We start from the raw sequence: 57671 nt of genomic DNA, 5'->3' as shown, positions 1-57671 counted from the left end.
CTGAGTTGTATTCCTGAATGCCTGAAAGGTAAACAAATATACCCTCAAAAATGTATAGTGTTGGAACAGTTATTATTAAATAGGGAACCATTACATTTACAATCTTTCCCTCTACTTTGACAGAAATGGCGTAAAGGAAAACAACAAACAATAAACATAATGTAATGTATGAGATTATAATCATACTGAACCTTTAGAAAAAGATGATTAATATTAAAAATATTAATAATATTGCTACTACACAAACAATAAATGGCGTAGAAAATCTACTGGCGATGTACTCAGAATCAGGAAGTTTATTTTCATTGCTCATATCTTTACCAATTAATTAAAATAATCTATTGACATTTTAACACTCATTAACATCACAATCTACCGCATTATAACGGTAACTTCATCACAATCTGACAATGTAAATGCACTTGATCTACGGTGAGTAATGGGATTCCCACCGCCAGCAGCAGATTACGTTGAGCAGCGCATATCACTCGACCAGCGCATCATATCGAGGCCAGCGGCTACATAACACTACCGCGAGGCACCATTAGCGGTGCTCTGCCTGTCGTTGATGCCTCACTGACGGCATGTGATGGTTCGTTGCTGGTTTGCAGACAGTAAGGAGCGAAGAGATGCCGGTGCACGATCCAGGATGCGATATTTGGTGTGATCACCTACATCATCAACGATGCACGCTCTTGTGAGTTTGATGATAGCTAGGTGATGTGAGACAGAAATGAGACACACAAAGCTTTGCATCGGTTTGCAAGGCTTTGTGTGCCTTTGGAGTGCGACATGTTTTTATGACAAAAAATTAGCGCAAGAAGACAAAAAATCACCTTGCGCTAATGCTCTGTTACAGGTCACTAATGTAGTGTAAGTTATTGATTGTTAGTGACTGGAAATGCCGTATTTTACCGTGTTTTGTTGTATATTAATCAATCAAAATTTATCGTATATAATTGATTATATTGAATATTAACGTTCTGTATTCTGCTTTTTTATACTAAGTTGAACGAAACGGGAAGGCGAAAAGGTAAAAAGTTCCTTTTCAGGCTGGAAACACCTGTAGCATCAGATAGTTTTATCACAATTAAGCAACAACTTTCGCGCTTTGAGTTGACAACCCGGAGCAGAAAGAAAATAAATGTCTATACAACTCATGACAGGCAAGAGAGCGACAGGAATGCGGCAACTTTTACCGGGCGATACTGTCTGGCGAAACATCAGGCTGGCGACAATGGACCCGCAGCGGCAAGCCCCGTACGGGCTGGTGGATAACCAGGCGCTGATTGTACGCGGAGGGCATATTTGCGATATCGTGCCAGAGACGCAGCTTCCTGTCAGCGGGGACAATATCCATGATATGCAGGGACGACTGGTAACCCCGGGACTTATCGATTGCCACACGCATCTGGTGTTTGCCGGTAACCGCGCCGCAGAGTGGGAACAGCGGCTTAACGGCGCGTCATACCAGCATATTAGCGCTCAGGGTGGCGGCATTAACGCGACGGTATCAGCAACCCGCGCCTGTGCAGAAGAGACGCTCTACCTGCTGGCGCGCGAACGCATGATGCGCCTTGCCAGCGAAGGCGTTACGCTGCTGGAGATTAAATCCGGCTATGGTCTGGAGCTGGCGACAGAAGAAAAGCTGTTGCGCGTCGCTGCAAAACTTGCCGCCGAAAACGCTATCGACATTAGCCCCACGCTACTTGCCGCTCATGCTACGCCAGCGGAGTATCGTGACGACCCGGACGGCTACATCACTCTGGTCTGCGAGACGATGATTCCGCAGCTCTGGCAAAAAGGGTTATTTGATGCGGTAGACCTCTTTTGCGAGAGCGTCGGCTTTAATGTGGCGCAGAGTGAGCGCGTATTGCAGACGGCGAAGGCGTTAGGTATTCCCGTTAAAGGCCATGTTGAGCAGCTTTCGCTGTTGGGCGGCGCGCAGCTGGTGAGTCGTTATCAGGGTTTATCGGCGGATCATATCGAATATCTTGATGAAGCGGGCGTCGCGGCGATGCGTGACGGCGGTACTGTCGGCGTGTTGTTGCCCGGCGCGTTTTATTTTCTGCGCGAGACGCAGCGCCCGCCGGTCGAACTGCTGCGCCGCTATCAGGTGCCTGTCGCCGTCGCCAGCGATTTCAATCCCGGCACCAGCCCGTTTTGCAGTTTGCATCTGGCGATGAATATGGCCTGCGTACAGTTTGGTCTGACGCCGGAAGAGGCATGGGCGGGCGTTACTCGCCATGCCGCTCGCGCGCTGGGAAGACAGGCGACGCATGGGCAGATCAGGGCCGGCTACCGGGCGGATTTTGTGGTATGGGATGCTGAACAGCCGGTAGAGATAGTGTATGAGCCGGGGCGTAACCCTTTATATCAGCGGGTATACAGAGGAAAAATCTCATGACGCAATGGTATCCGGCTTCTCCGGCGCTTTGGCAGGGGCGCGATGACAGTATAGAAGCGCCGGATGCGCGGCGTCTGTTTCAGACCGTCACGCGCAGCGAGACCTTTTCCCCCGAAAACTGGCAGCAAAAGATCGCGTTAATGGGATTTGCCTGCGACGAGGGGGTAAAACGCAATGCAGGGCGTCCCGGCGCGGCAGGCGCCCCGGACGCGTTGCGTAAAGCGCTGGCGAATATGGCCAGCCACCAGGGACATGAACGGCTGGTGGATTTAGGCAATTGGGTTGCGCCGACGCCCGATCTGGAAGGCGCGCAGCAGGCCTTGCGCGATGCGGTAAGCCGCTGCCTGCGGGCCGGGATGCGCACGCTGGTGTTGGGCGGCGGGCATGAAACCGCGTTTGGACACGGCGCGGGGGTGCTGGACGTGTTTGCGCAGGAAAGCGTAGGGATCATTAATCTTGATGCGCATCTGGATCTCCGTCAGACCGACCGGGCAACATCCGGTACGCCGTTTCGTCAACTGGCGCAGCTATGCGACGCGCAGAGCCGCGCGTTTCATTATGCCTGTTTCGGCGTGAGCCGTGCGGCCAATACGCAGGCGTTGTGGCGGGAAACGCAGTGGCGGAATGTTACCGTGGTGGAGGATCTGGACTGCCATGACGCGCTGGCGCAGATGACGCAGTTTATCGACAAGGTGGATAAAATTTATCTGACTATCGATCTCGACGTATTGCCTGTCTGGGAAATGCCGGCCGTCTCCGCTCCCGCAGCGCTGGGCGTGCCACTGATACAGGTTCTGCGTTTAATTGAGCCGGTTTGCCGCAGCGGAAAATTACAGGCGGCGGATCTGGTTGAATTTAATCCACGCTTTGATGAAGATGGCGCAGCGGCGCGCGTGGCGGCGCGGCTTGGCTGGCAAATCGCGCACTGGTGGCGTTAATCTGTCATCCGGAAAACACTATCCGCATAAGGAAGGCTTCACGCATGTATTCATCCCGCTCCCGTTCTGCGCCTGCGCCTTTTTACGAAACGGTGAAACAGGACATCTGTAAAAAAATAGCCGACGGCGTCTGGCAGCCGCACGATCGCATTCCGTCGGAAGCTGAACTGGTCGCGCAGTATGGCTTTAGCCGAATGACCATCAACCGGGCGCTGCGTGAGCTGACGGATGAAGGGTGGCTGGTGCGTTTACAGGGCGTGGGGACGTTTGTCGCCGAACCAAAAGGCCAGTCCGCGCTGTTTGAAGTCCGCAGTATCGCCGAGGAGATTGCCGCCCGCCGTCATCAGCATCGTTGTGAGGTGCTCACGCTGGAGCGCGTGCGGGCAAACGCCATCCAGGCCAGCGCTCTCAACGTCAATGAGAGCGATGTCATTTTCCATTCCATCATGGTGCATTATGAAAACGATCTGCCGGTACAAATTGAAGATCGCTGCGTGAATGCGGATATTGCCGTGGATTATCTGACGCAGGATTACCGTCAGACCACGCCGCACGCTTATTTGTCGCGGATCGCGCCGCTAACGGAAGGGGAACATATTGTGGAGGCGGTGCGCGCCACGGCGCAAGAGTGCGCGTGGTTAACTATCAAAGAGCATGAGCCTTGTCTGCTCATTCGTCGTACAACCTGGTCCGCGTCGCGGATTGTTTCTCACGCCCGCTTACTTTTCCCCGGGTCGCGCTACCGGCTACAGGGACGATTTATCTCCTGAGCGGACTGCTGCCGGAAAACGTGATTGCTGACACAATATAACAAAATTGTATTATTTTTGTTAATTCTATTCTTGTGCTTACTTGTATAGACAAGTATATGTCTGATTCTTATCTGTGGGTCTGCGGCGGTGCCTGATAGTGGCGTTTTAGCGTTATTTGGCGATGGCAGATCGATAATAATGAGGAGTCATTGCTATGCCTGAAAGCAAGTATCGTCAGCAGACTATCCGCGCGCCCAGAGGCACGGTATTAACGGCGAAAAGCTGGCTGACAGAAGCCCCGCTGCGGATGTTAATGAATAATCTCGATCCTGACGTGGCGGAAAATCCGCATGAGCTGGTGGTCTACGGCGGGATTGGTCGCGCCGCGCGCAACTGGGAATGCTATGACGCTATTGTTGATGCGCTCACCCGGCTGGAGGCGGACGAAACGTTGCTTATTCAGTCTGGCAAACCGGTCGGCGTATTTAAAACGCACGACAACGCGCCGCGGGTATTAATCGCCAACTCCAACCTGGTTCCCCACTGGGCGACATGGGAACATTTTAACGAACTGGATGCGAAAGGGCTGGCGATGTACGGTCAGATGACGGCCGGAAGCTGGATCTATATCGGCAGCCAGGGAATCGTGCAGGGAACATACGAAACCTTTGTCGAGGCGGGGCGTCAGCACTATAACGGCACGCTGGCGGGACGCTGGGTGCTGACCGCCGGGCTGGGCGGCATGGGCGGCGCGCAACCGCTAGCCGCGACGCTGGCCGGAGCGTGTTCGCTGACGATTGAATGCCAGCAAAGCCGTATCGATTTTCGTCTGCGTACTCGCTACGTGGATGAGCAGGCCGCCACGCTGGATGACGCGTTGGCCCGCATTACGCGCTACACCCGCGAGGGGAAAGCCGTGTCCGTCGCCCTGTGCGCGAACGCGGCGGATATCCTGCCGGAACTGGTTAATCGCGGCGTGCGCCCGGACCTGGTGACCGATCAGACCAGCGCCCACGATCCGCTACATGGCTATTTACCCTCCGGCTGGCGCTGGGAGGAGTATCAGAAAAACGCGCAATCCGATCCCCACGGGACGATGCAGGCAGCGAAACGTTCCATGGCGGCGCATGTTCGGGCGATGCTGGCGTTCAGTCAAATGGGCGTGCCGACCTTTGACTATGGCAACAATATTCGCCAGATGGCGAAAGAGATGGGGGTGGAAAACGCCTTTGATTTTCCGGGATTTGTGCCAGCCTATATTCGTCCGCTGTTCTGTCGTGGCATCGGGCCGTTTCGCTGGGTGGCGCTGTCCGGCGATCCGCAGGATATCTATAAAACCGATGCCAAAGTCAAAGAGATAGTGGCTGAGGATAAACATCTGCATCACTGGCTGGATATGGCGCGCGAGCGCATTCATTTTCAGGGGCTACCGGCGCGTATCTGCTGGGTAGGTCTGGAGTGGCGGCAAAAACTGGGGCTGGCGTTCAACGAAATGGTGCGTTGCGGTGAGGTATCCGCGCCTATTGTGATTGGCCGCGATCACCTGGATTCCGGTTCTGTCGCCAGCCCTAACCGTGAAACCGAAGCGATGCGCGACGGTTCCGACGCGGTTTCCGACTGGCCGCTGTTAAATGCGTTGCTGAATACCGCCAGCGGGGCGACATGGGTATCGCTCCATCATGGCGGCGGGGTGGGGATGGGGTTTTCGCAACACGCCGGTATGGTGATTGTCTGTGATGGCACTGACGAGGCCGCCGCGCGTATTCGCCGCGTGTTACACAACGATCCGGCGACGGGCGTCATGCGCCATGCCGATGCCGGATATGATCTCGCGGTGGAATGCGCTGTTGAGCAAGGTCTGAATTTACCGATGGTTGCGGCGACGCAGGGGAAAGGCTGATATGAACACCATAACACTCACTCCGGGGCAGTTAAGCCTCTCTCAACTGTACGATGTCTGGCGTCATCCGGTACAGCTTCGGCTGGACGCCAGCGCCATTGACGGCATTAACGCCAGCGTCGCGTGCGTCAATGATATCGTTGCCGAAGGGCGTACCGCCTACGGCATCAACACCGGTTTCGGCCTGCTGGCGCAGACGCGCATCGCTGATGAAGACTTGCAAAATCTACAGCGATCGTTGGTGCTGTCTCACGCCGCGGGCGTAGGCGACCCACTGGATGACGCGATGGTGCGTCTGATCATGGTATTGAAAATCAATAGTCTGGCGCGCGGGTTTTCCGGGATTCGGTTGAGCGTGATAGAAGCGCTCATCGCTCTGGTGAATGCCGGCGTGTATCCGCTGATTCCGGCAAAAGGGTCGGTTGGCGCGTCGGGCGACTTAGCGCCGCTGGCGCATCTGTCGCTGACGCTGCTTGGCGAAGGAAAAGCGCGCTGGCAGGGCGAATGGCTTCCGGCGCAGACGGCGCTAAAAAAGGCCGGACTGGAGCCTGTCGCGCTGGCGGCCAAAGAGGGGCTGGCGCTGCTTAACGGCACCCAGGCGTCGACGGCCTTCGCGCTGCGTGGTTTGTTTGAGGCACAGGAGTTATTTGCCTCCGCCGTTGTCTGCGGCGCGCTGACTACCGAAGCCGTACTAGGATCGCGCCGTCCTTTTGATGCGCGCATTCATGCCGCGCGCGGACAACAGGGGCAAATTGACGTCGCGCGGTTGTTCCGGCATCTGCTGACCGATACCAGCGCCATTGCTGAATCACATCACCACTGTCATAAAGTTCAGGACCCGTATTCCCTTCGCTGCCAGCCGCAGGTAATGGGCGCTTGTCTGACCCAGTTACGTCAGACGAAAGAGGTACTGCTGGCTGAGGCCAACGCGGTGTCCGATAATCCGCTGGTCTTTGCCGATGCGGGGGAGGTGATCTCCGGCGGTAACTTCCATGCTGAACCGGTTGCCATGGCGGCGGATAATCTGGCGCTGGCGATAGCGGAAATCGGCGCGCTATCGGAGCGGCGCATTGCGCTGATGATGGATAAACATATGTCGCAGTTACCGCCGTTTCTGGTGAAAAATGGCGGCGTTAATTCCGGTTTTATGATTGCCCAGGTCACCGCCGCAGCGCTCGCCAGCGAGAATAAAGCGCTGGCGCACCCGCACAGCGTGGATAGCCTGCCGACCTCGGCGAATCAGGAAGATCATGTCTCAATGGCCCCGGCGGCAGGACGGCGACTCTGGGAAATGGCGGCGAATACCCGCGGCATCATTGCCGTGGAGTGGCTGGCTGCCTGTCAGGGGATAGATTTACGGGAAGGGTTAACCTCCAGCCCGTTACTGGAACAGGCGCGGCAGACACTACGCGAGCGGGTGGCGCACTATACGCAGGATCGTTTTTTCGCACCCGATATTGAGTGTGCGACGGCGCTGCTGGCGCAAGGCGCGTTACAGCGTCTGGTGCCGGACTTTATGTGAATGCTGCCGGATGGCGAGGCGCGTATTCGGCTTACCCAACCCGTTGGCAGGATAAGACGTTTACGCCGCCATCCGGCACAGCGTTTAACTGAACATCGCCGTGATCGAGGCGCTGGCGAGCGAATGGAAATGCACGTTAAAGCCGACCATCGCGCCGCTGGCGTCTTCATCAACCTCAAGACGCTCGACGTCCAGCGCGTGAACCGTAAAGATATAGCGGTGCGTTTCCCCTTTAGGCGGCGCCGCGCCGCCGTAGCCCGCTTTACCGAAATCGGTACGCGTCTGAATGACGCCGTCTGGTACGGCCACCAGGCCTGAGCCGAACCCCTGGGTCAGTACGCGCGTATCCGCCGGGAGGTTCACCACCACCCAGTGCCACCAGCCGGAGCCGGTCGGCGCGTCGGGATCGTAACAGGTCACGACAAAACTTTTGGTGCCCATCGGCACGTCGTCCCAGGCCAGATGCGGCGAAATATTATCGCCATCATAGCCCATACCGTTAAAAACGTGGCGATGAGGAAGTTTATCTCCATCGCGCAAATCGTTGCTGATAAGTTTCATGCGCTCTCCTTTTGACTCACCAGAAGTGTAGCCAGAAGCAGCATCGCTTACCGCTGATTAATGGCTAAAAAATGTTTCATTGTGTACCGCGTCATTGACCGCCTGGGTCAAACAGCGCAGTTGATCCGGACGAATAATGTAGGGCGGCATCAGGTAGATTAGCTTGCCGAACGGCCTGATCCAGACGCCTTGCCCGACGAAGAAGCGTTGAAGCGCCGCCATATTGACCGGATGCGTGGTTTCAACCACCCCAATCGCGCCCAACACCCGCACATCCGCCACCCAGGGAGAACTTTGCGCGGGGGCTAACTCAGCGTGTAACTGAGACTCGATAGACGCCACCTGCTGACGCCATTCGCCGCTTTCCAGCAGCGTCAGGCTGGCGCAAGCGACGGCGCAGGCCAGCGGATTCCCCATAAACGTCGGGCCATGCATAAAACACCCCGCCTCGCCGTTGCTAATAGTCTCTGCAACCTGGCGTGTCGTGAGCGTTGCCGAGAGGGTCATGGTGCCGCCGGTTAAGGCTTTGCCGAGACACAGAATATCCGGCGCGATCCCGGCGTGCTCGCAGGCGAACAGTTTGCCGGTACGGCCAAACCCGGTGGCTATTTCATCGGCAATCAGCAGAATGCCTTCGCGATCGCACATGTTACGAATACGCCTGAGCCATTGTGGATGATATATGCGCATCCCGCCCGCGCCCTGAACGATAGGTTCCAGAATCACGGCGGCGATTTCATGGCGATGCGCGGCCATCAGGCGGGCAAATGGCGCGATGTCGCTTTCATCCCATTCGCCATCCATCCGGCTTTGCGGCGCCGGCGCGAACAGATTTTCCGGCAGATAGCCTTTCCACAAGCTGTGCATGGAGTTATCCGGATCGCACACCGACATCGCGCCGAACGTGTCGCCATGATAACCGTGGCGAAACGTCAGAAAACGCTGACGCGATTCGCCCCGCGCCTGCCAGTACTGCAGCGCCATCTTCATGGCCACTTCTACCGACACCGAACCGGAGTCGGCCAGAAAGACACACTCCAGCTGCTCAGGCGTTATCGCGACCAGCTTACGGCACAGATTCACCGCAGGTTGATGGGTTATGCCGCCGAACATGACATGCGACATGGCGTCAATTTGCGCTTTCATCGCCGCGTTCAATTGCGGGTGGTTATAACCATGAATGGCCGCCCACCAGGAGGACATCCCCTCAATCAGGCGTTCGCCCGAGGCGAGAACCAACTCGCAGCCTTCGGCCCGCTCAACGGGATATACCGGCAGCGGCGAGGTCATGGAAGTGTAAGGATGCCAAATATGGCGTTTATCGAAGGCCAGATCGTCCGTTGTCATAATCGACTTGTAAACCAAATTAAAAAGATTTAGGTTTACGAGTCTACACCATATCAAAAACAAACAACATATTTTGGAGAAGCCCGATGGCTCGCCACCCACGCTGGACACTGTCGCAAGTAACCGAATTATTTGAAAAACCACTGCTGGAATTGCTGTTTGAAGCGCAGCAAATTCATCGCCAGCATTTCGATCCGCAGCAGGTACAGGTTAGTACGCTGCTGTCCATCAAAACCGGCGCCTGCCCGGAGGATTGTAAATACTGCCCGCAGAGCTCGCGCTATAAAACCGGGCTGGAAGCCGAGCGTTTAATGGAAGTGGAGCAGGTACTGGACTCCGCCCGTAAAGCGAAAAACGCCGGTTCGACCCGCTTCTGTATGGGGGCGGCCTGGAAGAATCCGCATGAACGCGATATGCCTTATCTGGAGCAGATTGTACAGGGCGTCAAAGCGATGGGGCTGGAAACCTGTATGACGCTCGGTATGTTGAACGAGAGCCAGGCGCAGCGTCTGGCTAACGCCGGGCTGGATTACTACAACCACAACCTCGATACCTCGCCGGAGTTTTACGGCAATATCATCACTACCCGTACCTATCAGGAGCGCCTCGACACGCTGGAAAAAGTCCGTGAAGCAGGGATTAAAGTGTGCTCCGGCGGCATTGTGGGTCTGGGCGAAACGGTTACCGATCGCGCCGGACTGTTGTTGCAGTTGGCGAACCTGCCGACGCCGCCGGAAAGCGTGCCAATCAACATGCTGGTGAAGGTGAAAGGCACACCGCTTGCGGATAACGATGACGTGGATGCGTTTGATTTTATTCGTACTATCGCCGTGGCGCGCATCATGATGCCGACCTCATACGTGCGTCTTTCCGCAGGACGTGAACAGATGAACGAGCAGACCCAGGCGATGTGCTTTATGGCCGGGGCGAACTCGATTTTCTATGGCTGCAAATTGTTAACTACGCCAAATCCGGCAGAGGACAAGGATCTGCAGTTATTCCGTAAGCTGGGGCTGAATCCGCAGCAGACCAGGGTGCTGGCGGGCGATAACGAGCAGCAGCAACGTCTGGAGCAGACGCTGATGACGCCTGACACCGATGATTATTACAACGCGGCAGCCTTATGAGTTGGCAACAACGCGTCGACGATGCGCTGACGGCGCGTCGGGCGACGGATACGTTGCGCCGCCGCTATGTGGTGTCGCAGGGCGCCGGACGCTGGCTGGTAGCTAACGGGCGACAGTATCTTAACTTCTCCAGCAATGATTACCTCGGCTTAAGTCAACACCCGCAGATTATTCGCGCCTGGCAACAGGCAGCGATGCGTTTTGGCGTCGGCAGCGGCGGGTCGGGTCATATCAGCGGTTATTCCGTGGCGCACCAGGCGTTAGAGGAGGAACTGGCGCAATGGTTAGGATATCCACGCGCGCTACTGTTTATCTCTGGCTTTGCGGCGAATCAGGCGGTCATTACCGCCTTAATGAAAAAAAATGACCGGATTGTGGCCGACAGGTTGAGTCATGCTTCCCTGCTGGAGGCCGCTAATCTGAGTCCGGCGCAGCTTCGCCGCTTTATCCATAACGATACGCAGCATCTGTCGCGTTTACTGCAATCGCCCTGCGTGGGTCAGCAACTGGTGGTGACAGAAGGTGTATACAGCATGGACGGCGACAGCGCGCCGCTGGCGGAAATCCAGCACATTGCCCGCAGGCATCATGCCTGGCTGTTGGTTGATGATGCGCACGGCATCGGCGTGACTGGCGATGAGGGGCGGGGCACCTGCTGGCAACGGGGGGTGAAGCCTGAGTTGCTGGTAGTGACTTTCGGTAAGGGGTTTGGCGTCAGCGGCGCAGCGGTGCTCTGCTCGGAAAGCGTCGCGGATTATCTGCTGCAATTTGCCCGCCATCTGGTTTACAGCACCAGTATGCCGCCCGCCCAGGCGCAGGCGTTAAGCGCCTCGCTGGCGGTGATCCGTAGCGATGAAGGTGGTGAACGGCGCGAAAAACTCGCCGCTCTGGTTCAGCGCTTTCGGGCCGGCGTTAACGCGTCCCGATTTACGCTACTGAATGCCCATAGCGCCATCCAGCCGTTAATCGTGGGCGATAACAGCCGTGCATTGCGCCTGGCGGAGGCGCTACGTCAACAAGGATGCTGGGCGACGGCGATTCGTCCGCCGACGGTGCCTGTCGGTACGGCGCGCCTGCGCTTAACGTTAACGCAGGCGCATGAAGCGTGCGATATAGACCGTCTGCTGGAGGTGCTGCATGGCGCAGGTGAATAAGCAGGCTATTGCGGCGGCGTTTGGCCGGGCCGCATCGCAATATGAACAACACGCCTCTTTGCAGCAACACAGCGCGGATGCGCTACTGACGCTGTTGGCAGGCCGCCAGTTTGCCAGTGTGTTGGACGCAGGCTGCGGCCCTGGACGTATGAGTCGTTACTGGCGAGAGCGGGGGAGCGAAGTGACCGCCCTGGATCTTTCGCTGGCGATGCTGCAACAGGCGCGCGATCGTCAGGCGGCGCATCACTATTTGCTGGCGGATATCGAAGCGATTCCCCATGACGCCGAAGTTTTTGACCTGGCCTGGAGCAACCTGGCGGTCCAGTGGTGCGGCGATTTACGTGATGCGTTGAGCGAGTTGTATCGGGTTGTACGGCCCGGCGGCGTGGTGGCGTTTACCACCTTGTGCCAGGGGTCGTTGCCGGAGCTGCGTCAGGCATGGCAGGCCGTCGATAATCGCGCTCACGCGAATAGCTTTTTGCCGGAAGAGGCCATTGACCACGCGCTGCGCGGCTGGCGGGCGTCTCGTCATACTCAGGCGATGACATTGTGGTTTGAGGATGCCCTGAGTGCGATGCGCTCGCTTAAAGGCATTGGCGCCACCCATCTTCATGAAGGGCGGGAGTCGGATGTATTAACCCGCGCCCGGCTTAGACAGATTCAACTGGCATGGCCGCAGCGGCAGGGGAAATATCCGCTGACGTACCATCTTTTTATGGGAGTGATTGAACGTGACTAAACGCTATTTTGTGACCGGTACTGATACTGAAGTCGGTAAAACGGTTGCCAGTTGCGCCTTATTGCAGGCCGCAACGCAGTTAGGTTATCAAACCGTAGGCTATAAGCCCGTCGCTTCCGGCAGCGAAATGACAACCGACGGGCTACGCAATAGCGATGCCCTGGCCTTGCAGCGTAACAGCAGCCTCCCGCAACCTTATTCCGCTATCAATCCTTATACTTTTGCCGAGCCTACCTCTCCCCACATCGTTAGCGCCGACGAAGGCCGGGCGATAGACGCGGCGGTATTATCACGCGGATTGCGAACGCTGGAGGCGCAGGCAGACTGGGTGTTGACAGAAGGGGCGGGCGGCTGGTTTACACCGCTCTCTGCCACGCTGACGTTTGCCGACTGGGTACAGACGGAGCAGCTGCCGGTGATTCTGGTTGTTGGCGTCAAGCTGGGCTGTATTAATCACGCCATGCTGACGGCACTGGCGGTAGAACAGGCCGGATTACCACTTGTCGGATGGATAGCCAACGACATACAGCCGCCGGGCGCGCGTCATGGTGAATATCTCGCGACGCTTCGCCGCGTCATACCGGCCCCGCTGTTAGGGGAAATCCCGTGGCTGGGCGTTTCTCCATCGCAGGCGGCGACAGGACAGTATCTGGACCTTAGCCCCCTGGAACGCGCCTGACCGCGCTTAAAAACCGCCTTCTTGCAGGATCTGACGATCCTGCTGTTCTTTCGCCAGAACCTCCTGACGTCTCCATGCTAAAAATGTGCAAAATGTGAGCGTCTACGCCTCAATTTTTCCCTTCTCGTTAGCCAATAATCTGCCAAAAATAGCGATAATTTTTTTTTATCGCCCGGCGAAAACGTCAAGGGCTGATTTTGCCAGGCGGCAGGGGATACGGGCTGGAAGCAGTTATCCACTATTCCTGTGGATAACCTTGTGTATTAGAGTTAGAAAACACAACGTAAGCGAGAGGCGACGCGGCCTGCGACTAAATTGGCGCGAAAGACGGCTTGAGAAAATATCCCTTTCTAGACAGCAAGTTATATAAAATCAATGGTTGTAAAGGAAGGGGGATACGTTGACATAAAACTTTCATCATCCGACTTGACAAATGTTAAAAAAGACTCTGGTCTGGGGATAACCAGCACACTGCTGGAATTTTACCCCGCGACTGTCTATGTTTTACCTCTAAATAGCGTGGGGTATCTGCCGATAGCCATTATACACTGGAGTGTTACTGTTTTTTCATCCAGTATTTTTTATTGGCAATATTCACCGTCGAGAGTAAAATTACACCCCTGCCCGCTCACTCCTTCAGGTAGCCGCTCATGAGTAAACCGTTCAAACTGAATTCCGCTTTTAAACCTTCTGGCGATCAGCCGGACGCTATACGTCGTCTGGAAGAAGGGCTGGAGGACGGGCTGGCGCATCAGACGTTATTGGGCGTGACCGGTTCCGGGAAGACATTCACCATTGCCAACGTCATTGCGGACTTGCAGCGGCCAACGATGGTGCTTGCGCCCAATAAAACCCTGGCGGCGCAGCTCTACGGCGAAATGAAAGAGTTTTTCCCGGAAAACGCGGTGGAGTATTTCGTCTCCTACTATGACTACTATCAGCCGGAAGCGTATGTGCCAAGTTCGGATACGTTTATCGAAAAAGACGCTTCGGTAAACGAACATATTGAGCAAATGCGGTTGTCGGCAACGAAAGCGTTGCTTGAGCGACGCGATGTCGTGGTGGTGGCTTCCGTGTCCGCGATTTACGGTCTGGGCGATCCGGATCTCTACCTGAAAATGATGCTGCATCTGACGGTGGGAATGCTGATTGACCAGCGCGCGATTTTGCGTCGGCTGGCGGAATTGCAATACACCCGTAACGATCAAGCTTTTCAGCGTGGTACCTTTCGCGTGCGCGGCGAAGTGATCGACATCTTCCCGGCTGAATCTGACGATATCGCGCTACGCGTTGAGCTGTTTGATGAAGAAGTGGAACGCCTGTCGCTGTTCGACCCGTTAACCGGGCAGGTAGAGTCAACGGTGCCACGTTATACTATCTATCCCAAAACGCACTACGTGACGCCGCGCGAGCGTATTCTGCAGGCGATGGAAGAGATAAAAGATGAGCTGGCGGACAGGCGTAAGGTCTTGCTGGCGAATAATAAGCTGCTTGAAGAGCAGCGATTAAGCCAGCGCACGCAGTTCGATTTAGAGATGATGAACGAGCTGGGCTACTGCTCAGGCATTGAAAACTATTCCCGCTTTCTGTCGGGCCGCGGGCCGGGCGAACCGCCGCCAACCTTGTTCGATTATCTGCCCGCCGACGGACTGCTGGTGGTGGATGAGTCTCATGTCACCATCCCGCAGATAGGCGGCATGTACCGCGGCGACCGGGCGCGCAAAGAGACGCTGGTCGAGTATGGCTTCCGTCTGCCTTCGGCGCTGGATAACCGTCCGCTGAAGTTTGAGGAGTTTGAAGCCTTAGCGCCGCAAACTATCTATGTTTCCGCCACGCCCGGCAACTATGAGCTGGAAAAATCTGGTGATGAGGTGGTGGATCAGGTCGTGCGACCGACCGGGCTGCTGGACCCGATTATTGAAGTGCGTCCGGTGGCGACCCAGGTGGACGATCTGCTGTCCGAAATTCGTCAGCGTGCGGCCATTAATGAGCGTGTCCTTGTCACTACGCTTACCAAACGGATGGCGGAAGATTTGACCGAATATCTGGAAGAACACGGCGAGCGCGTGCGTTACCTGCACTCAGATATTGATACCGTGGAGCGCATGGAAATCATCCGCGATTTGCGTCTGGGCGAGTTTGACGTTCTGGTGGGGATTAACCTGCTGCGCGAAGGGCTGGATATGCCGGAAGTCTCGCTGGTGGCGATTCTGGACGCCGATAAAGAGGGCTTCCTGCGCTCCGAGCGCTCCCTGATTCAGACCATAGGACGCGCGGCGCGTAACGTTAATGGTAAAGCGATTCTGTATGGCGATAAAATCACGCCGTCGATGGCGAAGGCGATTGGCGAAACCGAGCGACGTCGCGAGAAGCAGCAGAAGTACAACGAAGAGCACGGTATCACTCCGCAGGGGCTGAATAAAAAAGTGGTCGACATCCTGGCGCTGGGGCAGAACATTGCGAAAACCAAAGCGAAGGGGAAAGGCAAGGGCCGTTCTACGGCAAAAGCCGGAATTGTCGAACTGGATATGACGCCGAAAGCGTTGCAGCAGAAAATTCATGAACTGGAAGGGCAAATGATGCAGCACGCGCAAAATCTGGAGTTTGAAGAAGCCGCGCAAATTCGCGACCAGTTGCACCAGTTACGCGAGTTGTTTATCGCGGCGTCCTGACAATGTGTCGATCGGCAGCGAGTCATCGTTACCATGGCTCGCTTTTGAGAATTTCAGTGCAATAGTAAGGGCTAAGTCAGTCAGGAATGAAAAACAGTGACAGGCTTTGACTAACGGGATTGTCGAAAAACTCAAAACATCAATGGGGTAGCTAGTTTAATCACAACTGAAGAAAATTAGCGTTGAGGCTGAACCCAACGCTAATTTTCCCTCTCTCCTCGGCTATGAAAAAAAACGCCCCGTATTATCGGTATAGCTATCCTTATGATCGTCATTTTAATCTTATGTGAGTTCGTTGAAAGCGTGTCATGGCAACAGATTACATCATTCTACTTAAAAAAGAGGTGATGGAAGCGCGAGCATTTATAAGTCAAGCGCTGCAAATACTGAATGATTTGTCCGAAATAATGATGACTATGACCTCTTGTTTAAAGTTGAGAATATCCTTATCTGTTACTTTAGGTTACGTTCAGATCAGGTAGGGAAAATATGTTTAATATTACTAATATACAATCTACGGCAAGGCATCAAAGTATTAGCAATGAGGCATCAACAGAGGTGCCTTTAAAAGAAGAGATATGGAATAAAATAAGTGCCTTTTTCTCTTCAGAACATCAGGTTGAAGCACAAAGCTGCATCGCTTATCTTTGTCATCCACCTGAAACCGCCTCGCCAGAAGAGATCAAAAGCAAGTTTGAATGTTTGAGGGAGTTAGCCTTCCCGGCGTATGCGGATAATATTCAGAGTAATAGAGGGGGGACAGACCAATACTGTATTTTGAATGAAAATAGTCAGGAAATTCTGTCTATAATTTTTAATACAGAGGGCTATACCGTTGAGGGAGGGGGAAAGTCAGTCACCTATACCCGTGTAACAGAAAGCGAGCAGGCGAGTAGCGCTTCCGGCTCCAAAGTTGCTGTGAATTATGAGTTAATCTGGTCTGAGTGGGTAAAAGAGGCACCAGCGGAAGAGGCAGCAAATCGTGAAGAAGCCGTACAACGGATGCGTGACTGCCTGAAAAATAATAAGACGGAACTCCGTCTGAAAATATTAGGACTTACCACTATACCCGCCTGTATTCCTGAGCAGATAACTACTCTGACACTCGATAACAATGAACTGAAAAGTTTGCCGGAAAATTTACAGGGAAATATAAAGACCCTGTATGCCAGCAGTAATCGGCTAACCAGTATCCCTGCCACGTTACCGGATACCATACAGAAAATGGAGCTGAGCATTAACCGTATTACTGAATTACCGGAACGTTTGCCTTCAGCGCTTCAATCGCTGGATCTTTTCCATAATAAAATTAGTTCTTTACCTGAAAATCTACCTGAGGAACTTCGGTACCTGAGCGTTTATGATAACCGCATAAGGACACTGCCAGAACATCTTCCGTCAGGGATTACCCATTTGAATGTGCAGAGTAATTCGTTAACCGCTCTGCCTGAAACATTGCCGCCGGGCCTGAAGAATCTGGAGGCCGGCGAAAATGCCTTAACCAGTCTGCCCGCATCGTTACCACCAGAATTACAGTTCCTGGATGTAAGTAAAAATCAGATTACTGTTCTGCCTGAAACACTACCTCCCACGATAACAACGCTGGACGTTTCCCGTAACGCATTGAGTAATCTACCGGAAAACCTCCCGGCGGCATTACAAATAATGCAGGCCTCTCGCAATCGCCTGGTCCGTCTCCCGGAGTCGTTACCCCATTTTCGTGGTGAAGGACCTCAACCTACAAGAATAATCGTAGAACGTAATCCTTTTTCAGAACGAACAATACAGAATATGCAGCGGCTAATGTCCTCTGCGGGTTATCAGGGACCCCGGGTATTGTTTGCCATGGGCGACTTTTCAACTGTTCGGGTAACTCGACCACTGCATCAAGCTGTCCGGGGGTGGCTAACCAATCTCGAGGAGGAAGACGTCAACCAATGGCGGGCGTTTGAGACGGAAGTAAACGCGGCAGCCTTCAGCATGTTTCTGGATCGTCTTGGCGATACGCAGAACACCCGACATTCGGATTTTAAGGAGCAAGTCTCCGCCTGGCTAATGCGCCTGGCTGATGATAGCACACTAAGAGAAACCGCATTTATTATAGCGATGGATGCAACGATAAGCTGTGAAGATCGGGTCACACTGGCATACCACCAAATGCAGGAAGCGACGTTGGTTCATGATGCTGAAAGAGGCGTCTTTGATAGCCACTTAGCGGAACTGATTATGGCGGGGCGTGAAATCTTTCGGCTGGAGCAAATAGAATCGCTCGCGAGAGAAAAGGTAAAACGGCTGTTTTTTATTGACGAAATCGAAGTATTTCTGGGTTTTCAGAATCAGTTACGAGAGTCGCTGTCGCTGACAACAATGACCCAGGATATGCGATTTTATAACGTTTCGGGTATCACTGAGTCTGACCTTGACGAGGCGGAATTAAGGATAAAAATTGCTGAAAATAGGGATTTTCACAAATGGTTTGCGCTGTGGGGGCCGTGGCATAAAGTGCTGGAGCGTATAGCGCCAGAAGAGTGGCGTGAAATGATGGCTAAAAGGGCTGAGTATATTGAAACGGATGAGTATCAGAGCCGGGTCAATGCTGAACTGGAAGCGTTAGGAATAGCGGGTGATCCTGACGCAGAGCGCATGGCTGGGATGCGGATAATGGAAGAGATCAATCAGACCCACTTTACTGGGATCATGGAGAATATATTGCTGAAAAAAGAGGTGAGCTCGCTCATGAGCGCCTACTGGCGATAGCTGAACGCAGTTTATCAGAAGGGGGAGAGAGCCTGTTTACCCTTCGGTGTAAACAGGCATCTGATAAGCGCAGCGTCGTCGGTAAACGGGCTTAACCCAACGCCTGTAGCGCTTTTTCCAGCGCATTGTGTAGTAACTGACGATCGTGGCGATAGGAGATATCGCTGGCCTCCAGCACTTCCTGAATCACCACCCGATCGTTCACCGCACTGACGTCAACTTGCGGTCCAACCACCACTGCGTCAATGACTTTTTTGCCAATATATTGCTCCATCATCGCCAGCTTATCGACCAGCGTTAAACTGGCGGCGGGCAGACTCAGTTCGCGGCCCAGATTGCCGATATACACCATTGGCGCCGGGGTGCGCCGCAGCGCCTGCGCCAGTTCATCAAGCAGCAGGCAAGGCATCAGGCTGGTATAAAAACTGCCAGGGCCAATCAGAATCAGATCCGCGTCATTAATGGCCTGTACCGCTTCCCGCGTCGCCGGAACGTTTGGCGTTAACATGATCTCCTGCGGCGGCGTCGCTAACTGATCGATATTCACCTCGCCATAAATCTCATGCCCCTGATCGTCAATCGCCATCAGATCTACCGGTAGCTCCGACATCGGGATCAGCTGCGCGTCCACTTTAAGCAGATTACGAATTAAATTAATCGCTTCCAGAGGCCGCACGCTCAGGTGATCTAACGCCTTTAACATCAAATTTCCGAGGTTATGACCAGAAAGTTCGCCATTACCGCCAAAACGATACTCAAACATAGCGGATGCGACGCTGGGTTCGGTTATTAACTGATTCAGACAGTTGCGCATATCGCCCCAGGCGATTCCGCCTTCCGAGCGGCGAATACGGCCAGTTGACCCCCCGTTATCTGTGGTAGTCACAATGCCGGTCAGGCGCGAACCTAATGAAGAAAGCGAGGAGAGGACGCGTCCTAATCCATGCCCTCCGCCGAGGGCAACGACACGATCAAGGTCAGCCAGCGTACGATTGCGCATAAAAATTCCTGAAGTCAAATAAGCAGCGCTACAGTAGCGCAAGTCGCGGGTTTTCAGCAATTAGCCGACCGGCTAAAAGACAATTAATTATTCCCGACTACCCCTTTATAGCGAGGGCGTTACCACGGCTAAATGATATATATCAATGTAAAAGTGTGATTTTCACGTATTCTGTCGCTAAATAGCACGATCATATCGCTATGTATATGTTTATATAGCGAAAGCGTGATGGCGAAATTGTCATTTACACGCTAGTATCGGCGTAACCACAGTAAACACTCTAGCCTCTGCACCTGGGTCATTTTTGATATGGTGCTTTGGCCGTGACAACGTTTAACGTTTGCCACCAGGGCGCAGGAAGAAATGACTCCGCCTCCCGTATTTGGAAAGGTGTACATGGCTTCACAACTTACCGATGCTTTCGCGCGTAAGTTTTACTACTTGCGTTTGTCGATTACCGATGTGTGCAACTTTCGTTGCACCTACTGTCTGCCGGATGGCTACAAACCTGGCGGCGTCACTAACAACGGTTTCCTTACCGTCGATGAAATTCGTCGCGTTACGCGCGCTTTTGCCAGTCTTGGCACGGAAAAGGTGCGTCTTACCGGCGGCGAGCCTTCATTACGCCGCGATTTTACCGACATCATTGCCGCCGTGGGTGAAAATGATGCTATTCGCCAGATCGCGGTGACCACTAACGGTTATCGACTGGCGCGCGATGCCGCGAACTGGCGCGAAGCGGGGCTGACGGGCGTCAATGTTAGCGTGGATAGTCTGGATGCGCGTCAGTTCCATGCGATTACCGGTCAGGACAAATTCCGCCAGGTGATGGCGGGCATCGATGCCGCCTTTGACGCCGGTTTCGAAAAGGTGAAAGTCAACACCGTGCTGATGCGCGACGTGAATCACCATCAGTTGGATACCTTCCTTGCCTGGATTCAGCCTCGCCCCATTCAGCTACGCTTCATTGAACTTATGGAGACGGGCGAGGGGAGCGATCTCTTCCGCAAACATCATATTTCGGGTCAGGTATTACGCGACGAGCTGATTAAGCGCGGTTGGATCCACCAGCTCCGCCAGCGCAGCGATGGCCCGGCGCAGGTTTTTTGTCACCCCGATTACGCCGGTGAGATCGGCCTCATTATGCCGTATGAAAAAGATTTCTGCGCCACCTGTAATCGCCTGCGTGTTTCGTCTGTCGGTAAGCTGCATTTATGTCTGTTTGGCGACGGCGGCGTAAGTTTACGCGACCTGTTACAGGATGATGCGCAGCAATACGCGCTTGAGGAACGTATTTCCGACGCGTTGCGGGAGAAAAAGCAGACCCATTTCCTTCACCAGAGCAATACTGGTATTACGCAAAATTTATCTTACATTGGCGGTTAATCCTTAATAAGGAGATTTCAGATGAGTCAGGTCAGCGCTGAATTTATCCCGACCCGCATCGCTATTCTTACTGTTTCCAGCCGACGCGGCGAAGAAGACGACACCTCCGGTCATTATCTGCGTGATTCGGCGCAGGAGGCCGGGCATGAAGTGGTGGCGAAAGCCATCGTTAAAGAGAACCGTTACGCGATTCGCGCCCAGGTTTCCGCCTGGATCGCCAGTGATGAGGTGCAGGTCGTATTGATAACTGGTGGGACCGGTTTGACCGAAGGCGATCAGGCGCCGGAAGCGCTGTTGCCGCTGTTCGATCGTGAAGTGGAAGGATTTGGCGAAGTGTTTCGCATGCTCTCGTTTGAAGAGATCGGCACCGCAACTCTGCAGTCGCGCGCGGTAGCTGGCGTGGCGAATAACACCTTGATTTTCGCCATGCCGGGCTCCACAAAAGCGTGCAGAACCGCATGGGAGAATATCATTGCGCCGCAGTTGGATGCCCGTACACGCCCATGTAATTTTCACCCTCATTTAAAGAAATAACGATGTCGCAATTAACCCATATAAACGCCGCAGGCGAAGCGCACATGGTGGACGTTTCCGCGAAAGCGGAAACCGTTCGTGAAGCACGGGCGGAAGCATTCGTTACCATGCGTAGTGAAACGCTGGCGATGATTGTTGATGGCAAACACCACAAGGGCGATGTTTTCGCGACCGCCCGTATTGCCGGTATTCAGGCCGCCAAACGCACCTGGGAGCTGATCCCGCTGTGCCACCCGCTACTGCTAAGTAAAGTGGAGATTCAGCTTCAGGCCGAGCCGGAGCATAACCGCGTGCGTATTGAGTCTCTGTGCCGTCTGACCGGTAAAACCGGCGTCGAAATGGAAGCGTTAACCGCGGCGTCCGTCGCGGCGTTAACCATCTACGACATGTGCAAAGCGGTACAAAAAGATATGGTAATTGGTCCGGTGCGCCTGCTGGCGAAAAGCGGCGGCAAATCGGGGGATTTTAAGGTAGATGCGCATGATTAAGGTGCTTTTCTTCGCCCAGGTTCGCGAGCTTACAGGAACTGACGCGCTGGAGCTTCCAGCAGATTTTTCCACCGTTGAGTCGCTGCGACAGCATCTGGCGACAAAGAGCGATCGTTGGGCGCTGGCGCTGGAAGACGGCAAGCTGTTGGCGGCGGTCAACCAGACGCTGGTAAGTTTTGACCACCCGCTGACGGCGGGCGATGAAGTGGCGTTTTTCCCGCCAGTCACGGGGGGCTAACATGCGCGAAACGCGAATTGTAGTCGGCCCTGCGCCGTTTAGCGTCGGGGAAGAATATTCCTGGCTGGCGGCGCGCGACGAAGACGGCGCGGTCGTCACCTTTACCGGAAAAGTGCGCAATCATAACCTGGGTGATAGCGTTAAGGCGCTGACGCTGGAGCATTATCCCGGCATGACTGAGAAAGCTCTGGCGGAGATCGTCGCGAAGGCGCGTTCCCGCTGGCCGCTGGGGCGGGTCACGGTGATTCATCGCGTTGGCGAATTATGGCCGGGCGATGAGATTGTGTTTGTCGGCGTCACCAGCGCGCACCGCAGTAGCGCGTTCGACGCCGGTCAGTTCATTATGGATTATCTGAAAACCCGTGCGCCGTTCTGGAAGCGTGAAGCCACGCCGGAAGGCGAACGCTGGGTCGAAGCGCGCGACAGCGACCAGCAGTCGGCGAAACGTTGGTAGCAGAATGTGATACGCTTTAGGGTATCATTTCCACACAGGAGTTCATCATGGACAGATTTCCACGATCTGATTCAATAGTGCAGGCGCGGTCCGGCCTGCAGACCTATATGGCGCAAGTGTATGGCTGGATGACGGTCGGACTGTTACTGACCGCGTTTATCGCGTGGTATGCGGCTAATACGCCAGCCGTCATGATGTTTGTCTTTTCCAGTAAGATCACCTTCTTTGGCTTAATTATTGCCCAGCTTGCGCTGGTGTTTGTTCTGTCGGGACTGGTGCATAAGCTTAGCGCCGGAATGGCGACGACGCTGTTTATGCTCTATTCGGCGCTAACCGGATTGACGTTATCCAGTATTTTTATCGTTTACACCTACTCCTCTATCGCCAGCACGTTTGTGGTGACGGGGGGAATGTTTGGCGCCATGAGCCTGTACGGGTACACCACTAAGCGCGATCTTAGCGGTTTCGGCAATATGCTGTTTATGGCGCTTATTGGTATCGTTCTGGCGTCGCTGGTCAATTTCTGGTTGAAGAGTGAAGCGCTGATGTGGGCGGTAACCTATATCGGGGTGGTGGTGTTTGTCGGTCTGACCGCCTATGACACGCAGAAACTGAAAAATATCGGCGAGCAAATAGATACCCGCGATAGCGCTAATCTGCGTAAATATTCGATTCTCGGCGCGTTAACGCTGTACCTGGACTTTATCAACCTGTTCCTGATGTTACTGCGTATTTTTGGTAATCGCCGCTAATTATAGCGATCTCTTAAAATCCTGGCCCTGCGCCAGGATTTTTTTAGGACTATATTTAGGGCGAAACAGCATAAATATCTTAGAAATGTTTTCCTGCGCTTGCCATTCTTATCACCGTGATCATGTGAAGAGTGATAAATGACAAGTGGGCCCTCTGGCTGCAATACGTATACGGCAAATAGTATTTATTCCCGCGACAATGTTATCCCTTACCTATTGGTATACTGCGTTGGGACTATGGTGTACCGCCGGCATTATATGGTTAACGTTGTATACTCATTTTTTGATAACCCACGTTCAACCTGTTGTTGTTTTGTGGATATCAGCACTTTTGCTTGGCCTGGGGTATGGGGCCGTTACCTGTCTTTCCCGCTTTGGCACTGTTGCCGTAACGTTGATATATATTGCCATCATTACGCTTACCGGCGTGTCATTAGCTTACCTTTTCTCAGGTGGCGCGACCATTTTCGTGATTGTTGGAATCATGTTTAGTCTTAATGCTTTATTTATTTTCTACCTGAATATCAGTTCTGGTCTATTCAGGCCGTTAATTTTTATGGCGGTAAGCGGGATCATCGCTGCGATAGTTGTCAATAGCCTGGTGGCCAGTAGCACTCTGGTCTGGATAGTCAGTGTGGTGACGGTATTGGTGTGGACATTGATTACAGCGCTAGAAAAATCCACGCTTCACGGTTATGCCCGCATGTTATACCACGGCGAGTTTTCATCCCTGCCTCGTTGCGCTTTACCTGGCGCGCTGACGCTTTACCTTGGCATTATTAATGCTGTGGTTACGCTGTGTCGTTATATCATTTTGATGATTCTGGAAATGCTATTATCTTTCAGGCCGTAGGCGTTGCAGGTTTTTATTCAGGTTGGTGATGATGGGTATAATGATTAAATTATGTGGCAAACAATTTTGGTTAGCGTTTTGTGAAGCTAAAGACGTCACTCGCGCCATTAAAAATGGCGGCGAGGATTTTAATAAGAAATGCCCACCAGCGCTAATTTTTCATTTCATTACCGGATTGTCATGGGAATATGAGCGGGGTCATTATTTACCGGTATGCGCTATTGCTGGCCATTATTTCCGTTACGTTGGCAACGTTCTGTACCCTGTCATCAGTATTCATGGGCGAGTTTCACGAAGTGCTCCTGCTGCTGTTTAGCTGGTCATTGCTGCTTTTTTCCCGCTTACAGATGAATACGTCTTTTTTCTCAGCATATGTTTATTTTTACCGGATAAAACGCGTTGTGCTGGAAAGCGAAAACGCGTCTGCTTAAATTTATTTCGCCATCGCCCGCTCGTTTTTCGCCCGCAGCTTCTTCGCCCGGCTCTCCAGGATCAGATAGCACACCAGCGCCAGCAACAGGGGAATAAAATAGTAAAGCACGCGGTACGCGAGCAGGGCGGCGATAATCGTGCCTTGCGACGTATGTTCGCCCGCCAGCAACGCGAGGAATACGGCCTCCAGCACGCCGATGCCTGCCGGAATATGCACGATGACGCCCGCGATACTGCTCACCAGCAGTACGCCCAGCACAAAGAAATAGTTCACATCCTGACCCATCAGCAGCCAGATGATGGCGCCCATCGCCATCCAGTTCGCGCTGGAGATCGCCATCTGCGCCAGCGCGAATTTCCATGATGGCAGCACCAGTTTCTGCCCTTTAATCGTCATATGCCGCCGCTTTGCAAAGGCGCAAAACCACAGATAGACCGCGATAATCAACAATAAAACGATACCGAGAATACGTAGCGTGCCTTCATCGATATACCAGTGGTCGGGAAGCTGGACAACGCCGAAGGTAAAAATGATGCCGCCCAGCAGAATATAGCCCAGCCAGTTAGTGGTAATGCTGAGCGAGAAAATGCGCGTGATAGTACTGCCGGGCAACCCGAGGCGAGAGTATAGTCGGTAACGCATCCCGATCCCGCCGACCCAGGTGCTGAGCGTCAGGTTAAAGGCATAGCAGACGAACGATACCAACATCACCTGTCGCTTCGCCAGTTTATGGCCGCAATAAAGCCGTCCAAGCAGGTCGTAGCAGCCGTACAGAAGATAGCTAACGATCACCAGTCCTACAGCGCTTAAAAGCGCCGTGCGGTTATAGTCGCGGATGACGGTCCAGACATCACCCCAGTCGACCTTTTTAGCATAAACCACCAGCAGAACGACGACCGCAATAAAAAACAGCCAGGTCAGCACTTTTTTAGCCAGCCGCCAGCGCGGATGCGATTTAGCCATTAGGGCTTCACTCCTGTATTTTCTGGATCAACGCGATCCTGGGTTTCCATTTCTGGCTGGGCAGGCGGGGGAACCTGCGCCAGATGCGGGGTATGCGCAGGTAGCCAGCCGACCAGCGCCGGGAAATGACGTAAAAAGTGGAACGCCAGCACGCTTTTGGTCAGGTTCCACCAGGTGCGTTTCGGCAGCATAGACTCATCGACCTGCTTACAATCGTTCACGATGATGCCTTGTAAATTATCGCGCAGGGTCTGGTTAAAAGTACGATCGTGAATGATCAGGTTAGCTTCAAGGTTAAGCGACAGGCTGAGCGGATCGAGATTACTCGACCCTACCGTGGCCCAGTGATCGTCCATCAGCGCCACTTTGCCATGCAGCGGACGGCGTCGGTATTCATAAACCTGCACGCCGCCCTTCACCAGATAGTTATAGAGCAACCGCGCGCCGACTTTGACTATCGGCATGTCTGGTTCCCCCTGGACAATCAGTTTTACGCTCACGCCACGGCGGGCGGCTTTACGCATTGCGTGGAGCAAGCGATAGCCGGGGAAAAAATAGGCGTTAGCGATAATCACTTCACGCTTTGCCTGGGTCAGCATTTTCAGATAATGACGTTCGATATCGTCACGGTGCTCTTCGTTATCCCGCCAGACAAACAGCGCCTGCGCTTCGCCGGGGTGACGGTTTTCTTCAGCCTGGTGATGGCGCTTCCACCAGCGGCGCGCGGGGCTTTGCCCCGGCAGATTCTCGACTTCGAATTGCAGGATATCGGCCACAACAGGCCCTTCGACCCGTACCGCGTAGTCTTGTTTCGCCTGCGGGCCGTAATCCGACATATGCTCGGCGGAGTAGTTAATGCCGCCGACAAAGGCAATACGATCATCAATTACCACAATTTTGCGGTGCATTCGGCGGAAGATATTGGTTCGCAACCCCAGTAGACGCGGGCGGGGGTCGTAATAGCGAAAAATCACGCCCGCCGAGGTTAATTCGCCGACAAACGCGTCGCTGAGATCGGGAGAGCCGTAGCCGTCGAGTAATACTTCGGCTTTTACGCCGCGCTGTGCGGCTTTTAGCAGAGCGGCATGGAGTTTTTTACCCACCTCATCTTCAAACAAGATAAAGGTTTCCAGAATGATTTTTTGCTGTGCCTGAGCGATAGCCTCAAACACGGCAGGATAGAACTGGTCGCCGTTTTCCAGTAGCTGAATTTGATTACCTTCACGCCAGCCGCATTTCATAGATGGATCTCCGCGCTAAGGGGGGCATGGTCTGATAAATGTCGCCAGTTCCGCAGCGGTAGCGCCGTAGGAGAACTGGCGTTCGCATTCTTGACGTAAATACGATCGAGTCGCAGCAGCGGCATACTCACCGGGAATGTGCGCGCCGGTCGGCCATGGGCACGGGTGAATATCTCCTCCAACCCGGCCGCGTTTAACGGCGGGCCGGCCTTTTGCCGCCAGTCATTAAAGTCTCCGGCCACCAGCACCGGTTCTGATTCCGGCAAGGCATTCACCCATCCCGCCAGCATGGTTAGCTGTGCCTGGCGGTGGCTCTCCCGCAGGCCGAGATGTACGCACATGACGTGGATAGGGCGGTTGAGCATGGGCGGCGTAATGCGGCAATAGAGCACGCCGCGTTTTTCGCTACCGCCGACCGAGACGTCGCGATTTTCATAATGTTCAATGGGATAGCGAGAAAGAACCGCGTTACCGTGGTGGCCTTCCGGATAGACCGCATTGCGGCCATAGGCGAAATCGCTCCACATGGTGTCGGCCAAAAATTCATAGTGGGTAGTGTCCGGCCAGTTTTCGATATGCAGCGGATGTACTTCATGCGCGCCCATCACTTCTTGCAGACAGACGATATCGGCGCCGACCGTTCTGACGGCGTCGCGCAGCTCCGGCAGGATGAAGCGTTTATTAAAGGCGGTAAAACCTTTGTGCGTATTAATTGTGAGCACTTTGAATGAAAAATTTCGCGTGTGTTGAGTCATTTTCTTCCTGTCCGCGTCACTATCCTGATTGAAATAGTGTAGTCGTCGTCACAAAAAGATGCGGTCTTACGGAATTTTCCGTAAAGTTCGGTACTCTGAATAATGAGAGAAAAATGCTTCAGGAGAAAAGCCATGAAGTGGCAACAACGCGTTCGTGTCGCAACCGGCCTCGGTTGTTGGCAGATTATGTTGCATTTACTGGTAGTGGCGATGCTGGTAATAGGCTGGATGAGCGGCACATTAGTGCGCGTCGGCCTGGGATTATGCGTGCTTTATGGCGTGACGGTACTGCTGATGCTGGCGTTGCAGCGCCATCATGAGCAACGCTGGCGCGATGTGGCGGATGTGCTGGAAGAGCTGACTACCACCTGGTACTTCGGCACCGCGCTGATTGTCCTCTGGCTGCTATCCCGCGTATTGCAAAACAATGTCTTACTGGCTCTGGCGGGGCTGGCTATCCTGGCCGGGCCCGCCGTAGTCTCGCTACTGGCGAAAGATAAAAAGCTACATCACTTTGCGTCTAAACATCGCATACGCCGCTGAACCCGTGGTGGCCGCTATCACCAGTAGCGGCCACAAACTTCCCCAGACAATCCCCAGACTCGCATCCTTAAGATAAATTTGCTTGGTAATATCAGTAAAGTGGCGGATAGGGTTTATCCACGTCAGGTTTTGCAGCCAGACCGGCATATTTTCCACTGGCGAGACATACCCCGAGAGCAAAATCGCTGGCATCATAAAGACAAAAACGCCGATAAACGCCTGCTGTTGCGTGGCGCAAAGCGATGATATCAGTAAGCCAAAGCCTACCAGCGACAGCCCGTAAATCACCATCGTGAAATAAAACAGCGCTAACGAACCGGCGAAGGGAATTTGGTATGCCCAAATGCCGATAGCCAGCACGATCGTGGCCTGGAAGGTCGCGACTATCAGCGCCGGCACCGCTTTACCAACGAAAATCTGCCAGGTGGTGAGCGGAGAGACCAGTAGCTGATCCAGAGTGCCTTGTTCACGCTCGCGGGCGACGGACAGCGAAGTCACGATCATCACGCCGATAGTGGTGATCATGGCGATCAGCGAGGGCACCACAAACCACTTGTAGTCCAGATTCGGATTATACCAGTTGCGTACCACCAGTTCGCTATTGTTGGGCTTTGGCTTGCCGTCCATCAATGTCTGCTGATACTCCTTGACGATCTGTTGCAGATAATTGGCGGCGATTTGCGCGCTGTTGGAGTTACGTCCATCAAGAATGAGTTGCATCGGCGCTGGCTGGAAGGTATCCAGATTCCGCGAGAAATCCGCCGGGAAGCGTACCAGCAGCAGCGCTTTTTGCGTATCGATAGTCGGCTGGATCTCCTGCGGACTGTTCAGCAATAGCACATGGGTAAACGCTTTCGCGCGGGCAAAGCGCTGGGTAAGTTCTACCGAATGTTTGCCGTTATCTTCGTTGTAGATAGCGATAGTCGCGTTAGTGACTTCAAGCGTCGCGGCGAATGGAAACAGGATGACCTGAATCAGCACCGGCAGAATCAGGATCGCGCGCGTTTGCGGTTCGCGTAAAAGCGATTGCAGTTCTTTGCGAATTAATGTCCATAAGCGATGAAACATAGAACCTTCCTCATGTCGGGTGGCGCTACGCTAACCCGACCTACATGGCCCGTAGGCCCGGTAAGCATAGCGCCACCGGGCAAAATACGAGCGCCAGAGTTAATCCAGTCGTCGTTTGGTTTTTAGCCACGTCAGGCCAATAAACATCACCGCCGAGGCGATTAAAAACAGTACGTTAACGCCTAACACGACCGGAATATTGCCGGCCAGAAACAGACTTTGCAGGGTGCTAACAAAATAGCGCGCCGGAATAATATAGGTCACCGCGCGGATCACCGCAGGCATACTGTCTATCTGGAAGATAAATCCGGACAGCATAATCGATGGCAAAAAGGCGGCGTTCAGCGCCACCTGCGCGGCGTTAAACTGGTTGCGAGTGATGGTGGAAATCAACAGCCCCATCCCCAGCGTACTCAGTAAAAACAGACTGGTGATGATAAACAGAATCACCAGCGAACCGCGATACGGCACGCCGAGAATAAACACCGATACCAGCATACAGAGCAGCATCGCCAGCATACCGAGAAAGTAATAGGGAATAAGCTTACACAGCAGCAGTTCAACACGCGTCACTTCGGTTGAGAGCAGCGCCTCCATCGTGCCGCGCTCCCATTCGCGGGCAACGACCAGCGAGGTGAGGATTGCGCCAATTACCGTCATGATAATGGTCACCGCCCCGGGAATAATAAAATGCTGACTGATCGCCGCCGGGTTAAACCAGTAGCGCGTCTGGACGTCGATGAGCGGTTCAAAGGTGTCGCCGCGATCTTCCGCCCGCTGCTGTTGCCAGATTTGCCAGATGCCTTCCACATAACCCTGAACGAAGTTGGCGGTGTTTGGCTCGCTGCCGTCGGTAATCACCTGAATCGGCGCGCTGTCACCGTCGCGCGCCATTTGCTGCGCGAAATCCACCGGAATCACCACCAGTCCGCGAATGCGTCCGGCCTGCATTTTTTCAATTAATTCATGGCGATTATCGCTAATGGTCGCGTCGATATAGGGTGAACCGGTCATCGCATGAGTGAAATCCAGCGCCTCCTGGCTTTGCTGTTCAAGCAGAATCCCCACCCGCAGCTTGCTGGAGTCAAGGTTAATGCCGTAACCAAAAATAAACAGCAACAGCAGCGGGATCACCACCGCAATCAGCCAGCTACTGGGATCGCGCACGATCTGGCGCGTCTCTTTGACGCACAACGCACGCACGCGGCGCCAGGAGAGAGACTTACTCATGCGTATGCTCCTTATCCCAGTCATTGATGAGAGTGATAAAGGCCTGCTCCATCGTCGGATCGGCCTGTTGCTCATCGGCGGCCTGCGCTTTGAGATCGTCCGGCGTACCGCTGGCGATAAGCTTCCCACGATAAACCAGTCCGATGCGATCGCAATATTCCGCCTCATCCATAAAGTGGGTCGTCACCATTACCGTGACCCCTTTTTCCACCATGCTATTAATGTGCAGCCAAAATTCACGGCGGGTGAGGGGATCAACCCCGGATGTTGGTTCATCAAGGAATAAAATATCCGGTTCGTGCATCAGCGAGCAGGCCAACGCCAGTCGCTGTTTAAAACCCAGTGGCAGCGCATCGGTGGGATGCGACGCGATGCTTTTCAGACCAAATGCTTCACTCATGCGCTGAATTTTTTCATTTTGCGCGCGGCCCCGCAAACCGTAGACGCCGGAGAAAAAACGCAGGTTCTGCTCAACCGTCAGGTTGCCGTAAAGCGAAAATTTTTGCGCCATATAGCCCAGATGCTGACGGGCTTTGCCGGAGCTGACTTTCAGATCCATATCCAGCACCAGCGCCTTGCCGGACGTCGGCACCAGCAGGCCGCACATCATTTTAAAGGTGGTTGATTTACCCGCGCCGTTCGGGCCGAGCAGGCCAAAAATCTCGCCGCGCTGTACGACGAAATTAACATGGTCCGTGGCCGCGAAATCGCCAAATTTTTTCGTCAGTTCCTGCGCTTCAATCACCGTTTCGCCGGCAGTGCCTTCAACCGTATGCAGGATTGAACCCAGCGGAGACTCCGAGGTTCCCGCTCCGCCAAGCAGATCGATAAACGCATCTTCGAAGCGCGGCGCGGTCTCATTGAGGGTGATTTCCGGCATCCCTTCGGCCTGGCGAATATCTGCTGCGGTCGCCTCTTTTTTCAGGATCAGGCGTACCGAACGTCCCTGAATCATGCCGTCGCTCACCTGCGGCAGTCTGAGCGCTCTTTGTAGCAACTTACGGTTGTTTTCCTGTGGACTGCTCATCAGAAAGCTACGACCGGCCATCGTTTGCGTCAGCGCTTTAGGTTCGCCCTGATAGAGCAGCTCGCCTTCATTCATCAGCAGCACATCGCGACACTGTTCGGCTTCATCCAGATAGGAGGTGCTCCATAAAATCAGCATCCCGTCGCCCGCCAGTTCGTGGACCATTTGCCACAACTCGCGCCGTGAAATCGGGTCAACGCCAACGCCCGGTTCATCCAACAGCAGCACTTTCGGTTCGCCGACCAGCGTACAGGCCAGCCCCAGTTTTTGCTTCATCCCGCCGGACAATTTCCCCGCCAGACGGCCAGTGAAAGGGCCGAGGGCGGTAAACTCCAACAAACGGGCAAAGGTCTTTTCCCGTATCTCGCCGGTAACGCTGCGCAAATCGGCATAGAGATTAAGGTTCTCCATGACGGTAAGATCTTCATACAGACCGAATTTCTGCGGCATATAGCCCAGAACCGCGTGCAGCTCGCTGTCGTTTTGTATCGGGTCGAAGCCTAATACGGACGCGTTGCCGCCATCGGCTTTGAGCAGGCCCGCCAGCATACGCATCAGCGTGGTTTTTCCTGCGCCGTCCGGCCCTACCAGCCCGGTGACATAACCGGAATGAATGGTACAGTCGAGCGGCGCGACGGCGGGTTTATCCATTCCCGCAAAGCGCTTCGTCAGACCGTGCAGCGTAATAACGGCCTCACTCATGCCGTGCCTCGTCATTAAATTTCACCGTGACTGGCATCCCCTGGCGTAACGCATCGTCCGCATCGGTGACGATAATGCGCAGGCGATAGACGAGATCGGTACGCAGATCCGGCGTTTCGACGGTTTTCGGCGTAAATTCCGCGGTGGGCGAAACGAAACCAATCTTGCCGTGGTAAGGTTTGTCAGGACGACCGTCGGTATACAACAGAATGTCGCGCCCCGGTTGCGTTTGACTGAGGTTGCGTTCATCGACATAGGCGCGCACCCAGACGGGGCGGGTCAGCGAGAGCGTTAATACCGTGCTGCCGGCGTTCAGCATACTGCCAGGCTCGACCGCGCGGGTGAGCAAGGTTCCGTTGGCAGGCGCGATAAGCGTGGTGTCCTGCAAATCAAGCTGCGCCTGCGCCAGTTGGGCCTTTGCCTGTTCCAGGCTGGCTTTCGCCTGGGCGATATCCTGTTCACGATTACCGGTACGGTACTGGCTCAGTTTATCCTGCGCGGACTTCAGCGTCGCCTGCGCCTGATCGCGCGATGAGCGGGCGTTTTCCAGATCGTTAGCGGAAATGGTGCGGCTTTTCCACAATCCTTGCTGGCGGTTATAAAAGTTTTGCGCGTAGTCATAGGCGGCTTGCGCCTGTCTGACGGCGGCGGCGGCCTGGGCTATCTCTTCATCGCGATAGCCTGCCAGCATCAAATCATATTGCGCCTGCGCGACCGACACGCCAGCTTTCGCCTGCATCAGCGCGTTTTCGTATGGCGCGTGATCCAGTTCGCCGAGCACCTGTCCGGCTTTGATGGCATCGCCTTCATCAACATTCAGCGACGCCAGTCTGCCGCCGACGCGAAAGCTGATATTGACGGTACGGATATCGACATTACCGTATAGCGTCAGCCCATCGTCCTGCCGACTTTGATACCACCAGGTTCCACCGGCAATCACAGCGACGATCGCTGCGATTGCCAGTCCGATAACGACAGGTTTTTTCATCAGTCCAGACTCCTTTGCGTTAAACCGTGCAGAATAAGATCGATGTGGCAGGTTACCGTCTGGTAAATCAGCTCCGCTTTTTCTTCATCAAACTGCGGCCAGCCGGTACGTAACAGAATAGTTTCTTTGCCGAGACGGAACGCCAGCACTTCGCCCAGTAAGGCATGGGTATGCAAAATCATGCGCGTATCATTGGCGTCGCAGCCGGTATAAGCGGCAACCAATCTTGTCAGATGGGTGTGCAACGGATCGATAACCTGTTCATGAACCAATTGATAGGCCGACGTGGGAGAGAGCTGCTCGCGTGAAATGAATTTGCTCAGGTTAACGGTGTCTTCCTGCGTCAGCAGCATAATCATGTTCTTGCAGGCGAGCAGAATAAGCTCGCGTATGGCGTCCCGGTCAGGGACAGGCTGGTTAAACAGACGTTCCGCTTTTTCAGCATGGGGGCGAAATTTTTCGCCAAGAAAATCGGCAATCCACTGGGCGCAGGCGAGGTATAAATCCTCTTTTGAGCCGAAATAGTAAGTAATAGCGGCAATATTTTGCCCCGCCAGCGCGGCGATATCGCGCGTGGTGGCATGGAGGCCATACTCGCCAAACTGCGCCAGCGCGGCGGCAATGAGCTGACTTTTCGCCTGCTCGCCCTTGGTGGTCGTGGTGGGAATATTCATCACACGCCCTAATTTTTAATCAATCGATTGATTAAGATTATGACTCATAATGGCACTTGTCCAGTGTGGTCGATTAATTTGTCTTTGCCACCTTCCGGGATAATTTATGCGCCGCATCACAAAAACTGCTACACTCCGCCCCTTCATGACATTGTGGTTTTTGTCATTCCAAATTTGAGCATCTCCCTGAAAACTACACCGGCAACGGTCGGGGCGGTCCGGAGTAGTTATGTCTTTTGATTCCCTGGGATTAAACCCTGATATCCTGCGCGCCATTGCCGAGCAGGGTTACCGTGAACCTACCCCTATTCAGCAACAGGCGATTCCCGCCGTGCTGGAAGGCCGCGATCTGATGGCCAGCGCCCAGACCGGAACCGGTAAAACGGCGGGTTTTACCCTGCCATTGTTGCAGCATCTGATTACCCATCAGCCGCATGCTAAAGGTCGTCGCCCGGTGCGCGCGTTGATCCTCACGCCAACCCGCGAGCTGGCGGCGCAAATTGGCGAAAACGTCAGAGATTACAGTAAATATCTCAATATTCGCTCGCTGGTGGTATTTGGCGGCGTAAGCATCAATCCGCAGATGATGAAACTGCGCGGTGGCGTGGATGTGCTGGTGGCGACGCCGGGACGTCTGCTCGACCTGGAACATCAAAATGCCGTGAAGCTGGATCAGATTGAGATTCTGGTACTGGATGAAGCCGACCGTATGCTGGATATGGGCTTCATTCACGACATTCGTCGCGTGCTGGCGAAACTGCCGGCGAAGCGTCAGAATCTGCTGTTCTCCGCCACGTTCTCCGACGACATCAAAGCGCTTGCCGAAAAGCTGTTGCGCAACCCGCTGGAAATCGAAGTGGCGCGCCGCAACACGGCCTCAGAGCAGGTAACGCAGCACGTGCACTTTGTCGATAAAAAACGCAAACGTGAACTGTTGTCGCAGATGATTGGCCAGGGCAACTGGCAGCAGGTGTTGGTCTTCACCCGCACCAAGCATGGCGCGAACCATTTGGCGGAACAGCTTAACAAAGACGGTATTCGCAGCGCGGCGATCCACGGTAATAAATCGCAGGGCGCACGTACCCGCGCGCTGGCCGATTTTAAATCCGGCGATATTCGCGTGCTGGTGGCGACGGATATTGCGGCGCGTGGTCTGGATATTGAAGAGCTGCCGCACGTGGTCAACTATGAGCTGCCGAACGTGCCGGAAGATTATGTACACCGTATTGGCCGTACCGGTCGCGCGGCGGCAACTGGCGAGGCGCTGTCGCTGGTCTGTGTTGACGAGCATAAACTGTTGCGTGATATCGAAAAATTGCTGAAAAAAGAGATCCCACGCATTACGACGCCGGGCTATGAGCCGGACCCGTCGATTAAAGCGGAGCCGATTCAGAATGGCCGTCAGCAGCGCGGCGGCGGCGGTCGTGATCGCGGACAAAATCAGGGGGGAGCGGGGCGCAGTCAGCAGCCGCGACGTCAGGATAGCGGGGCGGCGAAGGCGAAACCAAAACCGCGCACAGGCGAGGGGAAACCCGCTGGCGACAAAGCACGTCCGCCGCGTCGCCCGCGCAGAATCACGCCTGCCCAGTAAATTTTATCCGGCAACATGCCCGGTAGCGCGACGCTTACCGGGCCTACGGACTATGCAAATACGTAGGCCGGATAAGGTGCTTGCACCGTCATCCGGCAAAATACACATCGCGTTGCGAGCCGCCTTCCAGAACCGGTAAAAAAGGTACTTCCCGCCCCTGAAATGTGACACAATAGTGGCTGTTTATACAGTACTTCAGGTTTTCTCATGGCATTGACCGCTGCGCTGAAAGCGCAAATCGCCGCCTGGTATAAGGCGCTTCAGGACCAGATCCCCGACTTTATTCCCCGTGCGCCGCAGCGGCAGATGATTGCTGACGTCGCCAGAACGCTGGCTGGGGAAGAAGGGAGACATCTGGCTATTGAAGCGCCGACCGGCGTCGGGAAAACCCTCTCCTATCTTATTCCCGGTATTGCCATTGCCCGGGAAGAGCAAAAAACACTGGTGGTCAGTACCGCTAACGTGGCGTTACAGGATCAGATCTTTAGCAAAGATTTGCCGCTGCTACGAAAAATCATCCCCGATCTGCGTTTTACCGCCGCCTTTGGCCGCGGGCGCTACGTGTGTCCGCGAAACCTGGCGGCGCTCGCCAGTAGCGAGCCTACGCAGCAGGATCTGCTCGCCTTTCTTGATGACGAACTGACGCCTAACAACCAGGAAGAGCAAAAGCGCTGCGCCAGGCTGAAAGGGGATCTTGACGGTTACAAATGGGATGGTCTGCGGGATCATACCGACATTGCTATTGACGACGATCTGTGGCGGCGATTAAGTACCGATAAAGCCAGTTGTCTGAACCGCAACTGTCACTATTACCGCGAATGTCCATTCTTTGTCGCCCGACGTGAAATACAGGAAGCGGAAGTCGTGGTGGCGAATCACGCGCTGGTAATGGCGGCGATGGAAAGTGAAGCCGTACTGCCGGAACCAAAGCATCTGCTGTTGGTACTGGATGAAGGTCATCATCTGCCCGATGTCGCTCGCGATGCGCTGGAGATGAGCGCGGAAATTACCGCCTCCTGGTATCGCTTGCAACTGGATCTGTTCAGCAAACTGGTGGCGACCTGCATGGAGCAATTTCGCCCTAAAACCACGCCGCCGTTAGCGAATCCTGAGCGACTTAACGCCCATTGCGAGGAGGTATACGAACTGATCGCCTCGCTCAATGCCATTCTTAATCTGTATATGCCCGCAGCGCAGGAGGCGGAGCACCGTTTTGCAATGGGCGAGTTGCCTGATGAGGTCATGGAAATCTGTCAGCGACTGGCGAAGCTGACCGAGACGCTGCGTGGGCTGGCGGAATCCTTTCTCAACGATCTCAGCGAAAAAACCGGGTCGCACGATATTGTGCGTTTGCATCGGGTGATTTTACAGATGAACCGGGCGCTGGGAATGTTCGAGGCGCAAAGTAAATTATGGCGGCTGGCTTCGATGGCGCAGTCTTCAGGCGCGCCGGTGTCCAAATGGGCGACGCGTGAAATACGCGAAGGGCAACTCCACGTCTGGTTCCATTGTGTCGGTATCCGCGTCAGCGATCAGCTGGAAAGATTGTTATGGCGCAGCGTACCGCACATTATTGTCACCTCGGCGACACTGCGCTCGCTCAATAGCTTTTCGCGCCTGCAGGAAATGAGCGGCTTAAAAGAAAAAGCCGGCGACCGCTTTGTGGCGCTGGATTCGCCGTTTAATCATGTGGAACAGGGGAAACTGGTGATTCCTCAAATGCGCTACGAACCCACCATTGATAACGAAGAGCAGCATATTGCCGAAATGGCGACCTATTTTCGTGAGCAACTGGAGAGCAAAAAACATCATGGTATGCTGGTACTGTTTGCCAGCGGGCGGGCGATGCAGCGTTTTCTGGAGCATGTCGCTGATGTGCGCTTACTCCTCCTGGTTCAGGGCGACCAGCCGCGTTACCGGCTGGTGGAGCTACACCGTAAACGGGTGGAGAGCGGCGAACGCAGCGTGCTGGTTGGGCTTCAGTCTTTTGCCGAAGGGCTGGATCTTAAAGGCGAGCTGCTGACGCAGGTCCATATCCATAAAATTGCCTTCCCGCCGATCGACAGCCCGGTTGTGATCACCGAAGGCGAATGGCTAAAAAGCCTGAATCGTTATCCGTTTGAGGTACAAAGCTTACCAAGCGCGTCTTTTAATTTAATTCAGCAGGTAGGGCGATTGATCCGTAGCCATGCCTGTCGGGGAGAAGTGGTCATTTATGATAAGCGGTTGTTGACCAAAAACTACGGACAGCGTTTACTGAATGCCTTACCTGTTTTTCCGATAGAGCAGCCTGCCGTGCCAGACGTTATAGTAAAACCAAAAGCAAAACCTGCACGCCGCCGACGGCGTTAATGCTGTGAGCACACTTCAAGGAGCTTTCAATGGATTATCGCAAGATCATCAAAGAGATCGGGCGAGGTAAAAATCACGCCCGCGATCTGGATCTGGACACCGCGCGCGGTTTGTATACCCGAATGCTGAATGGCGACATCCCCGACCTGGAAATGGGCAGTATATTGATGGCGCTGCGTATTAAAGGCGAAGGCGAAGCCGAAATGCTGGGCTTTTATGAAGCCATGCAGAATCATACCATCAAACTGACACCGCCCGCAGATAGGCCGTTGCCGGTCGTTATTCCCAGCTATAACGGCGCGCGTAAACAGGCGAATTTAACGCCGCTGCTGGCTATCCTGCTGCATAAATTGGGCTTTCCAGTCGTAGTACACGGCGTCAGCGAAGATCCGACCCGTGTACTGACGGAAACAATATTTGCGCTGATGGGGATTGTCCCCACTTTACACGGTGGACAAGCGCAGGCCAAACTGGACGGGCACCAGCCGGTGTTTATCCCGGTGAGCGCGCTCTGCCCGCCGCTGGAAAAACAGCTGGCGATGCGCTGGCGGATGGGCGTGCGCAACAGCGCGCATTCACTGGCCAAGCTGGCGACGCCATTTGCTGAGGATGCCGCGCTGCGTTTATCAAGCGTTTCTCACCCTGAATATGTCCCGCGTGTGGCGACCTTTTTTAGCCGCATCGGCGGGCGGGCTTTGCTGATGCATGGTACCGAAGGCGAAGTCTATGCCAACCCGCAACGCTGTCCGCAAATCAGCCTGATTGATAGCCGTGGCGTGCAGGTACTACATGAGCGTCAGAGCGACACGCACGACGAGCCGCTTTTACTGCCTGCGACTAAAGATCCTGAAATCACCGCGCGCTGGATTGAGCGCTGCCTTGCCGGCCACGAGCCGGTGCCGCAATCATTAAAAACGCAAATGGCCTGTTGTCTGGTTGCGACGAGAGAGGCGGCGACGTTAGAAGACGGGCTTGCGCGCGTCGAACAGGCTTTTAGCGAATAAAAAAAGCCCGTCCAGTGACGGACGGGCAAATAAGGGTAACAAACAGGGTTAATGAGGGTTGGAGCAGTGGGTCTGTTGGCAAACAGACGAGGGTAATACCCGTCAGAATTCAAACAACAGCGATGTTACAGCCTGAAATCTGGCGGGCAGGTAAATTATTTATAAATCACCGCAGTGCCGCTCATTTTGTCATTACCTACGGCGGAGGTGATGTTATAAGCGCTTGCGCCAGCAGCGGCGGCTTTTTCAGCCAGTTTAGCTTCCAGGCCATCTAGCGTGGTGGCGCCATCGGCAGACACTACGCCGATTTTATGCAGGTTTTGCGTCTGAGACGCGCTAACCGGTTCTGCGGCAAAAGCGCCAAAAGAAAGGGTGGAAAGCGCGATGGCTGCAACAGCATATTTAATGGTTTTCATGATTAATCTCTCGCAGGTTATTCTGTTTATGGGACGATGTTCCGTCGATGTGATGAGTATCACGGTTTTTTGCGAAAGATAAAATCGAATAGAATTGACGGCCTTGCTCAAAATTTTTGAATGACAAATAACCTATTGATTATTAATTAATTCAACGGTGGAATTTACCGTTCTTGTCATCTGGCTTTACAGAGTCGAGGTTAACGGCACATTCTGCGACGCAGAATGCTAAAAAGCATGAGCGTAAAGGAATGGATGATACTGGCGGTTTCGGTAAAGAAAAGTCAGCGTAACTGGCTGTCTTTTGAACCTCTGCGATTATATCCTGAAAATGTTGCGTTATGTAAATCTTTCTCCTGCTGGCAGGATATGCATAACCGAACGCCCGGTACGGCTTTACGCCGCGCTTCAGGGATAGGATCGCCGCAAGATTCGCATTCATCGCGACTTTCGCCGTGGGGAAGTTCGCCGCGAGCGCGGGCAACGGCATCTTCAATGGTATTGTTGATTTGTTCATTCACTGCGTCGTCATTTGCCCAGCCGGATGCCATCACGCTCTCCTGATTTTAGGGTACCTGAGGTTAAGTGTAGCGCCGTCAGGCGAAAAAATCGCATCGCGCGATCTTTTCAGACCATGAGCAGAACCAATGTCATTCAGATATCCGATCAAACGAGCGAGGCAGGGAATTCGCGGTGGTATATTTACCCCGTGGCGTTATACGGGTATCTTACGCCGCTGCTAAAAGGAGAATGCCATGTCCGCCCAGAAATCGGGGTTACACCCGCGCAACCGCCATCAACACCGTTATGATCTCGCCGCACTGTGTCAGACCACGCCGGAATTGACGTCCTTTCTTATCCGCACGCCCGCCGGTGAACAAAGCGTTGATTTTGCTAATCCGCAAGCGGTAAAAGCGCTCAATAAGGCGTTGCTGGCGCATTTTTATGCCGTCACACACTGGGACATTCCGCCAGGGTTTTTATGTCCGCCAGTGCCTGGCCGTGCGGATTATATCCATCATCTGGCGGATCTGCTTGGCGAAACGACAGGGAGTATTCCGGCGCAGGCAACTATTCTGGACGTGGGCGTGGGCGCCAATTGTATTTATCCGCTTATCGGCGTTCATGAATATGGCTGGCGATTTACCGGTAGTGAAGTCAGCGACGCAGCGATGTCCAGCGCGCAGGCTATCATTCAGGCTAATACGGGGTTAAGCCGCGCCATTCGTCTGCGTCGGCAAAAAGATCCGGCGGCCATTTTTACCGGTATCATTCATAAAAATGAATTTTATGACGCAACGCTTTGTAACCCGCCTTTTCACGACTCCGCCGCCGCAGCTCGCGCGGGCAGCGAGCGTAAGCGCCGCAATTTGGGGCAGAATAAAGATGATGCGCTGAACTTTGGCGGTCAACAGCAGGAGCTATGGTGCGAAGGCGGCGAAGTCGCCTTTATTAAAAAAATGATTGCTGAAAGCCAATCCTTCCGCCGTCAGGTGTTGTGGTTTACGACGTTGGTGTCGCGCGGCGAGAATTTACCGCCGCTTTACCGGGCGTTGACGGAGGCTGGCGCGGTGAAAGTGGTGAAAAAAGAGATGGCCCAGGGGCAAAAGCAAAGCCGCTTTATTGCCTGGACCTTTATGGATGACGACCAGCGTCGCCGTTTTATCACCCGCAAACGCTAAATCGTCGGTTCGCGCGGCGGCAGCGAATCAGACGACGGGCCGCCGGTGGGGGCGGGCAGAACCTGATACGTTTGCACCGGCGCGCGCACATTAGCCAGATCAAAATGCTTTTTCACCTGGCTATCAAGGGCAAAACGCACCGTCCACTGCTTGAGCGGTAGGGTGGTGAACGATACGCGTAAAGTAAACGCCGTGTTTGTTAAACCGACAATACCGGCGAACGTGGGTTCGCCGATAATCAGCCCGCGAATATCCTCCGTCTCCATCAGCGCCGTTACCGCGTCTTTCAGCGCCTGATTCGCTTTATCCGCATCCTCATGGCGATCCACGTCATAGTTGGCGACAACAGAGCCGATACCGCGCACAAAGTTGGCGAAAGTGGTGATCGAGGACCACGGGATAATATGGTATGCCCCGGTATCCTGCCGCACGCCGACGGAACGAATCGACATTCTTTCGACCGTCCCCGTCAGCGGGCCTATGGTGACTAAGTCGCCGGTATTCATCCCGTTTTCAAACTGAATAAAGACGCCGGTAATAATATCTTTCACCAGGGTTTGCGAACCGAAAGAGATAGCCAGACCTAACGCCCCCGCGCCAGCCAGCAATGGCGCGATATTGACGCCGATTTCCGATAACACGATCATGATGGTTATGGTACTGATAATCACTGCCAGCGCATTGCGGAACAGCGTCAGCAGCGTGCGCGTGCGGGCGCTGGGTAGCGGGCGACCATGAATATCGGAGGCCAGGCGATTCTCAATCAGACTGGCGAGAATCGTCCATCCCACGGCGGAGAAGAATAAGATTAACGCGATACGGATGAGGATATCGACCATCTTTTCCCCCGCGCCATAATGTAGCCAGTGCCAGAAATCGAATAACCCCCAGGCGTTGAGCAACAGCATAACGGCGACGCAGACGGTCAAAAAGCGTGCGACTTTTAGCGCCGAGGAGAGCCAGCCGTTAAGCCGCTTTTGTAATTCCGGGTAATTGCGCTGCGTATGGGGCGACAGGGTGATGGTTTTCGCTATCCAGCGGGTAAACATGCCGGAGATAAACGCGGCGATGCCAATAATCGCCAGACTGCGCACGGTCGCGCCCATCATAAACTTCAGGCTATTGCCTGGGTCGAATAACGAGAAGAAAAACAGCACGATAAAGTAAGCGCTGGCCAGCCAGTGCCACACCAGCGCAAAGGCGCGGATAAACAGGCTAAAAAAGGCTAATGATCGTTCCGCCAGGCTTAATAAATGTTGCGTAATCTCCGCTTTGTTTTTAAAGATCAGGTACAGCGCCCAGATGGTGATGCAGAGCATGATCGCCACATTAGCCATCGCGCCAACCTGAACATTCACCTGATTGGAAATAATCGGAACGGCAACAATCAGCCCGTAGCCAATCAAACTGCTAAGCGAACTCATACGGCGATTCCAGTAACGCGCTGTCGCATCCTGAATCGCGAATGGGCGTAATTCCGGTACATTAGGGCAAAAAATAAGCCGCAGAATCGCTTTAAAGAACTCTATTAGCGCGAAGGCATTCAGGAACAGGCTTTGCTGAAAAGCGATAGTTCGACTTCCCGCATGGAAATTATCACTGAGCATCTGACCGATAAATAAGGTGAGCGCCAGTAGCAGGAGGTCGATAATAAACGCGCCGACGATCATCGCCGGGAGCTGTAACCAGTTGCTGCGTTCACGGTTTTTCTTGCGTGCCCACAGGCCCATTTTTCGATATAACGGCAGGGCGCAAAGCCGTATCACGCTATAAAAACCAAATACCGCGACGGCCAGAAATAAAAAGTGGGTTAACGCGTTGGTGAAGGTTTGCGAGTTAAACGGCTTGTGCGGCGCATCGGTGATGTTGCGATAAAGCTGGGCGAAACGGGTAGCGAAAGCATCGCCGTACTGACGGGTAACGGTGGTGACGTTCTCCAGTACCGTTTTCTCATCTTTGGCCGCAGGCGGCGCAAGCGCTGGCGCCGGCTCGGTCGGCGGCGTGGTTGAGGCTTCGCGGAGTTGCGCTATTAATTCGTTACGTGAAGCCTCGTTCTCCAGTACGTCAGCCAGGACCGCATAGGCCGCTTTTTTTTGTTCAGGACTGGGCTCTGGCGCTGCTTGCTGGCTGGTTGATGTCCCCGTGGTCACGCCGGGTATGGCGACCGCATGGGCAGGCGCGCCCAGTAGACAAAAAAGGATGAACAGGGTCCACCGCATGACTCCTCCAGTGAGAAAAGAGACGCAAAACACTAAGTATAGATGGCGCAGGGGAGGGAAAATGAAATGGGACTATTCCATGATGCCCTCCCTGCCGCAGGGCAGGAAGGGCGATATCTCAGGAGACGTGCTGTAAAAATTCCTGTAAACGTGGGCTTGGCGGGTTTTCGATCAACGCCTGCGGGCTGCCATCTTCGGCAATACGGCCTTTATCGATGAAAATCAGCCGTGAGGCGACTTTTTCGGCAAAGCCGATTTCGTGAGTGACAATGACCATGGTCATGCCTTCTTCCGCCAGATCCTGCATGACTTTCAGCACTTCATGGCGCAGTTCAGGGTCCAGAGCGGAGGTTGGCTCGTCAAAGAGCATCATTTTCGGCTTCACGGCCAGCGCTCGGGCAATGGCGACGCGCTGTTGTTGACCGCCGGAAAGCTCGGAGGGGTAGTGGTGCGCCCGTTCCGCCAGTCCAACTTTCGCTAACAGAGCTTTCGCCTGTTTTTCCGCTTCTTCTTTCTTTACGCCGCGCACGCGCAGAGGACCGAACATCACGTTTTCGAGCGCGGTCAGATGCGGGAACAGATAAAACTGTTGAAACACCATGCCGGCTTCCTGGCGAATCAGCCGTTCGTCTACTTTAGGATCGTTGACTTTCAGACCATCGACAATCAGATCGCCGGAGGTGATCTCTTCCAGTTTATTGATACAGCGTAATAACGTGGATTTACCCGAACCGGAAGGGCCGATAATCACAACCACTTCGCCCTGACGGATGTTTAAATCAATGTTATGCAGCACCTGGGTGGGGCCAAAGTGCTTGGAGACGTTTTTAAATTCAATCACAGGATTTTCATCCTTCTTTCAAGACGACGCAAAATAAAGCTCAGCACCAGCGTAATGATCAAATAGAAGACGGCCACGGCGCTCCAGATTTCCAGGGCGCGAAAGTTACCGGCAATAATTTCCTGGCCCTGACGGGTCAGCTCGGCTACGCCGATAACAATAAACAACGAGGTGTCTTTGATGCTAATGATCCACTGGTTGCCCAGCGGCGGCAGCATACGGCGCAGAGCAAGCGGTAAAATAACATGGCGGATGGTTTCCCGGCGAGAAAGGCCCAGCGCCAGACCCGCTTCGCGAAAACCTTTGTGAATGGATAGTACTGCGCCGCGAGTAATTTCCGCGATATAAGCGCCGGAGTTAATCATAATTGTCACGACCGCTGCGCTGAACGGATCAATACGCAAATCATTAAATGCCATCGGCAGGGCAAAGTAGATAAACATGACCTGGACAACGATGGGCGTGCCGCGAATAATTTCAATGAAAACCAGGGCGATGTGGTTGGCGAACCAGCCGCCAAACGTACGGGCAAAACCTGCCGCCAGTCCAATAACCAGGCCGCCAGCCAGACCGAGGACCGAGATCCACAGGGTCATTTTAGCGCCCTCAAGCAAAAGCGGAATGGCGGGCCAGATGGCGCTCCAGTCAAACTGCATATGTCGTTCCTGTTACCGTGGTGTAAATAGTCAAATGCTCTATCCGGCGCGGAAATGGCGTGAAAGTGTCTTATCCGTCACGGAAAAGAGCTGTAGGCCCGGTGAGCGTCCTCACTACCGGGCCACAAGCCAACATCAGGTCGTTTTATTTAGGTTCTGTACCGAACCATTTTTTGTAGATTTCGTTATAGGTGCCATTCTCACGCAGCGTTTTCAGCGCGCCGTTGACTTTCTCGCGCAGTTCATCGCTGCCTTTCGGGAAGGCAACTCCGTATTGCTGTGCTTCCAGCGATTCGCCTACCGCCTTGAACTGGCCGTTGCCTGCGGTTTTGATAAAGTACAGGATGTTCGGCGTATCGTGCAGAACGGCGTCTGCGCGGTTGGTGCCTAATTCCATGTACGCGTTATCAATGTTCGGGAACTGACGCAGGTCTTTGGTTTTGATATTCGCTTTCGCGTAATCCACCGACCCGGTTCCGCTCTTCACGGCAACGACTTTGCCATCGAGGTCTTTAACGCTTTTAATGTCGTTATTGTTGGCTTTCACCATCACGAGCAGACCGCTTTTGTAATAGCCATCGGAAAAATCGATCGCTTTTTTACGCTCGTCTGTAATCGTAATACCCGCCAGCGCCAGATCGATATTTTTGGTTTGTAATGCCGGAATAATGCCGCTGAAATCCATCGGTTTCAGGGTGTAGTCCAGCTTCAGTTCTTTCGCGATAGCGTCCCACAGATCAACATCAAAACCGACGTATTTGTCGCCCTGTTTAAATTCAAACGGAACGAACGCCGTATCGGTTGCCACAACGAGTTTCTTATCCGCGGCGTGCGAAGACACCGCAAAAGCCAGGGTAAGTGCAGCCAGTGAAACTTTTAATAGAGACTTCATAGCATTTCCTTTTCTATCCACGGGGCGATCCCCTGCGAGAACATGTAGCGTAATGAAAAAATCATGCCAATTATGTAACTCATTGTTTTAACAGAAGCATGAATCATTCCTGTGCACAATAAGTCGGGCAAAACCAGTATGCCGCACCGTTTCGGGGCACTGATTTAGTGCATGAATAACAAAGTAGAGATACAGGGTCTATTTAGCGTAAAAATTGTTGTTAAAACAATCTTTAATTAACGATTGTGTGATGTAATTATTACAAATAATTCACTTTTATTGAGGGGGAGTACAAGACGTGTGCACTATTTAAGTGCAAAACCCCTGTGACAGGCAGGGGTATAGGGATGACTTATATACCTGTGTACATCAAGTTGCAGGTGCGTTCGCTTCAGTGACCGACGGAAGTCAGGCTCCTGCGGATTCGCTGCGTTTGTACCTTCCTGCAACTCGAAGTATTCAGGGTAGAGATAGATTTATTCGATGTTGGATTCGATAAACCACAGGAATTTATCGAGGTCGCGTGATGCGGCGGTAAAGATATCGGCAGTGTCTTCATCTTTGGCTTCACCGATAGCTTTGCGAACATCATTAGCGACAACAGCGTAGCGATCGGCCAGTTCTTTTAAGTGATCCTGCACGTTATGGATATCGAGCGGATAGCTTTTCAGCGGTGTTTTGCTGTTGATAACTTGCGTGGTGCCTAACGCCACACCGCCAAGCTGTACGGCGCGCTCGGCCATAGTATCCAGATGGTCGGTCAGTGCGGTACGGAAGCCATCCAGCATCTCATGAACGGCAATAAAGTTAGCACCGCGCATGTTCCAGTGGGCCTGTTTCGTGATCAGCGACAGGTCAATGAACTGGATCACCTGACGATTAAGCAACTCAACCGTCGCTTTTTTATCGCTCTCTGATACATCGTTACGGGTATAAAGCAGATTAGACGCTTTTGTTTTTACCAGTTTAGCGGTACTCATAATCTCATATCCTCTTGATGTTTGTGTCCCAGGTAATTAACGAAAATTAGTATAGCACCGGTTTTTAACTTTGCTTTTTTGAATTTACCTATCACTTTAATAGTACAGACAAGATTTAATATTTATTTTGATTGTAAATCAATTGGTTAGGTGAGCTTGTTGTTTGTTGGGTAATAATTCTCATTTTAATGTAAAAAATGAGAAAAAATATGACAAAAAATGACGAAGTAATAGCGCGATAATAAAAGGTGAATAACGAGGTGATATTCTGCATGATTATGCACATCATGCAGAATAAGAAACTATTTTACGTCAACTTGTTTAATTTGCGGTTCGCGGCGAATCGTTAGGGTAGATCCCATTGAGGCGGCAATGATGGCGCACAGGGCCATGATTTGTATACCCGTAAGCGTTTCGCCCAGAAAAATCATCCCGGAAACGGCGGCCAGCGCGGGTTCCATGCTCATCAGCGTACCGAAGGTGCGGGTTGGTAGACGCGTCAGCGCAATCATTTCCAGTGAATAAGGCAGCGCCGTAGAAAGCACAGCGACCGCTAACCCTAAGGGAAGAATCGACCAGTGCCATAGCGCGTCGCCAGCCTGAACTGCGCCAATCGGCACGAAAATGATGGCGGCAATCAGCGAGCCTACCGCCACCGTGGCCGGACCATGTTCCGCGCCTGCTCGCTGGCCGGTAAGAATATAGACAGCCCAACAGGCGCCAGCGCCGAGCGCTAACGCGGCCCCGGTAAGATCGACGTGAGACATATCTTGTCCTAATGGCAGCAGGAACCAGAGTCCAAGTACAGCCAGTACGACCCAAATAAAATCTACCGGCCGCCGGGATGAAAACAGCGCGACCGCCAGAGGGCCGGTAAATTCCAGCGCGACCGCAATACCCAACGGCACCGTCTGAATCGACAGATAGAATAGATAGTTCATCCCGCCCAGCGACAGACCATAAAACAGTAAAGGCAGCCGCTGCTCTTTGGCAAAACGCAAACGCCAGGGTTTGAAAAAGGCGATAAGGATAAGCGTTCCCAACGCCAGACGAAGCGCCGTTACGCCCGGCGCGCCGACAAGAGGAAATAATGATTTCGCCAGTGAAGCGCCACTCTGAATAGAGGACATGGCAATGAGCAAAACCAAAATGGGCAACCATACTGGTAGTTTACGTGTTGACCCCGGCATCCTTTCTCCTGTCAAAAAATGTCAGTACGAGTAAAGGTGGCAGTGTAATGGAAATTCCCCGCGGCGGTTGAGGATTCGTTGAAAAAAAATTTCCAGGATTCCATAAAATGAACTTAAATTGATGGATAAATAGACTGTTAGTTTAGGAATAATCTGGATGAATGTATCGCGCCGCACGCGCATTATTGGTGCAATCAGCCGGAAAAGTGATGTTAATTGAATAAGATAGCGCGATATGGAAACGTTCTGTTACATGAAAGGCGCCCTTAGACACCGTGAATCGCAAAGAGTTTCCCATTAATTTTTGATATATTTAAAACTTAGGACTTACTTGAAGCACATTTGAGGTGGTTATGAAAAAAATTGCATGTCTTTCAGCACTGGCCGCTGTTCTGGCTTTTTCCGCAGGTACTGCAGTAGCTGCTACTTCTACCGTTACCGGTGGTTACGCTCAGAGCGACGCGCAGGGCGTAGCGAATAAAATGAGCGGTTTCAACCTGAAGTATCGTTACGAGCAGGACGACAACCCGCTGGGCGTAATCGGTTCCTTCACCTACACCGAAAAAGATCGTACTAACGGTGCGGGCGATTACAACAAAGGTCAGTACTACGGCATCACTGCCGGCCCGGCTTACCGTCTGAACGATTGGGCGAGCATCTACGGCGTAGTCGGTGTGGGTTACGGTAAATTCCAGACGACCGATTACCCAACCTACAAACATGACACCAGCGATTATGGCTTCTCCTATGGCGCTGGTCTGCAATTCAACCCGATGGAAAATGTTGCTCTGGACTTCTCTTACGAGCAGAGCCGTATTCGTAGCGTTGACGTTGGTACCTGGATTGCTGGCGTGGGTTACCGCTTCTAATCACGTCGGTGAAAATGAAAAATCCGCCTTTCGGGGCGGATTTTTTTTGCCTGAAACATGCATTATTTTAGTGAAAAAATATCGCTGCCCAGATGGTTATAGTCCACTTTTTGTAATTTGAAATTGGTGATATAAACGGGCCCGGCTTTCTGTTCCGAAATAAATCGATAGCGATTTTTGATCTCTTTAGCGCTAATTCCTGTCCATTGCGAGAAAAAACTCAGGAAATCGTTCGCAGAACGGCGAGCTTTAATGATCCGATGCGCTTTACTGTCGCTGGATAGCACCATAAACGGCACCTGGAAGTTTTGCTGGAATTTGTCGTCATGCGCCAGGTACTGTACCGCTTTGCCGCGCTCTTTAAACGCCAGCCCGTGATCGGAGAAATAGACGAGCGAAAAACTGTCGCCGCTATGACGAAGCTGAGTATAGAGCTGACGGAGCAAATCGTCGGTTTGCGTCATGGTGTATAAATAACAAGACGTCTCTTTCGACTGGACAAACGTCGCGTATTTTCCCTGAGTACGGTCGCAGGCCTGGGGATGCGATCCCATTAAATGCAACACAATCAACTGCGGTTGCGTGCGTTCTGTCGCCAATACCTGCGCCGTCATGGTTAACAGCGCGTCGTCGCGAGTATTTTTATCCGCTTCAAAATCGCCGTTTTTCAGGAAATGCGCTTCATCGGCGCGTTTGGCGATACTGGCGATGGCCGTGTCGTATTCGCCGATTTGCCCCTGATTGGAAAACCACCATGTCTGAAAACCGGCGCGGTTAGCCAGCGTGACGAAGTTATCCTGATACTGCGGTTTGTTATCCACCACGCGATTGAGCGTTAAACCAAGCGATTTTTGCGTTGAGCCGCTGGCGGCGATGTAATCCATAAAGAAGTCGCCATTCACATGGCTGGCGAAGGGGGTATTATCCCAGTGGCCGCCGAAAGCGCCCATGGCATCCCGTCGCGCGCTTTCACCAATCACCACGACATAGATGTGATATCTGGGTTTCACCGCAGTAACCGTCCAGCTATCTTTTATGCCGGATAGCTGCGCCATACGGTGCTGCTCTTCAATGACTTCGTTGTTATTGACGATAACGTCTTTGGCGAAGCGAAAAACCGGATAGCCGGTATCAATAACCTTAAAAACGCCGCCCCACGCCAGATTTTGTACCGGCGCGACGAAAAATGCCGCGACGCTAATCAGCAGGCACAGGCTGTCGAGGCTATTCCAGCGCGGCCTGACCTCTTCTTTTCGGCGGCGAAGCGCAATAATACCCAGCGCAAAAATAAAAAGTCCGGTCAGGTAGCTATACCACGGGAAGATGGTCAGGATTTCGCTCGACTCTTCCATATTGGTGGAGTGCAGCGCCAGCAGCGTATTAAAGTTCGGCGCGCCGTAAGCCTGGCCAAAGGGAAAATAGCAAGCGGCTACCAGCGAACAGATGCCGAGCAGCGCTTTTTGTCCGCGAGGCAGGTAGCGCCAGAGCAGCAGCAACAGGCAGGTAAACGCCGCGGTATAAAGCAGGCTAAAGGGATAGCCGAGCGCGAGGTTAATCAGCAGCGACTGTAAAAAGTAGAGGCCCGTCCACGGGCTTACAGCCCGACGACGGGCGAGAAGTGAATCGATAAGGGTTGAATTCATATGCCACTATTGCAAAAACGCCATGTGCTAACCCTGGCGCGAAGGGTCATTACCTGCCTGATTATGCGTAAAAAAGGTATTGGGTTCGCAACGGCGAGTCGCAAAATATTCAGGGCTGCCAGAAGATAGAGCGTGCGGGTAAGAAGGTCAACCGCCGGAAAGAAAATGTTTTGCGAAGAGAATAGCAAAACCACAAAAAAACAGGGGAAATGGGCGCCATTTCCGTTGAGGATGCAAAATAAAGCGGCGTACCGCACCGCCGCGTTATTTCGTGGAAGGGTTATCCTGTTCCGGTTTGCCGTTGATCATATCGCACAACATAGAGAGCAGCATTAACCGGACTTTAAAGGGAGAGTGACTGAACACGCGTATACACCTCTTAAATTCGTTCATATAAACCTCCTGATGTTTCTATCCCATCGATCCGTGAGGGATGTCTGCATTACATACAGATATAGCACAGGCTATGTTTTATAGCTATTGCTAAAACGTTAATTTTTTGTGCCCGGACAACTCTGGTTTACAATGAGCGCTCTGTCAGCTGGCGCGTTAACGCGTCACAGAAACGAGGAAGCAAAATGGGTCGTCGCGCAGGTACGCCAACAACAAAAAAAGTGACGCAATTGGTGAACGTAGAAGAACACGTTGAAGGATTTCGTCAGGTCAGAGAGGCGCATCGCCGTGAGTTGATAGACGATTACGTTGAGCTGATTTCCGATTTAATTATTGAGGTAGGGGAAGCGCGTCAGGTGGATATGGCGGCGCGGCTCGGCGTCTCCCAGCCGACTGTGGCCAAAATGCTTAAGCGCCTGGCATCGTTAGGATTTATTCAAATGATCCCCTGGCGCGGCGTTTTTCTGACGCCGGAAGGGGAGAAGCTGGCGCAGGAAAGCCGCGAGCGGCATCAAATTGTCGAAAATTTTTTACTGGTATTAGGCGTAAGTCCGGAGATCGCGCGTCGTGATGCGGAAGGGATGGAACACCATGTCAGCCAGGAGACATTGGATGCCTTTTTGGCCTTCACGCAGCAGCATGGAACATCTGTAGAATGAATCTGGCCTTTTTACGAGCGCTGCGGCGTGACCGTTTTTTTCAGTTGTTGATCATTGTGGGGATGGCGTTAAGCCTGTTTGTTCCTTTTGCGCCTCGCGCCTGGCCTGGCGCGATTGACTGGCACACCATTATTACCCTCAGCGGGTTAATGTTGCTTACTAAAGGCGTTGAGCTGAGCGGCTATTTTGATGTGCTGGGACGCAAGATGACGCGCCGATTTCATACCGAGCGGCAACTGGCGATGTTCCTGGTGCTGGCTGCGGCGGCGCTGTCGACCTTTCTGACAAACGATGTCGCGCTGTTTATCGTTGTGCCGCTGACGATAACGTTAAAAAAACTGTGCGCGATTCCGGTCAACCGATTGATTATTTTTGAAGCGTTGGCGGTGAACGCCGGTTCGCTGCTGACGCCTGTCGGTAATCCGCAAAATATTCTGTTATGGGGACGCTCCGGCTTAAGCTTTGCTGAATTTAGCGGGCAAATGGCGCCGCTTGCCGTCATGATGATGCTGACGTTACTGCTCCTGTGCTGGTTTTGTTTTCCGGGTAGGGCGTTACAGTATCATACCGGTACGCGTTCGCCGCAGTGGCAGCCCCGTCTGGTGTGGAGTTGCCTGGGATTATATGTCGTTTTTCTTACCGCGCTGGAGCTCAGGCAAGAGTTATGGGGACTGGTGTTGGTGGCGGCTGGGTTTATTGTGCTGGCGCGCAGGGTGATAGTCAGCGTGGACTGGACGCTGCTGCTGGTATTTATGGCGATGTTTATTGATGTCCATCTGCTAACGCAATTGCCGGCGTTGCAGGGCGTTTTCAACCAGGTTGGCGCACTGTCTCACTTGGGACTTTGGCTAACCGCTATCGGCCTGTCGCAGGTTATCAGTAATGTGCCCAGTACCATTCTCCTGCTGAACTATGTACCGGCCTCGACGCTGCTGGCGTGGGCGGTGAATATCGGCGGGTTTGGACTGCTGCCGGGGTCGCTGGCAAATCTTATTGCTTTACGGATGGCGAACGATCGCCGAATCTGGTGGCGATTTCATTTCTATTCGCTGCCGATGCTGGCATGGGCGGCGCTGGTGGGATATGGATTATTGCAACTGATGCCGTAAGAGAAGCCCGATAGTGTCTATCGGGCTTCGCAGGCAGAGTCTGTCAGTTCAGACGAACCGGCATCCCGGAACGATCCTGAACCGCCTGTTGTACGACGGCCTGATCAACGTCAGGCTCGTTGGTGACGGCCAGGATACTCTTATTAAGCGTGATCGGCACCGCTTCCTTACCTTCAAACTGCGCTTCCGTCGTTGACAGCGGGTTATGCACCTCAATGTAACGGCTACCGTCCGGCTCGGTGGTGGCTTTTACCGGTTCATCGATAAACTGCACGCGGGTGCCGACCGGCACATTTTCAAACAGGAATTTGATATCGTCGTTGCGCAGACGCACGCAGCCGTGGCTCACGCGAAGCCCGATGCCGAAGTTGGCGTTGGTGCCGTGAATAGCATACAGGCGACCAATGTACAGCGCGTACAGGCCCATCGGGTTATCCGGGCCCGCAGGCACGACGGCAGGCAGCGGCTCGCCGGCGGCGCGATATTCAGCGTGCATTTTTGCCGTAGGCGTCCAGGTCGGACCGGCTTTTTTACGTTCAACTTTGGTCGTCCAGTTGATAGGCGTGTCTTTACCTAACTGACCGATCCCAATCGGCAGGACTATAACGGTGTTTGTGCCTTTCGGGTAGTAATAGAGGCGCATTTCCGCGCTATTGATGATAATGCCTTCGTGTACGGTATCCGGCAGGATCAGCTGCTGCGGAATATTCAGCACGGTACCGCCCTTCGGCAGGAAGGTATCCACGCCCGGGTTGGCTTCCAGCATGTTGGACAGCCCCATCTGATACTCCGCGGCAAAATACTCCAGCGGCTGGGTATTGCCCTCCGGCACGGTGATGACCTGATTTTGCCCAATTAAACGGCTACCATCGGTAGGCAGCGGGTAAGTGACTGCTGAGGCTGTTTTACAAAAACCAACTACAGCGAAAGCCGCCGCGAAAAGCGTTGTTAATTTCATATTCATGTTATGCGAGATTCTGTGCCAAGCAGGCTAGTAGGTTGAGAATTCTGTCATGTTGGGAGCGCATTATAGGTGCATTCCAGTAAACAGGGAATTCAGATGTGTACGAAATCACGTTTTTTTCCCCTTACGGTTCAGTGTAGCCCTTTGTACAGGGCGCGATCTTATTTCAGACTTGTGGCATAATAAGCGGTTTGTCACATCTTTTTTCAGGATAAGCCTGTGTTAGTTTCCAGCAACGTTACCATGCAGTTCGGCAGTAAGCCGCTGTTCGAAAACATTTCCGTCAAATTTGGCGGCGGCAACCGTTACGGCCTGATCGGCGCCAACGGTAGCGGAAAGTCCACTTTTATGAAAATCCTCGGCGGCGACCTGGAGCCGACGCTGGGCAATGTTTCCCTCGATCCGAATGAGCGCATCGGTAAGCTGCGTCAGGACCAGTTCGCTTTTGAAGCATTCACCGTACTTGATACTGTCATTATGGGGCATGGCGAATTGTGGGAAGTCAAGCAGGAGCGCGACCGTATCTACGCTTTGCCGGAAATGAGCGAAGAAGACGGCTATAAAGTCGCCGATCTGGAAGTAAAATACGGCGAGATGGACGGTTATTCCGCTGAGGCGCGTGCAGGCGAACTGCTGTTGGGGGTGGGCATCCCGCTGGAGCAGCATTACGGTCTGATGAGTGAAGTCGCGCCAGGCTGGAAATTGCGTGTGCTGCTGGCGCAGGCGTTATTCTCTAACCCGGACATCCTGTTGCTCGACGAACCGACCAACAACCTGGATATTGATACTATCCGTTGGCTGGAGCAGGTGCTGAACGAGCGCGATAGCACGATGATTATCATTTCGCACGACCGTCACTTCCTGAACATGGTTTGTACGCATATGGCGGATCTGGATTACGGCGACTTGCGCGTCTATCCGGGTAACTATGATGAGTATATGACGGCGGCGACTCAGGCGCGTGAACGTCTGTTGGCCGATAATGCGAAGAAAAAAGCGCAAATTGCCGAGCTGCAATCTTTTGTTAGCCGTTTTAGCGCCAATGCCTCTAAATCGCGTCAGGCAACGTCGCGCGCGCGGCAGATTGATAAAATCAAGCTGGAAGAGGTGAAAGCCTCCAGCCGTCAGAACCCGTTCATCCGTTTTGAGCAGGATAAAAAACTGTTCCGTAACGCTCTGGAAGTGGAAGCGCTGACGAAAGGTTTTGATAACGGTCCGCTGTTTAAAAATGTCAATTTGCTGCTCGAAGTCGGCGAGAAGCTGGCGGTACTCGGCACCAATGGCGTGGGTAAATCTACGCTGCTGAAGACGCTGGTTGGCGATCTGGACGCCGATCATGGCACCGTTAAATGGTCGGAAAACGCGCGTATTGGTTACTACGCGCAGGACCACGAATATGAATTCGAAAATGACCTGACGGTGTTTGAATGGATGAGTCAGTGGAAGCAGGAAGGCGACGACGAGCAGGCAGTGCGCAGTATTCTGGGCCGCCTGCTATTTAGCCAGGATGATATCAAAAAGCCTGCGAAAGTCCTTTCCGGTGGCGAGAAGGGCCGTATGCTTTTCGGCAAACTGATGATGCAAAAGCCGAATATCCTGATTATGGACGAACCGACTAACCACCTGGATATGGAGTCGATCGAATCGCTGAATATGGCGCTGGAGCTGTATCAGGGCACGCTGATCTTTGTTTCGCACGACCGTGAGTTCGTCAGCTCGCTGGCAACCCGCGTCATTGAAATTACGCCAGAGCGCGTGGTGGACTTCAGCGGCAACTACGACGATTATTTGCGTAGTAAAGGGATTGAAAGCTAAACACTGACGCCCGGTGGCGCGGTGCTTACCGGGCCAACGTATCCTGGCGCGTCGGTTCGGTAAGACGGGTGCGCCCAGGTAAAGGGCACACCGCAGGTGAGCGGGCAGGGCGGTACGACCGTCAAACGTCCATACCTAATGCCCGTTTACCGTGAATATTCAGATCGCGCAGCGTGAAGCGCCCTTCCCAGGTGGTTTCATAGTCCTCGCGCGGGAAATCGCCCGGTGATGCGCCTGTCTCCAGCGCCGCTTTCACCTTACGCGCATAGGCCAGATTTTTCTCACACATTGGCGCGGCAGGAATGTACATCACATTGCCCCAGCCCTGCTGATTTTCTACGGGGGCGACGGAGTGGATGACATCGCAATGCCACCACACGGAATCCCCGGCTTCCAGTGGCGGAATGCTGGTTAACGCCGCCATCAGTAAAGGATGCCACTGTTCAGAAATCGGCAGCACCCGGCCCGGCGCGACGCCGCATAATTCATCTTCCGGGACATCATCCAGCAGCGGGCGCAGCAGAATATACGCCATCGCCTCCGGGATAGGGACGACATGAAGCAACCCCTGACCGGGCAGCATATCGGAGAGCGCAGTCCAGCCCTGGAAGGTGCGAAATACCGAACATTTGGTGGTGTTATCCACCGTATACTCTTCAACGTCGGTACGGTGCGCCGCATTCCACGGATCGTACTGCTCGACGTTGCCGTTAAACACGCTGGCGAATACCTGCTGATAGGCTGGTAGCAGCCAGCGTTCCAGCGCGCCGGAGTCGGTATGCGCTCCCAGTCCTTTGGATGTGGTGCCTGGCGGGCGGCGACGGATGCGATCCGGATAAATGATGCTGATATCCGGATTAAACCATCGCTTGCCGTCGTGCTCTACCTGCCACAGACGGTTGAGGAACGACTGCGCCAGCGCCATCTCTTCACTTTGGCGGGCCTGCATTTGCGCCTGCGACCAGTAGACAGGATAGATTTCAGGCCGGGAGGCGCTCAGCGTACCGAAAAAATTATCCCCCGGTCCTTTATACACCTCGTCAAAATGGTTCTTGTCCAGATAGTCGAGCATCGACTGGTCCCACGCCAGCGCCTGTTCGCGTGGAAAATGACCTTTAATCACCGCGCACCCACGGCGCTTAACCTCGGCGCGGGTGGCATCGCTAATGTTGCCCATCGCCAGTTCGCTAAAAGGGATAATTGGCCATACCGGCTGTCCCTGCGCTTTCAGATCGTTAATTTCCGCCACCCGGGCTGCTATGGTGGCACTCAAACGGTCGAACACCGCCTGTACGTCGCCGATTTGCGCGCGTAGCGCCTGCTTCATCTGACGAATGGCCGCTTTTGGGTCGGCGGGCAGCGTTTCGTGGGTAAAAGGAGTCGTCATATCAACCTCATCATCTTTCGTTCGAAAGTAAAATTAGTTACATGTGATACTTTAAGTTAAAATAAGGTTAATGCAAGTTTAAAATATTGCAGGGGAACACAAAGAGGGAAGCGAGAGGAAAACGTAAGGTGGCCAGGACGCCTTAATGTCTTATGCGGCTATTCCTTTCGTTCAGCCACTTTTCATTCGAAATAAATTTGTGGTTCTGCTCACATTGTTATTAAAATGTTTCTGGTCGCAGTTACAGCCAGGAGCTTAAGTATGACCGTTAACGTTGTCGTTACCGATATGGACGGCACTTTTCTCGACGATGCCAAGCAGTACGATCGTGTACGCTTCATGGCGCAATACCAGGAACTGAAAAAACGTAATATCGAATTTGTGGTCGCTAGCGGTAATCAGTACTACCAGTTGATCTCCTTCTTCCCCGAGCTGAAAGACGAAATTTCCTTCGTCGCAGAAAATGGCGCGCTGGTGTATGAACATGGCAAACAGTTGTTTCACGGGGAGCTAACCCGGCATGAATCGCGTATTGTGATTGGCGAACTGCTGAAGGATAAGCAGCTTAACTTCGTCGCCTGTGGTCTGAAAAGCGCTTATGTCAGCAAAAACGCTCCCGAGGCTTTCGTGGCGCTGATGGCCAAACATTATCACCGCCTGCAGCCGGTAAACGATTATCACGACATTGACGATATCCTGTTTAAGTTCTCCCTGAATTTGCCTGATGAACAAATTCCGCTGGTTATCGACAAACTGCACGTATCTCTGGATGGCATCATGAAGCCCGTCACCAGCGGCTTCGGTTTTATCGACCTGATTATCCCGGGACTGCATAAAGCGAATGGCATCAGTCGTCTGTTAAAGCGCTGGAACAGGTCGCCACAGAATGTCGTCGCCATTGGCGACAGCGGTAATGATGCGGAAATGTTGAAAATGGCGCATTACTCTTTTGCCATGGGCAATGCCGCAGACAATATCAAAGCGCTTTCACGCTATCACACTGATGATAATAACCATCAAGGCGCGCTCAACGTCATTCAGGCCGTGCTTGACGGCACCGATCCCTTCTGATTAACAGGCCTGCGCAGGCCTGTTAAGCGTAGCGCCATCAGGCAATTCGGACAT

Annotated in this window: 53 protein-coding genes, 3 pseudogenes and 1 riboswitch (1 of these 57 only partly in view); of the genes and pseudogenes, 32 read left to right on the top strand and 24 right to left on the bottom strand. The window is 53.4% G+C overall.

Annotated elements, in window-relative coordinates; all coding sequences use genetic code 11:
• Positions 1 to 184, bottom strand: the 5' portion of a protein-coding gene (locus LDB27_RS14480) for an O-antigen polymerase (RefSeq protein ID WP_001531176.1). The gene continues 1040 nt to the left of window position 1, outside the view; 184 of the gene's 1224 nt are visible here — the first part of the coding sequence; its start codon is at positions 182 to 184; its stop codon lies off the left edge, out of view.
• 255 nt (positions 185 to 439) lie between these two features.
• On the opposite strand from LDB27_RS14480, the pseudogene LDB27_RS14475 reads away from it, so the two are divergent.
• The 6 genes and pseudogenes from LDB27_RS14475 to hutH all read left to right on the top strand — a co-directional run bounded on the left by LDB27_RS14475 (position 440) and on the right by hutH (position 7519).
• Positions 440 to 717 (top strand): annotated as a pseudogene (locus LDB27_RS14475) (LexA family transcriptional regulator).
• A gap of 466 nt (positions 718 to 1183) precedes the next feature.
• On the top strand, positions 1184 to 2407 hold the full coding sequence (gene hutI, locus LDB27_RS14470; protein WP_001249491.1) for an imidazolonepropionase: 1224 nt from the start codon (positions 1184 to 1186) through the stop codon (positions 2405 to 2407).
• The gene (hutG, locus tag LDB27_RS14465; protein WP_000195685.1) at positions 2404 to 3345 is read left to right on the top strand and encodes a formimidoylglutamase; all 942 of its coding nucleotides are present in this window, start codon (positions 2404 to 2406) and stop codon (positions 3343 to 3345) included. The genes hutI and hutG overlap by 4 nt, the downstream gene beginning before the upstream one ends.
• A gap of 44 nt (positions 3346 to 3389) precedes the next feature.
• Positions 3390 to 4115 carry a histidine utilization repressor gene (locus LDB27_RS14460; protein ID WP_000287407.1) on the top strand — a complete coding sequence of 242 codons (726 nt, stop codon included), beginning with the start codon at positions 3390 to 3392 and terminating at the stop codon, positions 4113 to 4115.
• A gap of 196 nt (positions 4116 to 4311) precedes the next feature.
• On the top strand, positions 4312 to 5997 hold the full coding sequence (gene hutU, locus LDB27_RS14455) for a urocanate hydratase (protein ID WP_001115217.1): 1686 nt from the start codon (positions 4312 to 4314) through the stop codon (positions 5995 to 5997).
• 1 nt (position 5998) lies between these two features.
• Positions 5999 to 7519 carry a histidine ammonia-lyase gene (gene hutH / locus LDB27_RS14450; RefSeq protein WP_001092486.1) on the top strand — a complete coding sequence of 507 codons (1521 nt, stop codon included), beginning with the start codon at positions 5999 to 6001 and terminating at the stop codon, positions 7517 to 7519.
• Positions 7520 to 7603: 84 nt separating this feature from the next.
• On the opposite strand, the gene LDB27_RS14445 is transcribed toward hutH, so the two are convergent.
• Positions 7604 to 8080 (bottom strand): kinase inhibitor, encoded by a 477-nt coding sequence (locus tag LDB27_RS14445; RefSeq protein WP_000767407.1) that lies wholly within the window; start codon positions 8078 to 8080, stop codon positions 7604 to 7606.
• 57 nt (positions 8081 to 8137) lie between these two features.
• Positions 8138 to 9427, bottom strand: coding sequence for an adenosylmethionine--8-amino-7-oxononanoate transaminase (gene bioA / locus LDB27_RS14440; RefSeq protein WP_000205509.1), 1290 nt, complete (start codon positions 9425 to 9427; stop codon positions 8138 to 8140).
• A gap of 86 nt (positions 9428 to 9513) precedes the next feature.
• Between bioA and bioB the strand changes: the two genes are divergently transcribed.
• The 7 genes from bioB to slrP all read left to right on the top strand — a co-directional run bounded on the left by bioB (position 9514) and on the right by slrP (position 18555).
• A complete protein-coding gene (gene bioB, locus LDB27_RS14435) occupies positions 9514 to 10554 on the top strand; it encodes a biotin synthase BioB (protein WP_000090727.1) in 1041 nt (346 codons plus the stop codon).
• Positions 10551 to 11708 (top strand): 8-amino-7-oxononanoate synthase, encoded by a 1158-nt coding sequence (gene bioF, locus LDB27_RS14430; protein WP_001628673.1) that lies wholly within the window; start codon positions 10551 to 10553, stop codon positions 11706 to 11708. The genes bioB and bioF overlap by 4 nt, the downstream gene beginning before the upstream one ends.
• Positions 11692 to 12447 (top strand): malonyl-ACP O-methyltransferase BioC, encoded by a 756-nt coding sequence (gene bioC, locus LDB27_RS14425; protein WP_000079904.1) that lies wholly within the window; start codon positions 11692 to 11694, stop codon positions 12445 to 12447. Before bioF ends, bioC begins: the two co-directional genes overlap by 17 nt.
• Positions 12440 to 13126, top strand: coding sequence for a dethiobiotin synthase (gene bioD / locus LDB27_RS14420; protein ID WP_000167222.1), 687 nt, complete (start codon positions 12440 to 12442; stop codon positions 13124 to 13126). Before bioC ends, bioD begins: the two co-directional genes overlap by 8 nt.
• A gap of 650 nt (positions 13127 to 13776) precedes the next feature.
• Positions 13777 to 15798, top strand: coding sequence for an excinuclease ABC subunit UvrB (gene uvrB, locus LDB27_RS14415; RefSeq protein ID WP_000042502.1), 2022 nt, complete (start codon positions 13777 to 13779; stop codon positions 15796 to 15798).
• Between the two features lie 308 nt (positions 15799 to 16106).
• Entirely contained in the window at positions 16107 to 16280 is a 174-nt protein-coding gene (locus LDB27_RS14410; protein ID WP_001563585.1) for a hypothetical protein, read from the top strand.
• A 7-nt stretch (positions 16281 to 16287) separates the two neighbouring features.
• Positions 16288 to 18555, top strand: a complete 2268-nt coding sequence (gene slrP / locus LDB27_RS14405; RefSeq protein ID WP_000482003.1) for an SPI-1 type III secretion system effector E3 ubiquitin transferase SlrP — start codon at positions 16288 to 16290, stop codon at positions 18553 to 18555.
• 91 nt (positions 18556 to 18646) lie between these two features.
• Here the strand turns inward: slrP and yvcK are convergent, their stop codons facing one another.
• Positions 18647 to 19555, bottom strand: a complete 909-nt coding sequence (gene yvcK, locus LDB27_RS14400) for a uridine diphosphate-N-acetylglucosamine-binding protein YvcK (RefSeq protein WP_225519855.1) — start codon at positions 19553 to 19555, stop codon at positions 18647 to 18649.
• Positions 19556 to 19819: 264 nt separating this feature from the next.
• Positions 19820 to 19964: riboswitch (molybdenum cofactor riboswitch) on the top strand.
• Here yvcK and moaA point away from each other — a divergent pair.
• The 9 genes and pseudogenes from moaA to LDB27_RS14355 form a co-directional block, all read left to right on the top strand.
• On the top strand, positions 19952 to 20941 hold the full coding sequence (gene moaA / locus LDB27_RS14395; protein WP_000168180.1) for a GTP 3',8-cyclase MoaA: 990 nt from the start codon (positions 19952 to 19954) through the stop codon (positions 20939 to 20941). It overlaps the preceding riboswitch by 13 nt.
• A 21-nt stretch (positions 20942 to 20962) precedes the next feature.
• Entirely contained in the window at positions 20963 to 21475 is a 513-nt protein-coding gene (gene moaB, locus LDB27_RS14390) for a molybdenum cofactor biosynthesis protein B (protein WP_000084604.1), read from the top strand.
• 2 nt (positions 21476 to 21477) lie between these two features.
• Positions 21478 to 21963 (top strand): cyclic pyranopterin monophosphate synthase MoaC, encoded by a 486-nt coding sequence (gene moaC, locus LDB27_RS14385; protein WP_000080894.1) that lies wholly within the window; start codon positions 21478 to 21480, stop codon positions 21961 to 21963.
• Positions 21956 to 22201 carry a molybdopterin synthase sulfur carrier subunit gene (moaD, locus tag LDB27_RS14380; RefSeq protein WP_000598599.1) on the top strand — a complete coding sequence of 82 codons (246 nt, stop codon included), beginning with the start codon at positions 21956 to 21958 and terminating at the stop codon, positions 22199 to 22201. Before moaC ends, moaD begins: the two co-directional genes overlap by 8 nt.
• A 1-nt stretch (position 22202) precedes the next feature.
• A complete protein-coding gene (gene moaE, locus LDB27_RS14375; protein ID WP_001209386.1) occupies positions 22203 to 22655 on the top strand; it encodes a molybdopterin synthase catalytic subunit MoaE in 453 nt (150 codons plus the stop codon).
• Positions 22656 to 22702: 47 nt separating this feature from the next.
• Positions 22703 to 23407 (top strand): Bax inhibitor-1 family protein, encoded by a 705-nt coding sequence (locus tag LDB27_RS14370; protein ID WP_000373611.1) that lies wholly within the window; start codon positions 22703 to 22705, stop codon positions 23405 to 23407.
• A gap of 145 nt (positions 23408 to 23552) precedes the next feature.
• On the top strand, positions 23553 to 24260 hold the full coding sequence (locus LDB27_RS14365; RefSeq protein WP_000529074.1) for a Bax inhibitor-1 family protein: 708 nt from the start codon (positions 23553 to 23555) through the stop codon (positions 24258 to 24260).
• Between the two features lie 22 nt (positions 24261 to 24282).
• Positions 24283 to 24516: pseudogene (locus LDB27_RS14360) on the top strand (hypothetical protein); the annotation flags it as partial.
• Positions 24443 to 24691: pseudogene (locus LDB27_RS14355) on the top strand (hypothetical protein); the annotation flags it as partial. The pseudogenes LDB27_RS14360 and LDB27_RS14355, both read left to right, overlap by 74 nt.
• 2 nt (positions 24692 to 24693) lie before the next feature.
• Here LDB27_RS14355 and LDB27_RS14350 read toward each other — a convergent pair.
• From LDB27_RS14350 to LDB27_RS14340, 3 genes are read right to left on the bottom strand one after another with little or no spacing between them, the layout of a single operon-like run.
• Positions 24694 to 25656: a lysylphosphatidylglycerol synthase transmembrane domain-containing protein gene (locus LDB27_RS14350; protein WP_001129824.1), complete on the bottom strand. Its 963-nt coding sequence runs from the start codon at positions 25654 to 25656 to the stop codon at positions 24694 to 24696.
• On the bottom strand, positions 25656 to 26897 hold the full coding sequence (gene clsB / locus LDB27_RS14345) for a cardiolipin synthase ClsB (RefSeq protein WP_000649639.1): 1242 nt from the start codon (positions 26895 to 26897) through the stop codon (positions 25656 to 25658). The genes LDB27_RS14350 and clsB overlap by 1 nt, the downstream gene beginning before the upstream one ends.
• On the bottom strand, positions 26894 to 27652 hold the full coding sequence (locus LDB27_RS14340; protein ID WP_000192039.1) for an endonuclease/exonuclease/phosphatase family protein: 759 nt from the start codon (positions 27650 to 27652) through the stop codon (positions 26894 to 26896). The genes clsB and LDB27_RS14340 overlap by 4 nt, the downstream gene beginning before the upstream one ends.
• A 132-nt stretch (positions 27653 to 27784) precedes the next feature.
• Between LDB27_RS14340 and LDB27_RS14335 the strand changes: the two genes are divergently transcribed.
• Complete coding sequence (locus LDB27_RS14335; protein ID WP_000871970.1) at positions 27785 to 28195, top strand: YbhQ family protein; 411 nt, start codon at positions 27785 to 27787, stop codon at positions 28193 to 28195.
• Here the strand turns inward: LDB27_RS14335 and LDB27_RS14330 are convergent.
• The 5 genes from LDB27_RS14330 to cecR form a co-directional block, all read right to left on the bottom strand.
• On the bottom strand, positions 28157 to 29263 hold the full coding sequence (locus LDB27_RS14330; RefSeq protein WP_000469050.1) for an ABC transporter permease: 1107 nt from the start codon (positions 29261 to 29263) through the stop codon (positions 28157 to 28159). The two genes, LDB27_RS14335 and LDB27_RS14330, sit on opposite strands and share 39 nt — an antisense overlap.
• 99 nt (positions 29264 to 29362) lie before the next feature.
• Positions 29363 to 30493, bottom strand: coding sequence for an ABC transporter permease (locus LDB27_RS14325; protein ID WP_000045765.1), 1131 nt, complete (start codon positions 30491 to 30493; stop codon positions 29363 to 29365).
• Positions 30486 to 32222, bottom strand: coding sequence for an ATP-binding cassette domain-containing protein (locus tag LDB27_RS14320; protein ID WP_001287612.1), 1737 nt, complete (start codon positions 32220 to 32222; stop codon positions 30486 to 30488). Before LDB27_RS14320 ends, LDB27_RS14325 begins: the two co-directional genes overlap by 8 nt.
• Positions 32215 to 33210 (bottom strand): secretion protein HlyD, encoded by a 996-nt coding sequence (gene hlyD / locus LDB27_RS14315; RefSeq protein WP_000743431.1) that lies wholly within the window; start codon positions 33208 to 33210, stop codon positions 32215 to 32217. The genes LDB27_RS14320 and hlyD overlap by 8 nt, the downstream gene beginning before the upstream one ends.
• Complete coding sequence (cecR, locus tag LDB27_RS14310) at positions 33210 to 33884, bottom strand: transcriptional regulator CecR (protein WP_001025252.1); 675 nt, start codon at positions 33882 to 33884, stop codon at positions 33210 to 33212. The genes hlyD and cecR overlap by 1 nt, the downstream gene beginning before the upstream one ends.
• A 229-nt stretch (positions 33885 to 34113) precedes the next feature.
• Between cecR and rhlE the strand changes: the two genes are divergently transcribed.
• From rhlE to ybiB, 3 genes are all read left to right on the top strand, one after another.
• Positions 34114 to 35475, top strand: coding sequence for an ATP-dependent RNA helicase RhlE (gene rhlE / locus LDB27_RS14305; protein ID WP_000007062.1), 1362 nt, complete (start codon positions 34114 to 34116; stop codon positions 35473 to 35475).
• A 207-nt stretch (positions 35476 to 35682) separates the two neighbouring features.
• On the top strand, positions 35683 to 37827 hold the full coding sequence (gene dinG, locus LDB27_RS14300; RefSeq protein ID WP_001218633.1) for an ATP-dependent DNA helicase DinG: 2145 nt from the start codon (positions 35683 to 35685) through the stop codon (positions 37825 to 37827).
• Between the two features lie 29 nt (positions 37828 to 37856).
• Positions 37857 to 38831, top strand: a complete 975-nt coding sequence (gene ybiB, locus LDB27_RS14295) for a DNA-binding protein YbiB (RefSeq protein ID WP_023230851.1) — start codon at positions 37857 to 37859, stop codon at positions 38829 to 38831.
• Positions 38832 to 38986: 155 nt separating this feature from the next.
• On the opposite strand, the gene ybiJ is transcribed toward ybiB, so the two are convergent.
• Together ybiJ and LDB27_RS14285 are read right to left on the bottom strand one after the other, a co-directional pair.
• Positions 38987 to 39247 carry a DUF1471 family protein YbiJ gene (gene ybiJ, locus LDB27_RS14290; protein WP_000849089.1) on the bottom strand — a complete coding sequence of 87 codons (261 nt, stop codon included), beginning with the start codon at positions 39245 to 39247 and terminating at the stop codon, positions 38987 to 38989.
• A gap of 284 nt (positions 39248 to 39531) precedes the next feature.
• Entirely contained in the window at positions 39532 to 39798 is a 267-nt protein-coding gene (locus LDB27_RS14285; protein WP_000146332.1) for a DksA/TraR family C4-type zinc finger protein, read from the bottom strand.
• A 204-nt stretch (positions 39799 to 40002) separates the two neighbouring features.
• Between LDB27_RS14285 and rlmF the strand changes: the two genes are divergently transcribed.
• Positions 40003 to 40929, top strand: a complete 927-nt coding sequence (rlmF, locus tag LDB27_RS14280) for a 23S rRNA (adenine(1618)-N(6))-methyltransferase RlmF (protein ID WP_001275974.1) — start codon at positions 40003 to 40005, stop codon at positions 40927 to 40929.
• Here the strand turns inward: rlmF and ybiO are convergent.
• The 6 genes from ybiO to rhtA all read right to left on the bottom strand — a co-directional run bounded on the left by ybiO (position 40926) and on the right by rhtA (position 47707).
• Positions 40926 to 43148, bottom strand: a complete 2223-nt coding sequence (ybiO, locus tag LDB27_RS14275; RefSeq protein WP_001267720.1) for a mechanosensitive channel protein — start codon at positions 43146 to 43148, stop codon at positions 40926 to 40928. The genes rlmF and ybiO overlap by 4 nt on opposite strands.
• Before the next feature lie 118 nt (positions 43149 to 43266).
• On the bottom strand, positions 43267 to 43989 hold the full coding sequence (glnQ, locus tag LDB27_RS14270) for a glutamine ABC transporter ATP-binding protein GlnQ (RefSeq protein ID WP_000569093.1): 723 nt from the start codon (positions 43987 to 43989) through the stop codon (positions 43267 to 43269).
• Positions 43986 to 44645 (bottom strand): glutamine ABC transporter permease GlnP, encoded by a 660-nt coding sequence (glnP, locus tag LDB27_RS14265; protein WP_001159076.1) that lies wholly within the window; start codon positions 44643 to 44645, stop codon positions 43986 to 43988. The genes glnQ and glnP overlap by 4 nt, the downstream gene beginning before the upstream one ends.
• Positions 44646 to 44790: 145 nt before the next feature.
• The gene (glnH, locus tag LDB27_RS14260; RefSeq protein WP_000838671.1) at positions 44791 to 45537 is read right to left on the bottom strand and encodes a glutamine ABC transporter substrate-binding protein GlnH; all 747 of its coding nucleotides are present in this window, start codon (positions 45535 to 45537) and stop codon (positions 44791 to 44793) included.
• Positions 45538 to 46013: 476 nt separating this feature from the next.
• Positions 46014 to 46517: a DNA starvation/stationary phase protection protein Dps gene (dps, locus tag LDB27_RS14255; protein ID WP_000100805.1), complete on the bottom strand. Its 504-nt coding sequence runs from the start codon at positions 46515 to 46517 to the stop codon at positions 46014 to 46016.
• A 302-nt stretch (positions 46518 to 46819) separates the two neighbouring features.
• Positions 46820 to 47707, bottom strand: coding sequence for a threonine/homoserine exporter RhtA (gene rhtA / locus LDB27_RS14250; RefSeq protein ID WP_001119555.1), 888 nt, complete (start codon positions 47705 to 47707; stop codon positions 46820 to 46822).
• Positions 47708 to 48060: 353 nt separating this feature from the next.
• Between rhtA and ompX the strand changes: the two genes are divergently transcribed.
• Positions 48061 to 48576: an outer membrane protein OmpX gene (gene ompX / locus LDB27_RS14245; RefSeq protein WP_000716763.1), complete on the top strand. Its 516-nt coding sequence runs from the start codon at positions 48061 to 48063 to the stop codon at positions 48574 to 48576.
• Positions 48577 to 48638: 62 nt separating this feature from the next.
• Here ompX and LDB27_RS14240 read toward each other — a convergent pair whose 3' ends face one another.
• Both LDB27_RS14240 and mntS read right to left on the bottom strand, forming a co-directional pair.
• The gene (locus tag LDB27_RS14240; protein WP_001089332.1) at positions 48639 to 50219 is read right to left on the bottom strand and encodes a phosphoethanolamine transferase; all 1581 of its coding nucleotides are present in this window, start codon (positions 50217 to 50219) and stop codon (positions 48639 to 48641) included.
• A 264-nt stretch (positions 50220 to 50483) separates the two neighbouring features.
• On the bottom strand, positions 50484 to 50612 hold the full coding sequence (gene mntS / locus LDB27_RS14235) for a manganase accumulation protein MntS (RefSeq protein WP_001001755.1): 129 nt from the start codon (positions 50610 to 50612) through the stop codon (positions 50484 to 50486).
• Between the two features lie 185 nt (positions 50613 to 50797).
• Here mntS and mntR point away from each other — a divergent pair, with 185 nt between their 5' ends.
• Positions 50798 to 51271 (top strand): manganese-binding transcriptional regulator MntR, encoded by a 474-nt coding sequence (mntR, locus tag LDB27_RS14230; RefSeq protein WP_000533543.1) that lies wholly within the window; start codon positions 50798 to 50800, stop codon positions 51269 to 51271.
• Positions 51268 to 52380, top strand: a complete 1113-nt coding sequence (locus tag LDB27_RS14225) for an anion transporter (protein WP_001046518.1) — start codon at positions 51268 to 51270, stop codon at positions 52378 to 52380. The genes mntR and LDB27_RS14225 overlap by 4 nt, the downstream gene beginning before the upstream one ends.
• 43 nt (positions 52381 to 52423) lie before the next feature.
• On the opposite strand, the gene ldtB is transcribed toward LDB27_RS14225, so the two are convergent.
• Positions 52424 to 53344, bottom strand: coding sequence for a L,D-transpeptidase (ldtB, locus tag LDB27_RS14220; protein WP_001056401.1), 921 nt, complete (start codon positions 53342 to 53344; stop codon positions 52424 to 52426).
• A gap of 219 nt (positions 53345 to 53563) precedes the next feature.
• Here ldtB and LDB27_RS14215 point away from each other — a divergent pair, with 219 nt between their 5' ends.
• On the top strand, positions 53564 to 55159 hold the full coding sequence (locus tag LDB27_RS14215) for an ABC-F family ATPase (RefSeq protein ID WP_000961434.1): 1596 nt from the start codon (positions 53564 to 53566) through the stop codon (positions 55157 to 55159).
• Between the two features lie 121 nt (positions 55160 to 55280).
• On the opposite strand, the gene LDB27_RS14210 is transcribed toward LDB27_RS14215, so the two are convergent.
• Positions 55281 to 56546: a DUF1479 domain-containing protein gene (locus tag LDB27_RS14210; protein ID WP_000210951.1), complete on the bottom strand. Its 1266-nt coding sequence runs from the start codon at positions 56544 to 56546 to the stop codon at positions 55281 to 55283.
• Between the two features lie 261 nt (positions 56547 to 56807).
• Between LDB27_RS14210 and LDB27_RS14205 the strand changes: the two genes are divergently transcribed.
• Positions 56808 to 57617, top strand: a complete 810-nt coding sequence (locus tag LDB27_RS14205; protein WP_000217907.1) for a Cof-type HAD-IIB family hydrolase — start codon at positions 56808 to 56810, stop codon at positions 57615 to 57617.
• Positions 57618 to 57671 lie beyond the last annotated feature (54 nt).

Source organism: Salmonella sp. JXY0409-18, from assembly GCF_020268625.1.
Classification (GTDB): Bacteria; Pseudomonadota; Gammaproteobacteria; order Enterobacterales; family Enterobacteriaceae; genus Salmonella; species Salmonella enterica.
Note: the sequence above shows the minus strand (reverse complement) of the source record. Positions and strands in the feature narration are given on the sequence as shown.

Bases quoted from the DNA above. Each gene is read 5' to 3' on its own strand.
- hutI (WP_001249491.1), top strand. From the start codon at position 1,184: ATGCGGCAACTTTTACCGGGCGATACTGTCTGGCGAAACATCAGGCTG.
- hutG (WP_000195685.1), top strand. From the start codon at position 2,404: ATGACGCAATGGTATCCGGCTTCTCCGGCGCTTTGGCAGGGGCGCGAT.
- LDB27_RS14460 (WP_000287407.1), top strand. From the start codon at position 3,390: ATGTATTCATCCCGCTCCCGTTCTGCGCCTGCGCCTTTTTACGAAACG.
- hutU (WP_001115217.1), top strand. From the start codon at position 4,312: ATGCCTGAAAGCAAGTATCGTCAGCAGACTATCCGCGCGCCCAGAGGC.
- hutH (WP_001092486.1), top strand. From the start codon at position 5,999: ATGAACACCATAACACTCACTCCGGGGCAGTTAAGCCTCTCTCAACTG.
- LDB27_RS14445 (WP_000767407.1), bottom strand. From the start codon at position 8,080: ATGAAACTTATCAGCAACGATTTGCGCGATGGAGATAAACTTCCTCAT.
- bioA (WP_000205509.1), bottom strand. From the start codon at position 9,427: ATGACAACGGACGATCTGGCCTTCGATAAACGCCATATTTGGCATCCT.
- bioB (WP_000090727.1), top strand. From the start codon at position 9,514: ATGGCTCGCCACCCACGCTGGACACTGTCGCAAGTAACCGAATTATTT.
- bioF (WP_001628673.1), top strand. From the start codon at position 10,551: ATGAGTTGGCAACAACGCGTCGACGATGCGCTGACGGCGCGTCGGGCG.
- bioC (WP_000079904.1), top strand. From the start codon at position 11,692: ATGGCGCAGGTGAATAAGCAGGCTATTGCGGCGGCGTTTGGCCGGGCC.
- uvrB (WP_000042502.1), top strand. From the start codon at position 13,777: ATGAGTAAACCGTTCAAACTGAATTCCGCTTTTAAACCTTCTGGCGAT.
- LDB27_RS14410 (WP_001563585.1), top strand. From the start codon at position 16,107: ATGGCAACAGATTACATCATTCTACTTAAAAAAGAGGTGATGGAAGCG.
- slrP (WP_000482003.1), top strand. From the start codon at position 16,288: ATGTTTAATATTACTAATATACAATCTACGGCAAGGCATCAAAGTATT.
- yvcK (WP_225519855.1), bottom strand. From the start codon at position 19,555: ATGCGCAATCGTACGCTGGCTGACCTTGATCGTGTCGTTGCCCTCGGC.
- moaA (WP_000168180.1), top strand. From the start codon at position 19,952: ATGGCTTCACAACTTACCGATGCTTTCGCGCGTAAGTTTTACTACTTG.
- moaB (WP_000084604.1), top strand. From the start codon at position 20,963: ATGAGTCAGGTCAGCGCTGAATTTATCCCGACCCGCATCGCTATTCTT.
- moaC (WP_000080894.1), top strand. From the start codon at position 21,478: ATGTCGCAATTAACCCATATAAACGCCGCAGGCGAAGCGCACATGGTG.
- moaD (WP_000598599.1), top strand. From the start codon at position 21,956: ATGATTAAGGTGCTTTTCTTCGCCCAGGTTCGCGAGCTTACAGGAACT.
- moaE (WP_001209386.1), top strand. From the start codon at position 22,203: ATGCGCGAAACGCGAATTGTAGTCGGCCCTGCGCCGTTTAGCGTCGGG.
- LDB27_RS14370 (WP_000373611.1), top strand. From the start codon at position 22,703: ATGGACAGATTTCCACGATCTGATTCAATAGTGCAGGCGCGGTCCGGC.
- LDB27_RS14350 (WP_001129824.1), bottom strand. From the start codon at position 25,656: ATGGCTAAATCGCATCCGCGCTGGCGGCTGGCTAAAAAAGTGCTGACC.
- clsB (WP_000649639.1), bottom strand. From the start codon at position 26,897: ATGAAATGCGGCTGGCGTGAAGGTAATCAAATTCAGCTACTGGAAAAC.
- LDB27_RS14340 (WP_000192039.1), bottom strand. From the start codon at position 27,652: ATGACTCAACACACGCGAAATTTTTCATTCAAAGTGCTCACAATTAAT.
- LDB27_RS14335 (WP_000871970.1), top strand. From the start codon at position 27,785: ATGAAGTGGCAACAACGCGTTCGTGTCGCAACCGGCCTCGGTTGTTGG.
- LDB27_RS14330 (WP_000469050.1), bottom strand. From the start codon at position 29,263: ATGTTTCATCGCTTATGGACATTAATTCGCAAAGAACTGCAATCGCTT.
- LDB27_RS14325 (WP_000045765.1), bottom strand. From the start codon at position 30,493: ATGAGTAAGTCTCTCTCCTGGCGCCGCGTGCGTGCGTTGTGCGTCAAA.
- LDB27_RS14320 (WP_001287612.1), bottom strand. From the start codon at position 32,222: ATGAGTGAGGCCGTTATTACGCTGCACGGTCTGACGAAGCGCTTTGCG.
- hlyD (WP_000743431.1), bottom strand. From the start codon at position 33,210: ATGAAAAAACCTGTCGTTATCGGACTGGCAATCGCAGCGATCGTCGCT.
- cecR (WP_001025252.1), bottom strand. From the start codon at position 33,884: ATGAATATTCCCACCACGACCACCAAGGGCGAGCAGGCGAAAAGTCAG.
- rhlE (WP_000007062.1), top strand. From the start codon at position 34,114: ATGTCTTTTGATTCCCTGGGATTAAACCCTGATATCCTGCGCGCCATT.
- dinG (WP_001218633.1), top strand. From the start codon at position 35,683: ATGGCATTGACCGCTGCGCTGAAAGCGCAAATCGCCGCCTGGTATAAG.
- ybiB (WP_023230851.1), top strand. From the start codon at position 37,857: ATGGATTATCGCAAGATCATCAAAGAGATCGGGCGAGGTAAAAATCAC.
- ybiJ (WP_000849089.1), bottom strand. From the start codon at position 39,247: ATGAAAACCATTAAATATGCTGTTGCAGCCATCGCGCTTTCCACCCTT.
- LDB27_RS14285 (WP_000146332.1), bottom strand. From the start codon at position 39,798: ATGGCATCCGGCTGGGCAAATGACGACGCAGTGAATGAACAAATCAAC.
- rlmF (WP_001275974.1), top strand. From the start codon at position 40,003: ATGTCCGCCCAGAAATCGGGGTTACACCCGCGCAACCGCCATCAACAC.
- ybiO (WP_001267720.1), bottom strand. From the start codon at position 43,148: ATGCGGTGGACCCTGTTCATCCTTTTTTGTCTACTGGGCGCGCCTGCC.
- glnP (WP_001159076.1), bottom strand. From the start codon at position 44,645: ATGCAGTTTGACTGGAGCGCCATCTGGCCCGCCATTCCGCTTTTGCTT.
- glnH (WP_000838671.1), bottom strand. From the start codon at position 45,537: ATGAAGTCTCTATTAAAAGTTTCACTGGCTGCACTTACCCTGGCTTTT.
- dps (WP_000100805.1), bottom strand. From the start codon at position 46,517: ATGAGTACCGCTAAACTGGTAAAAACAAAAGCGTCTAATCTGCTTTAT.
- rhtA (WP_001119555.1), bottom strand. From the start codon at position 47,707: ATGCCGGGGTCAACACGTAAACTACCAGTATGGTTGCCCATTTTGGTT.
- ompX (WP_000716763.1), top strand. From the start codon at position 48,061: ATGAAAAAAATTGCATGTCTTTCAGCACTGGCCGCTGTTCTGGCTTTT.
- LDB27_RS14240 (WP_001089332.1), bottom strand. From the start codon at position 50,219: ATGAATTCAACCCTTATCGATTCACTTCTCGCCCGTCGTCGGGCTGTA.
- mntS (WP_001001755.1), bottom strand. From the start codon at position 50,612: ATGAACGAATTTAAGAGGTGTATACGCGTGTTCAGTCACTCTCCCTTT.
- mntR (WP_000533543.1), top strand. From the start codon at position 50,798: ATGGGTCGTCGCGCAGGTACGCCAACAACAAAAAAAGTGACGCAATTG.
- LDB27_RS14225 (WP_001046518.1), top strand. From the start codon at position 51,268: ATGAATCTGGCCTTTTTACGAGCGCTGCGGCGTGACCGTTTTTTTCAG.
- ldtB (WP_001056401.1), bottom strand. From the start codon at position 53,344: ATGAATATGAAATTAACAACGCTTTTCGCGGCGGCTTTCGCTGTAGTT.
- LDB27_RS14210 (WP_000210951.1), bottom strand. From the start codon at position 56,546: ATGACGACTCCTTTTACCCACGAAACGCTGCCCGCCGACCCAAAAGCG.
- LDB27_RS14205 (WP_000217907.1), top strand. From the start codon at position 56,808: ATGACCGTTAACGTTGTCGTTACCGATATGGACGGCACTTTTCTCGAC.